General features: G+C 59.0%; 53 protein-coding genes and 1 pseudogene (1 of these 54 only partly in view). 48 read left to right on the top strand and 6 right to left on the bottom strand.

The features are described 5' to 3' along the window. The 35 genes from IGW03_RS20415 to IGW03_RS20245 all read left to right on the top strand — a co-directional run. Positions 1-124: EF-Tu C-terminal domain-related protein (locus tag IGW03_RS20415; RefSeq protein ID WP_456243385.1), on the top strand; the 124-nt coding region annotated here is incomplete at its 5' end. An 89-nt stretch (positions 125-213) separates the two neighbouring features. Beyond that, positions 214-525: a 30S ribosomal protein S10 gene (rpsJ, locus tag IGW03_RS20410; RefSeq protein ID WP_019139724.1), complete on the top strand. Its 312-nt coding sequence runs from the start codon at positions 214-216 to the stop codon at positions 523-525. A 164-nt stretch (positions 526-689) separates the two neighbouring features. After that, positions 690-1,358 (top strand): 50S ribosomal protein L3, encoded by a 669-nt coding sequence (gene rplC / locus IGW03_RS20405; protein ID WP_500048343.1) that lies wholly within the window; start codon positions 690-692, stop codon positions 1,356-1,358. A 3-nt stretch (positions 1,359-1,361) separates the two neighbouring features. After that, complete coding sequence (gene rplD / locus IGW03_RS20400) at positions 1,362-1,982, top strand: 50S ribosomal protein L4 (protein WP_151632685.1); 621 nt, start codon at positions 1,362-1,364, stop codon at positions 1,980-1,982. Continuing rightward, on the top strand, positions 1,979-2,296 hold the full coding sequence (gene rplW / locus IGW03_RS20395; protein ID WP_151632687.1) for a 50S ribosomal protein L23: 318 nt from the start codon (positions 1,979-1,981) through the stop codon (positions 2,294-2,296). The genes rplD and rplW overlap by 4 nt, the downstream gene beginning before the upstream one ends. Then, positions 2,296-3,123 carry a 50S ribosomal protein L2 gene (rplB, locus tag IGW03_RS20390; protein ID WP_194724369.1) on the top strand — a complete coding sequence of 276 codons (828 nt, stop codon included), beginning with the start codon at positions 2,296-2,298 and terminating at the stop codon, positions 3,121-3,123. Before rplW ends, rplB begins: the two co-directional genes overlap by 1 nt. Positions 3,124-3,133: 10 nt before the next feature. Further along, entirely contained in the window at positions 3,134-3,409 is a 276-nt protein-coding gene (gene rpsS / locus IGW03_RS20385; protein WP_151632691.1) for a 30S ribosomal protein S19, read from the top strand. 6 nt (positions 3,410-3,415) lie between these two features. After that, a complete protein-coding gene (rplV, locus tag IGW03_RS20380) occupies positions 3,416-3,748 on the top strand; it encodes a 50S ribosomal protein L22 (RefSeq protein ID WP_192804877.1) in 333 nt (110 codons plus the stop codon). Positions 3,749-3,757: 9 nt separating this feature from the next. Continuing rightward, entirely contained in the window at positions 3,758-4,582 is an 825-nt protein-coding gene (gene rpsC, locus IGW03_RS20375) for a 30S ribosomal protein S3 (protein ID WP_194724368.1), read from the top strand. A 2-nt stretch (positions 4,583-4,584) separates the two neighbouring features. Next, positions 4,585-5,004: a 50S ribosomal protein L16 gene (gene rplP, locus IGW03_RS20370; protein WP_194724367.1), complete on the top strand. Its 420-nt coding sequence runs from the start codon at positions 4,585-4,587 to the stop codon at positions 5,002-5,004. Positions 5,005-5,016: 12 nt separating this feature from the next. Beyond that, complete coding sequence (gene rpmC, locus IGW03_RS20365) at positions 5,017-5,208, top strand: 50S ribosomal protein L29 (protein ID WP_057289730.1); 192 nt, start codon at positions 5,017-5,019, stop codon at positions 5,206-5,208. Next, positions 5,208-5,480 (top strand): 30S ribosomal protein S17, encoded by a 273-nt coding sequence (gene rpsQ / locus IGW03_RS20360; RefSeq protein ID WP_194724366.1) that lies wholly within the window; start codon positions 5,208-5,210, stop codon positions 5,478-5,480. The genes rpmC and rpsQ overlap by 1 nt, the downstream gene beginning before the upstream one ends. 260 nt (positions 5,481-5,740) lie before the next feature. Next, on the top strand, positions 5,741-6,109 hold the full coding sequence (rplN, locus tag IGW03_RS20355) for a 50S ribosomal protein L14 (RefSeq protein ID WP_151632697.1): 369 nt from the start codon (positions 5,741-5,743) through the stop codon (positions 6,107-6,109). Between the two features lie 9 nt (positions 6,110-6,118). Then, positions 6,119-6,433, top strand: coding sequence for a 50S ribosomal protein L24 (rplX, locus tag IGW03_RS20350; protein WP_194724365.1), 315 nt, complete (start codon positions 6,119-6,121; stop codon positions 6,431-6,433). A gap of 6 nt (positions 6,434-6,439) precedes the next feature. Continuing rightward, the gene (rplE, locus tag IGW03_RS20345) at positions 6,440-6,979 is read left to right on the top strand and encodes a 50S ribosomal protein L5 (protein WP_194724364.1); all 540 of its coding nucleotides are present in this window, start codon (positions 6,440-6,442) and stop codon (positions 6,977-6,979) included. Between the two features lie 7 nt (positions 6,980-6,986). Next, a complete protein-coding gene (rpsN, locus tag IGW03_RS20340; protein ID WP_194724363.1) occupies positions 6,987-7,292 on the top strand; it encodes a 30S ribosomal protein S14 in 306 nt (101 codons plus the stop codon). A gap of 14 nt (positions 7,293-7,306) precedes the next feature. Next, entirely contained in the window at positions 7,307-7,702 is a 396-nt protein-coding gene (rpsH, locus tag IGW03_RS20335; protein WP_194724362.1) for a 30S ribosomal protein S8, read from the top strand. A gap of 10 nt (positions 7,703-7,712) precedes the next feature. After that, complete coding sequence (rplF, locus tag IGW03_RS20330; protein ID WP_194724361.1) at positions 7,713-8,246, top strand: 50S ribosomal protein L6; 534 nt, start codon at positions 7,713-7,715, stop codon at positions 8,244-8,246. An 11-nt stretch (positions 8,247-8,257) separates the two neighbouring features. Further along, positions 8,258-8,620 (top strand): 50S ribosomal protein L18, encoded by a 363-nt coding sequence (rplR, locus tag IGW03_RS20325; RefSeq protein WP_119769687.1) that lies wholly within the window; start codon positions 8,258-8,260, stop codon positions 8,618-8,620. Positions 8,621-8,632: 12 nt separating this feature from the next. Then, complete coding sequence (rpsE, locus tag IGW03_RS20320) at positions 8,633-9,154, top strand: 30S ribosomal protein S5 (RefSeq protein WP_057289739.1); 522 nt, start codon at positions 8,633-8,635, stop codon at positions 9,152-9,154. Positions 9,155-9,164: 10 nt separating this feature from the next. Beyond that, a complete protein-coding gene (rpmD, locus tag IGW03_RS20315) occupies positions 9,165-9,344 on the top strand; it encodes a 50S ribosomal protein L30 (RefSeq protein WP_194724360.1) in 180 nt (59 codons plus the stop codon). A gap of 27 nt (positions 9,345-9,371) precedes the next feature. Continuing rightward, complete coding sequence (rplO, locus tag IGW03_RS20310) at positions 9,372-9,803, top strand: 50S ribosomal protein L15 (protein ID WP_194724359.1); 432 nt, start codon at positions 9,372-9,374, stop codon at positions 9,801-9,803. A 25-nt stretch (positions 9,804-9,828) separates the two neighbouring features. Continuing rightward, positions 9,829-11,160, top strand: coding sequence for a preprotein translocase subunit SecY (secY, locus tag IGW03_RS20305; protein ID WP_194724358.1), 1,332 nt, complete (start codon positions 9,829-9,831; stop codon positions 11,158-11,160). Positions 11,161-11,196: 36 nt separating this feature from the next. Next, positions 11,197-11,415, top strand: coding sequence for a translation initiation factor IF-1 (gene infA, locus IGW03_RS20300; RefSeq protein WP_005663428.1), 219 nt, complete (start codon positions 11,197-11,199; stop codon positions 11,413-11,415). A gap of 31 nt (positions 11,416-11,446) precedes the next feature. Continuing rightward, positions 11,447-11,560: a 50S ribosomal protein L36 gene (gene rpmJ, locus IGW03_RS20295; RefSeq protein ID WP_014004415.1), complete on the top strand. Its 114-nt coding sequence runs from the start codon at positions 11,447-11,449 to the stop codon at positions 11,558-11,560. A 27-nt stretch (positions 11,561-11,587) separates the two neighbouring features. Then, on the top strand, positions 11,588-11,953 hold the full coding sequence (gene rpsM, locus IGW03_RS20290) for a 30S ribosomal protein S13 (RefSeq protein WP_194724357.1): 366 nt from the start codon (positions 11,588-11,590) through the stop codon (positions 11,951-11,953). Between the two features lie 42 nt (positions 11,954-11,995). Beyond that, the gene (rpsK, locus tag IGW03_RS20285) at positions 11,996-12,400 is read left to right on the top strand and encodes a 30S ribosomal protein S11 (protein WP_194724356.1); all 405 of its coding nucleotides are present in this window, start codon (positions 11,996-11,998) and stop codon (positions 12,398-12,400) included. A gap of 176 nt (positions 12,401-12,576) precedes the next feature. Beyond that, positions 12,577-13,200 (top strand): 30S ribosomal protein S4, encoded by a 624-nt coding sequence (gene rpsD, locus IGW03_RS20280; RefSeq protein WP_194724355.1) that lies wholly within the window; start codon positions 12,577-12,579, stop codon positions 13,198-13,200. 104 nt (positions 13,201-13,304) lie between these two features. Beyond that, complete coding sequence (locus IGW03_RS20275) at positions 13,305-14,282, top strand: DNA-directed RNA polymerase subunit alpha (RefSeq protein WP_194724354.1); 978 nt, start codon at positions 13,305-13,307, stop codon at positions 14,280-14,282. Between the two features lie 161 nt (positions 14,283-14,443). Next, a complete protein-coding gene (rplQ, locus tag IGW03_RS20270) occupies positions 14,444-14,839 on the top strand; it encodes a 50S ribosomal protein L17 (RefSeq protein ID WP_151632725.1) in 396 nt (131 codons plus the stop codon). Between the two features lie 102 nt (positions 14,840-14,941). Then, positions 14,942-15,910: an ATP-binding cassette domain-containing protein gene (locus tag IGW03_RS20265; protein WP_438943664.1), complete on the top strand. Its 969-nt coding sequence runs from the start codon at positions 14,942-14,944 to the stop codon at positions 15,908-15,910. A 4-nt stretch (positions 15,911-15,914) separates the two neighbouring features. Then, the gene (locus IGW03_RS20260; RefSeq protein ID WP_194724353.1) at positions 15,915-16,700 is read left to right on the top strand and encodes an ABC transporter permease; all 786 of its coding nucleotides are present in this window, start codon (positions 15,915-15,917) and stop codon (positions 16,698-16,700) included. A gap of 16 nt (positions 16,701-16,716) precedes the next feature. Then, positions 16,717-17,064, top strand: coding sequence for a divalent-cation tolerance protein CutA (cutA, locus tag IGW03_RS20255; protein ID WP_194724374.1), 348 nt, complete (start codon positions 16,717-16,719; stop codon positions 17,062-17,064). Next, on the top strand, positions 17,057-18,883 hold the full coding sequence (dsbD, locus tag IGW03_RS20250) for a protein-disulfide reductase DsbD (RefSeq protein ID WP_438943663.1): 1,827 nt from the start codon (positions 17,057-17,059) through the stop codon (positions 18,881-18,883). The genes cutA and dsbD overlap by 8 nt, the downstream gene beginning before the upstream one ends. Before the next feature lie 123 nt (positions 18,884-19,006). Beyond that, positions 19,007-19,645, top strand: coding sequence for a peroxiredoxin (locus IGW03_RS20245; protein WP_194724351.1), 639 nt, complete (start codon positions 19,007-19,009; stop codon positions 19,643-19,645). 248 nt (positions 19,646-19,893) lie between these two features. Here the strand turns inward: IGW03_RS20245 and IGW03_RS20240 are convergent, their stop codons facing one another. From IGW03_RS20240 to yihA, 3 genes are all read right to left on the bottom strand, one after another. Next, positions 19,894-21,027, bottom strand: a complete 1,134-nt coding sequence (locus IGW03_RS20240; protein ID WP_194724350.1) for a magnesium transporter CorA family protein — start codon at positions 21,025-21,027, stop codon at positions 19,894-19,896. Between the two features lie 226 nt (positions 21,028-21,253). Further along, positions 21,254-22,267: a porphobilinogen synthase gene (gene hemB / locus IGW03_RS20235; RefSeq protein ID WP_194724349.1), complete on the bottom strand. Its 1,014-nt coding sequence runs from the start codon at positions 22,265-22,267 to the stop codon at positions 21,254-21,256. Positions 22,268-22,507: 240 nt separating this feature from the next. After that, positions 22,508-23,233, bottom strand: a complete 726-nt coding sequence (yihA, locus tag IGW03_RS20230; RefSeq protein WP_194724348.1) for a ribosome biogenesis GTP-binding protein YihA/YsxC — start codon at positions 23,231-23,233, stop codon at positions 22,508-22,510. 244 nt (positions 23,234-23,477) lie between these two features. Between yihA and IGW03_RS20225 the strand changes: the two genes are divergently transcribed. From IGW03_RS20225 to msrQ, 5 genes are all read left to right on the top strand, one after another. Next, the gene (locus IGW03_RS20225; protein WP_194724347.1) at positions 23,478-24,137 is read left to right on the top strand and encodes a c-type cytochrome; all 660 of its coding nucleotides are present in this window, start codon (positions 23,478-23,480) and stop codon (positions 24,135-24,137) included. A gap of 91 nt (positions 24,138-24,228) precedes the next feature. Next, complete coding sequence (locus IGW03_RS20220) at positions 24,229-26,337, top strand: cytochrome c biogenesis protein ResB (RefSeq protein WP_194724346.1); 2,109 nt, start codon at positions 24,229-24,231, stop codon at positions 26,335-26,337. 135 nt (positions 26,338-26,472) lie between these two features. After that, entirely contained in the window at positions 26,473-27,624 is a 1,152-nt protein-coding gene (gene ccsB / locus IGW03_RS20215) for a c-type cytochrome biogenesis protein CcsB (protein ID WP_194724345.1), read from the top strand. 108 nt (positions 27,625-27,732) lie between these two features. Beyond that, a complete protein-coding gene (gene msrP, locus IGW03_RS20210) occupies positions 27,733-28,713 on the top strand; it encodes a protein-methionine-sulfoxide reductase catalytic subunit MsrP (protein ID WP_194724344.1) in 981 nt (326 codons plus the stop codon). 99 nt (positions 28,714-28,812) lie between these two features. Further along, complete coding sequence (gene msrQ, locus IGW03_RS20205; protein ID WP_194724343.1) at positions 28,813-29,454, top strand: protein-methionine-sulfoxide reductase heme-binding subunit MsrQ; 642 nt, start codon at positions 28,813-28,815, stop codon at positions 29,452-29,454. A gap of 31 nt (positions 29,455-29,485) precedes the next feature. Here msrQ and lysA read toward each other — a convergent pair whose 3' ends face one another. Together lysA and lptM are read right to left on the bottom strand one after the other, a co-directional pair. Then, positions 29,486-30,769 carry a diaminopimelate decarboxylase gene (gene lysA, locus IGW03_RS20200; RefSeq protein ID WP_194724342.1) on the bottom strand — a complete coding sequence of 428 codons (1,284 nt, stop codon included), beginning with the start codon at positions 30,767-30,769 and terminating at the stop codon, positions 29,486-29,488. Positions 30,770-30,781: 12 nt separating this feature from the next. After that, positions 30,782-30,985: an LPS translocon maturation chaperone LptM gene (gene lptM / locus IGW03_RS20195; RefSeq protein ID WP_194724341.1), complete on the bottom strand. Its 204-nt coding sequence runs from the start codon at positions 30,983-30,985 to the stop codon at positions 30,782-30,784. Between lptM and cyaY the strand changes: the two genes are divergently transcribed. Then, positions 30,984-31,313, top strand: a complete 330-nt coding sequence (cyaY, locus tag IGW03_RS20190) for an iron donor protein CyaY (protein ID WP_194724340.1) — start codon at positions 30,984-30,986, stop codon at positions 31,311-31,313. The genes lptM and cyaY overlap by 2 nt on opposite strands. A gap of 154 nt (positions 31,314-31,467) precedes the next feature. Here cyaY and IGW03_RS20185 read toward each other — a convergent pair whose 3' ends face one another. After that, positions 31,468-33,816: a penicillin-binding protein 1A gene (locus IGW03_RS20185; protein ID WP_194724339.1), complete on the bottom strand. Its 2,349-nt coding sequence runs from the start codon at positions 33,814-33,816 to the stop codon at positions 31,468-31,470. A gap of 329 nt (positions 33,817-34,145) precedes the next feature. Here IGW03_RS20185 and IGW03_RS20180 point away from each other — a divergent pair, with 329 nt between their 5' ends. The 7 genes and pseudogenes from IGW03_RS20180 to IGW03_RS20150 form a co-directional block, all read left to right on the top strand. Continuing rightward, the gene (locus IGW03_RS20180) at positions 34,146-35,225 is read left to right on the top strand and encodes a pilus assembly protein PilM (RefSeq protein WP_194724338.1); all 1,080 of its coding nucleotides are present in this window, start codon (positions 34,146-34,148) and stop codon (positions 35,223-35,225) included. Further along, positions 35,225-35,875 carry a PilN domain-containing protein gene (locus IGW03_RS20175; protein ID WP_194724337.1) on the top strand — a complete coding sequence of 217 codons (651 nt, stop codon included), beginning with the start codon at positions 35,225-35,227 and terminating at the stop codon, positions 35,873-35,875. The genes IGW03_RS20180 and IGW03_RS20175 overlap by 1 nt, the downstream gene beginning before the upstream one ends. A 12-nt stretch (positions 35,876-35,887) precedes the next feature. Beyond that, on the top strand, positions 35,888-36,550 hold the full coding sequence (locus tag IGW03_RS20170) for a type IV pilus inner membrane component PilO (RefSeq protein ID WP_194724336.1): 663 nt from the start codon (positions 35,888-35,890) through the stop codon (positions 36,548-36,550). Further along, positions 36,547-37,098: a pilus assembly protein PilP gene (locus IGW03_RS20165; RefSeq protein ID WP_194724335.1), complete on the top strand. Its 552-nt coding sequence runs from the start codon at positions 36,547-36,549 to the stop codon at positions 37,096-37,098. Before IGW03_RS20170 ends, IGW03_RS20165 begins: the two co-directional genes overlap by 4 nt. Positions 37,099-37,148: 50 nt before the next feature. After that, a complete protein-coding gene (locus IGW03_RS20160) occupies positions 37,149-39,275 on the top strand; it encodes a type IV pilus secretin PilQ (RefSeq protein ID WP_228535833.1) in 2,127 nt (708 codons plus the stop codon). A gap of 343 nt (positions 39,276-39,618) precedes the next feature. Further along, a pseudogene (gene aroKB / locus IGW03_RS39270) lies at positions 39,619-41,296 on the top strand (bifunctional shikimate kinase/3-dehydroquinate synthase AroKB). Next, positions 41,293-42,276, top strand: the 5' portion of a protein-coding gene (locus tag IGW03_RS20150) for a deoxyguanosinetriphosphate triphosphohydrolase (protein ID WP_194724333.1). The gene runs 177 nt beyond the window's last position; the window shows 984 of its 1,161 coding nt (coding positions 1-984); its start codon is at positions 41,293-41,295; its stop codon lies off the right edge, out of view. Before aroKB ends, IGW03_RS20150 begins: the two are co-directional and overlap by 4 nt.

The raw sequence follows: 42,276 nt of genomic DNA, 5'->3' as shown, positions 1-42,276 counted from the left end.
CGACAACGTGTCGATCACTGTGAAGCTGATCAACCCGATCGCGATGGAAGAAGGTCTGCGCTTCGCGATCCGCGAAGGCGGCCGTACCGTCGGTGCCGGCGTCGTTGCCAAGATCATCGAGTAATATACGGGCTGCCGGATTTATCTCCGCTCTTTGACGAAAATTGCCGCGGGCAACACTCGCCCGCGGTTCGCTCTTTTTAAGGAATTACCATGCAAAACCAGAAAATCCGCATCCGCCTGAAGGCATTCGATTACCGTCTGATCGATCAGTCCGCACTGGAAATCGTCGACACCGCAAAGCGCACCGGCGCCGTCGTCAAGGGCCCGGTTCCCCTGCCGACACGCATCCAGCGTTTTGACATCCTGCGCTCGCCGCACGTCAACAAGACATCGCGTGACCAGTTCGAAATCCGCACGCATCAGCGCCTGATGGATATCGTCGATCCGACGGACAAGACGGTTGACGCCCTGATGAAACTCGACCTGCCTGCCGGCGTCGACGTTGAAATCAAACTGCAGTAAAAGCGTTATTCGTGCATAAACCCGACATACCACAATTTTTCAAGTTGTGGGTTGTGAGTTGAAAAAACGCGGGTTATAATGCTCGGCTTCGGTGTCGGCCCGGAACCTCCGTGCCGACACGTTTTTGTTGTACAAACATCAGCCCCGCCCAATCGCAGGCGGGAATGGAGAAAACAATGAGCCTAGGCCTTGTTGGTCGCAAGGTTGGTATGATGCGCATCTTCACTGATGACGGGGATACAATTCCGGTCACAGTGCTCGACGTATCCAACAACCGCGTGACACAAATCAAAACTGCTGAAACAGATGGTTATACCGCTGTTCAGGTCACATATGGTCAGCGCCGTGCATCGCGTGTCAATAAAGCCGCTGCCGGTCACCTCGCGAAAGCAGGTGTTGAAGCTGGTACCGTCCTCAAAGAATTCCGTATCGATGCTGAAAAAGCTGCCGAACTGAAGGCCGGCGACGTGATCGCTGTCAGTCTGTTCGAGGCCGGCCAGAAAGTGGACGTGCAAGGCGTGTCGATCGGTAAGGGCTATGCCGGTACGATCAAGCGCTACAACTTCGGTTCGGGTCGCGCAACTCACGGTAACTCCCGTTCGCACAACGTTCCGGGTTCGATCGGTATGGCGCAGGATCCGGGTCGCGTTTTCCCGGGTAAGCGCATGACAGGCCACCTCGGTGATGTCACCACTACTGTGCAAAACCTCGAAATCGCCCGCATCGACGCAGAGCGTCAGCTGCTGCTGGTCAAGGGTGCCGTTCCGGGTGCGAAAAACGGTCAAGTGATCGTTCTTCCCGCAGTCAAAGTCAAAGCAAAGAAGGGAGCGTAATCGATGGAACTCAAGCTCCTGAATGACCAGGGTCAGGCTGCATCGAACGTTGCAGCGCCGGACACCATCTTCGGTCGTGACTACAACGAAGCGCTGATTCATCAGATCGTCGTCGCTTACCAGGCCAACGCACGCAGCGGCAACCGCAAGCAAAAAGACCGTGAAGAAGTCAGCCACACCACCAAGAAGCCTTGGCGTCAAAAAGGTACGGGCCGTGCTCGTGCCGGTATGTCGTCGTCGCCGCTGTGGCGTGGTGGTGGTCGCATTTTCCCGAACACTCCGGACGAGAACTTCTCGCACAAGGTCAACAAGAAGATGTATCGCGCAGGCGTCTGCTCGATCCTCTCCCAGCTGGCCCGTGAAGATCGTCTGTCCGTGATCGAGAACCTGTCGGTCGATGCGCCCAAGACCAAGCTGCTCGCGCAAAAACTGAAAGGCATGGGCCTCGAGTCCGTGCTCGTCATTACTGACAACCTCGACGAAAACCTGCTGCTCGCTTCGCGCAACCTGCCGAACGTGCTGGTCGTCGAGCCGCGTCATGCCGATCCCGTTTCGCTGGTGTTCTACAAGAAAGTCCTGATCACCAAGCCGGCATTGGCAAAGATTGAGGAGATGCTGGCATGAACGCGACTGTGAAGCATAGTGAAGAGCGTTTGATGAAGGTGCTGCTGGCTCCGGTGATTTCGGAGAAGGCAACCTTCGTCGCAGAGAAAAATGAGCAAGTCGTTTTCCGCGTAATGCCGGACGCAACCAAGCTGGAAATCAAAGCCGCTGTCGAGTTGCTGTTCAAGGTGCAAGTGGAGTCTGTCCAGGTGCTGAACCGCCAGGGCAAGCAAAAGCGCGCAGGCCGTTTCACCGGTCGCCGCAACCACGTGCGTCAAGCTTACGTCAGCCTGAAGCCAGGCCAGGAAATCAACTTCACCGAGGAGGCTAAATAATGGCACTCGTGAAAATGAAACCGACGTCGGCCGGTCGCCGCGGCATGGTCAAGGTCGTCAATCCCGACCTGTACAAAGGCCGTCCGTTCGCCGCCCTCGTTGAAAAGAAGTCCAAGACTGCAGGTCGTAACAACAACGGCCACATCACCACGCGTCATATCGGTGGCGGTCACAAGCATCATTACCGCGTCGTCGATTTCCGTCGCAACAAGGACGGCATTCCGGCAAAGGTCGAGCGTATCGAATACGACCCGAACCGTAGCGCGCATATCGCACTGCTGTGCTATGCGGACGGCGAGCGTCAGTACATCATCGCTCCCAAAGGCGTTGCAGTCGGCGATCAGCTGATGAACGGCGCAGAAGCTCCGATCAAGTCGGGCAACTGCCTCCCGATCCGCAACATCCCGGTCGGCACCACGATGCATTGCGTCGAAATGCTGCCTGGCAAAGGTGCTCAGATGGCACGTACCGCAGGTGCAGGCGTCGTCCTGATGGCCCGCGAAGGCACTTACGCGCAGGTCCGCCTGCGTTCCGGCGAAGTCCGTCGCGTGCACATCGAGTGCCGCGCAACCGTCGGTGAAGTCGGCAACGGCGAGCACAACCTTCGCAAGATCGGTAAAGCCGGTGCAATGCGTTGGCGCGGTGTCCGTCCGACAGTGCGCGGTGTCGTGATGAACCCGATCGATCACCCGCACGGTGGTGGTGAGGGCCGCACTGCAGCAGGTCGCCACCCGGTATCGCCATGGGGCCAGCAGACCAAGGGCAAGAAGACGCGTCGCAACAAGCGTACGACTTCAATGATCGTCTCGCGCCGTGGCAAGAAATAAGGGGTAACACATGACACGTTCATTGAAAAAAGGGCCGTTCTGTGACGCCCACCTGATCAAGAAGGTCGAAACCGCACAAGCAACGAAGGACAAGAAGCCAATCAAGACTTGGTCTCGTCGTTCGACAATCATGCCGGATTTCATTGGCCTGACGATCGCTGTTCACAACGGCAAACAGCATGTGCCGGTCTATGTTTCCGAAAACATGGTCGGTCACAAGCTCGGCGAATTCGCGCTGACCCGTACTTTCAAGGGTCACGCCGCCGATAAAAAGGCTAAGAAATAAGGTGCGATGATGGAAACTAAAGCTATCCTCCGCGGTGCACGCCTGTCGGAACAGAAAGGCCGCCTCGTTGCCGACCTGATCCGCGGCAAGAAAGTCGACCAGGCGTTGAATATCCTGGCATTCAGCCCGAAAAAAGGCGCAGTCCTCATCAAGCAGGTGCTCGAGTCCGCAATCGCGAACGCTGAACACAACGATGGTGCTGACATCGACGAGCTGAAGGTCAAGACGATCTACGTCGAAAAGGGTGCGGTCCTCAAGCGCTTCATCGCGCGTGCCAAAGGCCGTGGCGATCGCATCTCTAAGCAAACCTGTCACATCTACGTGACTGTCGGTAACTAAGGAGTCACGATGGGACAGAAAATCCACCCAACCGGCTTCCGTCTGTCGGTAACGCGTAACTGGGGCTCCCGCTGGTATGCAGGCAATGGCAACTTTGCCTCCATGCTGAATGAAGACCTCGACGTTCGCGCCTACCTGAAGAAGAAGCTGAAGAACGCATCCGTTGGTCGCATCGTCATCGAGCGCCCTGCGAAAAATGCACGCATCACCATTTTCAGCTCCCGTCCGGGCGTTGTCATTGGCAAGAAAGGCGAGGACATCGAAGTTCTGAAGTCCGACCTGACCAAGCTGATGGGTGTGCCGGTACACGTCAACATCGAAGAAATCCGCAAGCCGGAAGTTGACGCGCAGCTGATCGCCGATTCGATCGCTCAGCAGCTCGAAAAGCGCATCATGTTCCGTCGCGCAATGAAGCGCGCGATGCAAAACGCGATGCGTCTCGGCGCCCAGGGCATCAAGATCATGTCCTCGGGCCGTCTGAACGGTATCGAGATCGCACGACGCGAATGGTATCGCGAAGGCCGCGTGCCTTTGCATACACTGCGCGCTGACATCGACTACGGCTTCGGCGAAGCAGAGACCACCTACGGCATCATCGGTATCAAGGTCTGGGTCTACAAGGGCGACCGCCTCGCTAGCGGCGAAGCTCCGACAATCGAGACACCGGCTGAAGACGACAAGAAGCGTCGTGGTCCTCGTCGTGACGATGGCAAGCCGGGCGGCCGTCCGCGTCCGCGCAACGACGGAGCCCCTGGCTCCAAACCGGCTGGCAGCCGTGTTCGTGCCCCTAAAAAGGCCGACGGTGCCGCACCGGCTGAGAAAGCAGGAGAATAATCATGCTGCAACCAGCACGCAGAAAATATCGTAAAGAACAGAAAGGCCGCAACAAGGGCATTTCCCACGAGCGCGGCACAGCCGTCTCGTTCGGTGAATTCGGCCTGAAGGCGGTCGGTCGTGGCCGTATCACGGCACGTCAGATTGAAGCGGCGCGTCGTGCAATGACACGTCACATCAAGCGTGGCGGCCGGATCTGGATCCGCATTTTCCCTGACAAGCCGATTTCTCAAAAGCCTGCTGAAGTGCGTATGGGTAACGGTAAGGGTAACCCGGAGTACTACGTGGCTGAAATCCAGCCGGGTAAAGTGCTGTACGAGATGGACGGTGTCGACGAAGCACTGGCTCGCGAGGCATTCCGCCTTGCAGCAGCCAAGCTGCCGCTGTTGACAACCTTTGTGGTCCGTCAAGTCGGCCAATAAGAGGAGTGAAACATGAAAGCATCTGAACTCCGCGGCAAGGACGAAGCAGCGCTCCAGAAAGAGCTCAACGAGTTGCTCAAGGCGCAATTCGGTCTGCGCATGCAAATTGCTACGCAGCAGCTGAACAACACCGCGCAACTCAAGAAGGTGCGTCGCGACATCGCACGCGTCAAAACCGTCATGAATCAGAAGGACGCAAAATAATGAACGATCAAGCAAAACAGTCGCTCAAGCGCACCCTGGTTGGCAAAGTCGTATCCGACAAGATGGATAAGACCGTGACGGTCCTGGTCGAGCGCCGGGTCAAGCACCCGCTGTACGGCAAGATCGTCGTGCGTTCCAACAAGTATCACGCACACGACGAAAGCAATCAGGCAAAGGAAGGCGACACTGTAGAAATCCAGGAAGGTCGCCCGATCTCCAAGACGAAGGCATGGTCTGTCACCCGTGTGGTGCAGGTTGCACAAATCGTCTAATACAGCCGTAATTAGTAGTTGCTAGCCCGGCGTTATGGTGTCATAATGCCGGGCTTGGTTATCGCAAAAGCTCCAAACGCGAAAGCCAGTTGCAGTACCCTGCAGTTCGAAAAATTCGCGCAGCTGCCAAGCTGTGCTGCAGTAGTTTTTGTAACCGTCCACCTAATCGGCGCGGCTTAGCAAAGTCGGCTGACAGGACCAAGACTGACCGCAAAGCCGCGTAGGGCGGAAAAGCGGATTAAGTTGGGAAAGAAAATACTATGATTCAAACTGAAAGCCGGCTCGAAGTAGCCGACAACACGGGTGCGCGTGAAGTCCTGTGCATTAAGGTGCTGGGTGGTTCCAAGCGCCGTTATGCCAGCATCGGCGACATCATCAAAGTCACGGTCAAATCCGCTGCGCCGCGCGGCCGTGTGAAAAAGGGCGAAATCTATAACGCCGTGGTGGTTCGTACAGCCAAGGGCGTGCGCCGCCAGGATGGTTCTCTGGTGAAGTTCGATGGCAACGCTGCTGTGTTGCTGAATGCCAAGCTTGAGCCGATCGGCACACGCATCTTCGGGCCTGTTACGCGTGAACTGCGTACCGAGCGCTTCATGAAGATCGTGTCGCTCGCGCCTGAAGTTCTGTAAGGAGTCGTTATGAGCAAGATTCGTAAAAACGACGAAGTGATTGTCCTGACCGGTAAGGACAAGGGCAAGCGCGGTGTGGTCAAGCAGCGTGTTGATGCCGACTATATCGTCGTCGAGGGTGTGAACGTCGCGAAGAAGGCGACCAAACCGAACCCGATGACCGGTGCAACAGGTGGCATCGTCGACAAGCTGATGCCGATTCATGTTTCCAATGTTGCGTTGTTCAACGCAGCAACTGGCAAGGCAGATCGTGTGGGCTACAAAGTCGTGGACGGGAAGAAAGTCCGTGTCTACAAGTCCAATGGCGAAGTCGTTAAGGTGTAAGACATCATGGCCCGTCTCCAAGAATTTTATAAAGAAAAAGTCATTGCTGACCTGACTAGCAAGTTCGGTTACAAGTCGGTAATGGAAGTCCCGCGCCTGACGAAAATCACGCTTAACATGGGTTTGTCGGAAGCGGTCGCAGACAAGAAGGTGATCGAGCATGCTGTCGGTGATCTGACGAAGATCGCAGGTCAGAAGCCTGTCGTAACCAAGGCTCGCAAGGCTATCGCCGGATTCAAGATCCGCGAAGGTTATCCGATCGGTTGCATGGTCACTCTGCGCGGTGCGCGCATGTACGAATTCCTGGATCGCCTAATCACCGTCGCGCTGCCGCGCGTTCGTGACTTCCGTGGCGTGTCCGGTCGTGCATTCGACGGTCGTGGCAACTACAACATCGGTGTGAAAGAGCAGATCATTTTCCCCGAGATCGAGTACGACAAGATCGACGCGCTGCGTGGTATGAACATCAGCATCACGACGACTGCGAAAACCGACGACGAAGCGAAAGCGCTCCTCGCCGCATTTAAATTCCCGTTCAGAAACTGAGGATGCCATGGCAAAACTGGCACTGATTAACCGTGAACAAAAGCGTGCAGACCTGGTAAAGAAATACGCAGGCAAGCGCGCCGAGTTGAAGGCAATCATCGACGACCAAACAAAATCGGAAGAAGAGCGTTACGAAGCTCGCCTGAAACTGCAGGCGCTGCCGCGAAATGCAAACCCGACCCGTCAGCGCAATCGCTGCGCAATGACAGGCCGTCCGCGCGGGACTTTCCGCAAATTCGGTTTGGCACGTACAAAAATCCGTGAAATCGCCATGCGCGGCGAGATTCCGGGTGTGACTAAAGCTAGCTGGTAATAGGAGAACAAGCAATGAGTATGAGCGATCCTATCGCCGATATGCTGACCCGTATCCGGAACGCACAAGGCGTTCAAAAGACTACGGTCGCAATGCCGTCGTCTAAAGTCAAAGTGGCGATTGCAAACGTCCTCAAGGACGAAGGCTACATCGAAGACTACGCGGTATCCGAGGCAGAAGGCAAATCGGAACTGAAGATCGGCCTGAAGTACTACGCCGGCCGTCCTGTAATCGAACGCCTCGAGCGCGTCTCGCGTCCCGGCCTGCGTATCTACAAGGGCAAGGATGATATCCCGAGCGTGATGAACGGCCTGGGTGTGGCAATCGTCTCCACACCGAAAGGTGTGATGACAGACCGCAAAGCACGCGCAACCGGTGTCGGTGGCGAAGTGATTTGCTACGTGGCCTAAGGAGTGCAAGATGTCCCGTGTAGGTAAAATGCCCATTGCACTTCCTGCTGGATTGGAAGTGACAATTGCCGCTGACAGGATCACTGTCAAAGGCGCCCTGGGTACTCTCTCCATGCCGCTGAATGGCCTGGTGAAAGTCACTAACGAAAACAACACGCTGCTGTTTGCGCCGGCTGATGAAAGCCGCGAAGCGAATGCGATGTCCGGAACGCTGCGTGCGCTCGTGAACAATATGGTTCTCGGCGTGACGAAAGGCTTTGAAAAGAAGCTCTCCCTCGTTGGCGTGGGATACCGTGCGCAAGCGCAAGGCGACAAGCTGAACCTGTCGCTTGGCTTCTCGCACCCGGTCGTGCACCAGATGCCTGCTGGCGTGAAGTGCGAGACCCCGTCGCAGACCGAGATCGTGATCAAGGGTGTCGACAAGCAGAAGGTCGGTCAGACCGCTGCTGAAGTGCGTGCGTACCGCAGTCCCGAGCCGTATAAAGGCAAGGGCGTCCGCTATGTGGACGAAGTGGTTACGCTCAAAGAAACCAAGAAGAAGTAAGGGGCTTGACGATGGACAAGAAACAATCACGTCTGCGCCGCGCTCGCCAAACTCGCGCGAAGATCGCAGAGTTGAAGGTAAACCGCCTGGCTGTGCATCGCACCAACCTGCATATCTACGCAAACATCATCGGACCGGACGCAAAAGTATTGGCATCCGCATCGACACTGGAGGCAGAAGTACGCCAGGAACTCGCAGGCAAATCCGGCAAGGGTGGCAATGCCGCAGCGGCTGCTCTCGTCGGCAAGCGCGTAGCGGAGAAGGCACTGAAGGCTGGAATCGCCGAAGTCGCTTTCGACCGTTCCGGTTTCCGCTATCACGGCCGCGTTAAAGCAGTTGCAGAAGCAGCCCGCGAAGCCGGTCTGAAGTTCTAAGGAAGAATCGTCATGGCAAAAATGCAAGCAAAGACGCCCCAGGGCGAAGAGCGCGACGACGGCATGCGCGAAAAGATGATTGCGGTCAACCGCGTGACCAAGGTGGTCAAGGGTGGCCGTATCATGGGTTTCGCAGCACTGGCAGTGGTCGGCGACGGCGATGGCCGCATCGGCATGGGCAAGGGTAAATCGAAGGAAGTCCCCGTCGCCGTGCAGAAGGCAATGGAAGAAGCACGTCGCAAGATGATCAAGGTCACTCTGAAGAACGGCACGCTGCAGCACACCGTAACAGGCAAGCACGGTGCATCTTCGGTGATGATTTCGCCGGCGAAGGACGGTACCGGCGTTATCGCTGGTGGCCCGATGCGCGCGATCTTCGAAGTCATGGGCGTTACCAACGTTGTGGCGAAGTCGAACGGTTCGACTAATCCTTACAACATGGTTCGTGCGACCATCGACGGTTTGTCGAAGATGAATACTCCTTCCGAAATTGCTGCCAAGCGTGGCAAGTCGGTCGAAGAGATCCTTGGTTGAGGTGAATCGAATGGCGAACACAATCAAAGTCAAGCTGGTGAAGGGCCTGATCGGCACACGCCAGGACCACCGTGCAACCGTTCGTGGGCTTGGCCTGCGTCGTGTCAATTCCGTCTCGGAACTGCAGGACACACCGGCCATCCGCGGCATGATCAACAAAGTGGCGTATCTCGTGAAAGTTGTGTCGTAAGCCGCGTGCTTGCGAACGGAGCAAATCATGGAATTGAACAACATTCAACCTGCGGACGGCGCCAAGCACGCTAAGCGTCGCGTCGGTCGCGGTATCGGTTCCGGCCTGGGCAAGACTGCAGGCCGTGGCCACAAAGGTCAGAAATCCCGTTCTGGCGGCTTCCACAAAGTCGGCTTCGAAGGCGGTCAGATGCCGCTGCAGCGCCGTCTGCCCAAGCGCGGTTTCAAGTCGCTGGCAGCGCCTTACAAGGCAGAAGTACGACTCGGCGATCTGGAGAACCTTCCTGTCGCGGAAATCGACCTGCTGGCGGTGAAGCAGGCTGGCTTGGTATCCGAACTGGCTCGTGTCGTCCGCGTTATCAAGGCTGGCGAGTTGACGAAGAAAGTAACGATCAAGGGCTTGATCGCGACCAAGGGCGCTAAGGCTGCCATTGAAGCGGCAGGTGGTTCGGTTGCGTAAGCAACCGATTTGTCCGGAGCAATAATTGGCGACGACACCCCAACTCGCTAAGAGCGCTGCAAGCGGATTTCCATGGGGCCGCCTGTGGTTTCTGCTGGCAGCCTTGGTAGTCTATCGAATCGGAGCGCACATTCCCGTACCGGGAATCGATCCGTCACAACTGGCTGAACTGTTCAGGCAAAACCAGGGTGGTATCCTGGGTATGTTCAACATGTTCTCCGGCGGTGCACTTTCTCGCTTTACCATCTTTGCATTGGGTATCATGCCGTACATTTCGGCATCGATCATCATGCAGCTGATGTCCATCGTCTCGCCTCAACTCGAGGCGCTGAAGAAGGAAGGCGAAGCGGGAAGGCGGAAGATCACCCAGTACACTCGTTACGGCACTCTGGTGTTGGCGGCGTTCCAGGCATTCGGCATTGCCGTGGCATTGGAAGCGCAAGCGGGGCTGGTCATCGACCCGGGCCTGGCTTTCCGGCTGACGACTGCAATCACGCTTGTGACCGGTACGATGTTCCTGATGTGGCTTGGTGAGCAGATTACCGAGCGCGGACTTGGGAACGGTATCTCGATCATCATCTTTGCGGGCATTGCTGCTGGCTTACCTAGCGCGATCGGTGGCCTGTTCGAGTTGGTGCGTACGGGTTCGATGAGTGCACTGTCGGCAATTCTGATTTGCGTGATCGTGGCGGCGGTAACTTACCTGGTCGTGTTCATCGAACGGGGACAGCGCAAGATCCTCGTCAACTATGCGAAGCGGCAAGTCGGGAACAAGATCTACGGCGGACAGAGCAGTCATCTGCCGTTGAAGCTGAACATGGCGGGCGTAATCCCTCCGATCTTCGCTTCGTCGATCATTCTGTTTCCGGCAACGATCACCAGCTGGTTCACGTCGGGTGAAACGAACAATGCATTCGTTCGGTTCCTGAAAGACTTGGCGGCCTCGCTGGCGCCGGGCGAACCGATTCATGCCTTGCTTTACGCAGTAGCGATCGTTTTCTTCTGCTTCTTTTATACCGCCCTGGTATTCAATAGCAAGGAAACGGCTGACAATCTGAAGAAAAGCGGAGCATTCGTTCCTGGTATTCGTCCTGGTGAGCAGACGGCCCGGTATATCGACAAGATCCTGATGCGTCTGACTCTTGTTGGTGCGGTGTATATCACCTTGGTCTGCTTGCTGCCGGAGTTTCTGATCGCGCGGTGGAAAGTACCATTCTATTTCGGTGGCACTTCACTACTGATCATCGTAGTCGTAACGATGGACTTCATGGCGCAAGTTCAGAATTATGTGATGTCGCAGCAGTATGAATCGCTTCTTCGCAAGGCGAATTTCAAGGGTGGCATCCCGACACGATAGTGACGCGATAGGCGACCCAGAAAACGAGCGAAGCGAATGGCAAAAGACGACGTCATCCAGATGCAGGGGGAAATTCTTGAGAATCTTCCCAATGCAACTTTTAGAGTCAAGTTGGAAAACGGGCACGTGGTTCTCGGACATATTTCCGGAAAAATGCGTATGAATTACATCCGCATCCTTCCTGGTGATAAGGTCACAGTCGAACTGACACCCTACGATTTGAGCCGGGCACGAATCGTGTTCCGTACCAAGTAAAGTAACTAGAACTGTAAGAAAGAGGGCAAAAATGAAAGTGCTCGCATCAGTGAAGCGGATCTGCCGCAACTGCAAGATCATCAAGCGCAAGGGCGTTGTTCGTGTAATCTGCACAGAACCGCGTCACAAACAGCGCCAAGGTTAATTAACGTTATTGATCGAGGAATAACGAATGGCACGTATTGCAGGGGTCAACATCCCCAACCACCAACACACCGTTATCGGCTTGACTGCGATTTATGGCATTGGCCGTCCCCGCGCTGAAGATATCTGCGCCAAGACGGGTGTTCCGACCACGAAGAAGGTCAAGGATCTGGACGATAACGAGCTGGAAAAGCTGCGCGACGAAATCGGCAAGTTTGTCGTTGAGGGTGACCTGCGTCGTGAAGTTTCGATGAGCATCAAGCGTCTGATGGACTTGGGTTGCTACCGCGGCCTGCGTCATCGCAAGGGCTTGCCCGTACGCGGTCAGCGTACACGCACCAATGCGCGTACACGCAAAGGCCCGCGCAAGGCAGCACAGTCGCTGAAGAAATAATCCAGCGCCGTTTGACCCGAAGTCGGATTCAAGGAAATTACCATGGCAAAAGCCCAGAATAACGCCGCAGCAGCCCGCGCGCGGAAGAAAGTTAAAAAGAACGTTGCAGAAGGCATCGCGCACATCCACGCATCCTTCAACAACACCATCATCACGATCACCGACCGTCAAGGCAATGCGTTGTCCTGGGCGACATCCGGCGGTGCCGGCTTCAAAGGCTCCCGCAAGTCGACACCGTTTGCAGCCCAGGTTGCAGCGGAAGCAGCTGGCAAGGTTGCCGTCGAATTCGGCGTCAAGAACCTTGAAGTTCGCATCAAGGGTCCTGGTCCTGGTCGTGAATCCGCAGTTCGCGCTCTGAACAACCTGGGTATCAAGATCACCCAGATCCAGGACGTGACACCGGTTCCGCACAACGGCTGCCGTCCGCCGAAGCGCCGTCGTATCTAAGATCGGATAGACGCGTTACAATAGCAGGTTGCAGTATTCAGTTTTAGCCCGCCAGAAAGTTTGGCGGGTTTTGTTCTTAAGACCACTGTCTGGCATCCGCTGAGGCGCGACCAGACTAGCGCCTACCGGAAACTCCATGTTTCTGGTTGGGGCGTCATTAACAAAAGGAAATTAACGTGGCACGTTATATCGGACCCAAAGCCAAACTCTCCCGCCGTGAAGGCACCGACCTGTTCCTGAAGAGCTCGCGCCGCTCTCTGGATTCCAAGTGCAAACTGGACTCCAAGCCCGGCCAGCACGGCCGTACTTCCGGTGCTCGTACCTCGGACTATGGCAACCAGCTGCGTGAAAAGCAGAAGGTCAAGCGCATGTACGGCATTCTTGAGCGCCAGTTCCGCCGTTATTTTGCCGAGGCTGACCGCCGCAAGGGCAACACCGGTGAAAACCTGCTGAAGCTGCTCGAATCCCGTCTGGACAACGTTGCATACCGCATGGGCTTCGGCTCCACACGCGCTGAAGCACGCCAGCTGGTCAGCCACAAGGCATTTACCGTCAATGGCGAAGTGGTCAACATCGCTTCGTACCAGGTCAAGGCAGGCGACGTCGTTGCAGTGCGCGAGAAGGCGAAGAAACAGGCGCGCATCATCGAAGCGCTGTCTCTGGCCGAGCAGGGCGGCATGCCGTCGTGGGTTTCCGTCGACGCGAAGAAGATGGAAGGTACATTCAAGTCGATGCCGGATCGTTCCGAAATCGCCAACGATGTCAACGAATCCCTGATCGTCGAATTGTATTCCCGTTAATAGCAGTTCCCTACGCCCGCCTCGCTGAGAAGCGAGGCGGGTTTCTTTGTAATGCCATCAGCCTTATCGGTGTAACGAGCCGAGGGTATTGAAAAGGACATTTCATGCAAAACAGTCTGTTGAAACCCCGCATTATTGAAGTTGAGGCACTTGGTGCCGGCCATGCCAAAGTCGTCATGGAGCCGTTCGAGCGTGGCTACGGCCATACGCTCGGCAACGCGCTGCGCCGCGTGCTGCTGTCGTCGATGGTTGGCTATGCACCTACCGAAGTGACCATCGCCGGTGTGGTCCACGAATACTCCTCGCTGGATGGCGTTCAGGAAGACGTGGTCGACATGCTGCTCAACTTGAAGGGCGTGGTGTTCAAATTGCACAATCGCGACGAAGTCACGCTGACCCTGAAAAAGGATGGCGAAGGCGCGGTTTACGCTTCGGACATCGATCTGCCGCATGACGTCGAGCTGATCAATCCGGAACACGTGATCGCCCACCTGACCGCGGGCGGCAAGCTGGACATGCAGATCAAGGTTGAAAAAGGCCGCGGCTATGTGCCCGGCAACGTGCGCCGCCTGTCCGAAGATGCGAACAAGACGATCGGCCGCATCATCCTCGATGCATCGTTCTCCCCGGTCCGTCGCGTTTCCTATGCCGTCGAATCCGCTCGTGTTGAACAGCGTACCGACCTCGACAAGCTGGTCATGAACATCGAGACCAACGGCGTCATCTCTCCGGAAGAAGCAATTCGCCAGTCGGCCCGCGTGCTGGTTGACCAGCTCAACGTGTTCGCTGCCCTGGAAGGTACGGAAGCCGCTGCAGAAGCACCGTCGCGCGCTCCGTCGGTCGATCCGATCCTGCTGCGTCCTGTCGACGACCTGGAACTCACAGTGCGTTCCGCAAACTGCCTGAAAGCCGAAAACATCTACTACATCGGCGATCTGATCCAGCGCAGCGAAAACGAACTGCTCAAGACGCCGAACCTGGGCCGCAAGTCGCTCAACGAGATCAAGGAAGTTCTTGCATCGCGCGGTTTGACGCTCGGCATGAAACTCGAAAACTGGCCGCCGGCAGGTCTCGAGAAGTAATTCGGTAGTACCGGCGACGAATCCGGGAAGGAGCGGTTATAATCCGGCTCGTTCCCGTTTCGGGAAATGCCAAGTCATTGCAACAATAACCATTACCGGCCCGCGAACGATTCATCGATCGATAGAAGAGCTGGACTTAAACTCAACTGAAAGGAAATATCATGCGTCACCGTCACGGTCTCCGCAAACTTAACCGTACATCGTCCCACCGTCTGGCAATGCTCCGCAACATGACCGTTTCCCTGCTGCGTCATGAAGCAATCAAGACCACGCTGCCCAAGGCAAAAGAACTGCGCCGCGTCGTCGAGCCTATCCTCACGCTGGGCAAGACAGATAATCTGTCGAACAAGCGTCTGGCCTTCTCCCGCCTGCGCGATCGCGAAATCGTCGTCAAGCTCTTCGCTGAACTGGGTCCTCGCTATGCAAACCGCAATGGCGGCTACCTGCGCATTCTGAAGATGGGTTTCCGTCAGGGCGACAATGCGCCGATGGCCTTCGTTGAACTGGTCGACCGTCCCGAAATCAGCGACGAAACTGAAGTTCAAACTGCAGAATAATCGCAGCCCTGCAAGGGCAGCGGAAGAAAAAAGCCAGGCATCACTGCCTGGCTTTTTGTCTTTAGGCGGCTTTTTATGCCGCCCGGACGTTTGTGGCAAGATATGCGCTTTACCAGCCACCGCCAAACCCTGCGCTGCATGTCCGACTCCGATGTCCTTTCCGTTTCCAATCTCCGCAAATCCTATGGCAAGGGCTCGGCACGGGCGCTCGTCGTCGACGGCGTATCCTTCTCGCTGCGGCGCGGCGAGTGCTACGGGCTTCTGGGGCCAAACGGCGCCGGCAAGACCACGACTCTACGCCTCTGCCTCGGGCTGACCGAGCCGGACAGCGGCGAAATCCGCCTGGTCGGATATCCGGTGCCGCGGCAGGCGCGCGCGGCAAGGGTAAAGGTCGGCGTCGTGCCTCAGGGCGACAACCTCGATCCGGACTTTACGGTCGAGGAAAACCTCATGGTGTTCGGCCGCTACTTCGGCCTGGCGGAGGGCATCATCAAGTCCCGCATTCCGAAGCTGCTTGAGTTTGCGAACCTGACCGCGAAGAGAAATGCCAACATCGGCGAGCTTTCCGGCGGCATGAAGCGCCGTCTGACGCTGGTACGCGCCCTGGTGAACGATCCGGATCTCATCTTCATGGATGAGCCGACCACCGGCCTCGATCCTCAGGCCCGCCACATGATATGGGACCGCCTGAAGTCGCTGCTGAACGAAGGCAAGACCATCGTGCTCACGACGCATTTCATGGACGAGGCGGAGCGCCTCTGCGATCGCCTGTCGGTCATCGATCACGGCAAGCTGATCGCGGAAGGAGCGCCGCGCGAACTCATCGCTCAGCATATCGAGGCGGAAGTGGTGGAGGTCTATGGCGACAATGCGGTGGCCTGGGGACGCTCCGATGGCGTGCGGCATGCAGGGCGGATGGAAATCAGCGGAGAGACTGTATTCTGCTATACCAACAGTGCGCAAAGCCTGCTGGCGAGCCTGCACGGCGCCAGCGGCATCCGCTATCTGCATCGCCCGGCCAATCTTGAAGACTTGTTCCTCAAGCTGACCGGACGCGAAATGAGGGATTGACGACATGCGTTTTGCTCTCTTTGCGCTGCCGGCTTGTTCGCTGCGCTTCATTCCGATCTGGCGACGCAATCTCCTCGTCTGGAAGAAGCTCGCGCTGGCCAGCGTACTCGGCAATATCGCGGATCCCCTGATTACGCTGATCGCGTTCGGCTACGGATTGGGCAGCTTGTTGAAGACAATCGACGGCATACCCTACATTCACTTCCTGGCATCCGGCTCGATCTGCATGTCGGTCATGATGGCCGCCTCCTTTGAAACCCTCTATTCGGCTTTTTCCCGCATGCATGTGCAAAAGACCTGGGAAGCCTTGCTCAATGCGCCCATGGCGCTGGATGATGTGGTGCTCGCGGAAATGCTGTGGGCGGCAACCAAGGCGCTGTTTGCGGGCGTGGCGATTCTCGGCGTTATTTTTCTTCTGGGAATCGGCCTGCATGTCAATGTCATATTCGTGCTGCCCCTGCTGTTCCTGATCGGAATCACCTTCGCTTCCATCGGCCTGATTATCAACGCCATGGCAAAGGGGTATGATTTCTTTACCTACTATTTCACGCTCGTGCTGACGCCGATGGTCTTTCTTTCCGGCGTGTACTATCCGGTAGCGCAGCTGCCGCCGTGGCTGCAAGGATTTGCCCAGTTGTTGCCGCTGGGAGCCGCGGTCAATCTGATCAGGCCGCTGATTCTCGGCCAATGGCCGGCCCATGCCGTTGCCGACATCGCCGTGCTGCTGGCGTACAGCTTTGCCGGCTTTTATGTCGCCACGGTGCTGACACGCCGGCGTCTTCTGAAATAATGTCCGGATCGCGATGATGCATACCTCCGACCAGCCACATCCGCTATTGATCATGTCCAACGTGCCGGACCGGGACACGGCCGGGCGCATTGCGCGTGAACTGGTGGACATCCGTGCAGCCGCATGCGTGAATATCCTGCCTGCGGTGCATTCCGTCTACCGCTGGGAAGGCAAGATCGAGGAAGCCGCCGAAATGACGCTGGTAGTGAAATCGACGGCCGACCGCTATGATGAAGTCGAGAACGTGATAAAGCGGCTCCATCCCTACGATGTGCCTGAAATCATCGCGCTGCCGATTACGCACGGCCTGCCTGCGTATCTGCAATGGCTTGCCGCCGAAACAAGGAAGAATGTGGATGTTTAATGCTTTGTATGCCAGCGCCGCGCCCCGCGCAGCGGTGCGATTGTTGCTCACTGCGGTGGCATGGATCGCCATGCTGTTTCCATGCATGGCGAATGCGGAGGATGATTTTCTGCCGCCGGAAAAGGCGTTCAAGTTCGCGGCGCGGATGATCGATGCCAACACGGCGGAAGTGACTTTCACGATTGCGGACGGCTATTACATGTACCGCGAGCGCTTTGCCTTCAGCGCGGCAGGCGCACAGCTCGGTACGCCGGTCATCCCGCAGGGAAAGATCAAATTCGACGAGACCTTTCAAAAGGATGTCGAAACCTATCGCAAGTCGGTTGCCATTACGCTTCCCGTGAACGCGGCATCCGATTTCAGCCTCAAGGTCACGTCGCAGGGCTGCGCCGACCAGGGACTGTGCTATGCGCCGATGGAATCGGTCGCTGCGCTGTCGCCCAGCGGAGGAGGGCTGATGTCGGCGATACGCGGTACCCAGCAATCGACTGCAGCCTCAAATGCCACGAGTGCTGCCGGTACATCAGTCCTCCCGGCAATGCAGGCTGACAGTGAAAACGGCCGCATCGAAGCCGCGCTGCAAAGCGGCAGCCTGCTCGGCATACTGCCCCTGTTCCTTCTGCTCGGACTCGGTCTTTCCTTCACGCCCTGCGTGCTGCCGATGGTGCCCATCCTCTCGTCGATCATCATCGGCAGCACGCAGGGCGGGAAGGTCAGCCGAAGCCGCGGTCTTGCGCTGTCGGCTGCGTATTCGCTCGGCATGGCGCTGATCTATACCGCGATGGGCATCGCCGCCGGTCTCGCCGGCGAAGGCCTGGCTGCGGCGCTGCAGAACCCCTGGGTGCTCGGCGCGTTCGCTCTGCTGATTGCGGTTCTCTCGCTGTCGATGTTCGACGTCTACCAATTGCAAGTGCCTGCAGCACTCCAGCAGCGCCTCACGGCCGCATCTGGTAAGCAAGTGTCCGGCAAGTTCCTCGGCGTCTTCAGCATGGGCGCGATCTCCGCGCTCATCGTCGGTCCCTGCGTCGCCGCGCCGCTGGCAGGTGCACTGCTCTACATCAGCCAGACCCGCAATGTCGTGATAGGCGGCAGCGCCCTGTTCGCCATGGCCGTCGGCATGAGCGTGCCACTGCTCCTGGTCGGGCTTTCCGCCGGCGCCCTGCTGCCGCGCGCCGGCGCGTGGATGCGCTCGGTCAAGCTGTTCTTCGGCATCCTCATGCTCGCCATGGCGCTCTGGATCGTGGCTCCGGTCACCCCCGGCTGGGTGCCGATGCTCGGCTGGGCCATGCTCGGCATCGGATACGGCATCTATCTGCTGCATGCCGTCAAGGGCAGCTGGCGCGCGAAGCTGTTTGCGCTTGTCTTTGCGGGACTCGGGCTGGTGCAGCTGGTCGGGGTTGCGACCGGCGGGCGCGACGTGCTGGCGCCGCTCGCCCATTTACGCGGCGAGGTTCCGCACACCAAGTTTGTCCGGGTGACATCGCTGGCCGCACTGGACGCGGAAATCGCGAAGGCCGGCGGCAAGACCGTGATGCTCGACTTCTATGCCGACTGGTGCGTCTCCTGCAAGGAAATGGAAAAGCTGACCTTCTCCGATCCGCGCATCAAGGCAAGATTTGCGGAAATGGTCCTCCTGCAGGTGGATGTCACCGCGAATAACGAGGATGACAAGCAGCTGCTCAAGCGCTTCAACCTGTTCGGCCCGCCCGGCATCATTTTCTTCGACAGGCAGGGCAGGGAAATTTCCGGCGGGCGCGTGATCGGCTATCAGAATGCGGACAAGTTCCTGGGCACGCTTGAGCGTGCCGGCAGCCTCTGAGCGCCAGCGTATTCCTCTTCAGTACTTATCAGCTTTGGTTATAAGAAACTGACAACTTAGTTCTTGAGCCAGCGGTCACAACGCACTATAGTTAAGCGTTCAGCAACTTACTGGGAGAGTGAAATGACATTAAGGCTTGGCGATACCGCACCGGATTTCGAACAGGATTCGTCCATCGGCAAGATCAAGTTCCATGAATGGGCAGGTGATTCCTGGGTTGTGCTGTTTTCCCATCCCGCTGATTTCACTCCGGTCTGCACCACTGAACTCGGCCTGACCGCCAAGCTGAAACCGGAATTCGACAAGCGCAACGTCAAGGCGATCGCCCTGTCCGTCGATCCGGCCGACAAGCACGTTCAGTGGATCAAGGACATCGAAGATACGCAGAAAACCGTGGTCGGCTTTCCCATCATCGCCGATGCGGACAAGACCGTTTCGCAGCTCTACGACATGATTCACCCGAACCAGTCGGAAAGCGCGACGGTGCGCTCGCTGTTCGTGATCGATCCGAAGAAGAAGGTCCGACTGATCATCACCTACCCGATGAGCACCGGCCGCAACTTCGATGAAGTGCTGCGCGTCATCGACGCCCTGCAGCTGACCGATGGCTACACGGTAGCCACGCCGGGCAACTGGAAAGACGGCGACGACGTCATCATCCCGCTGACCATCCAGGACGAGGAAGTGATCAAGCAGAAGTATCCGAAAGGATATACGGCTGCGCGGCCTTACCTGCGCGTGACGCCGCAGCCGAACAAGTAATACCAATCCCAAATCATTCCATGCCATGAGATCGCGTCTTTTTCCACCTGGCCGCGTTGCGCTCGTCATCCATAGCCCCGCTATGGACTCCTCCCGCGCCTTGCCAGTCGAAAAAATCCATCGATCTCATTCGGCATGTCATGACTTGGGATTGGTATAAGCCAGTCTGCAATCGGCGTGTGCCGAAAATAAAAAGCGCTCCACGGAGCGCTTTTTTGTTGCCATGGAATACAAAGGGCCTTTACACATCAACGATGCTCATCCGCAGCCTGATCTTCGAGATAGCGCTTGCGGCGAAAGAACAGCAGCAGTCCCACAACAATCACCCCCATCAATGCAATCGTGATCCAGAAGCCGAAGGCATCCTTGAGCAGGGGCATGTCGACAAAGTTCATGCCGAAAATGCCGGTGATCAATGTCAGCGGCATGAACAGGGCGGTAATGACCGTTAGGGTCCGCATGATCTCGCTCGTACGGTGCGCCATTGCCGAGAAATGAATCTGCACTGCGGACTCGATGGTCGCTTCCATGCGCTGGGCATGGATCAGCACGCGGGTGATGTGTTCCATCACATCGTTGATCCTGACCAGCAGCAGATCCATGCCGCGGTTGGGAACGTCCGCATCCTGCGTGTCGACCACATAGTCCCGCAGCTCCTGCAGCGCGTCTCGCTGTCCTTCGCACAGATGATCGAGCTTGCGCAGTTCGACACGCGCGTCGAGCAGCGCCATCCAGTCATTGAAGCGGCTGCGCGGATTGAGCAAGGCACGCTGCCAGCGGTCGATCTGCCCGCTGAGCGGCTGGCGCAGCGCGAGATACTGATCCACCATGACATTGAGCAGGCGCAGCATCAGCTCCGCCGGCGAAGACGGCAGGCGCGAGACATGGCCGTTGCTGCCGCCGTTGCCATTACCGTTGCCGTTGCCGCGCGCCCGCTGCTCCAGCAGGCGCGCGCGTACCGATTCAATGGTCCGGCTTTGCGACGCATGCACGGTAATCAGCGCTCTGTCCATCAGCATGAACGTGACAGGGCGGGTCGCCAGCTTGGTCAATGCCGGAGGAATCTTTCGCTTCTGGGCCTCGGGGCCGGATTCGCTGTCCGCTTCGCTGCCGCCATCCAGCGCCAGTTTGCGGAAAACGACCATCGCGTACTCCTGGGTCGAGTCGAAATAGGAGGGATGGCCGAGATTGACCGCATCGGTCAGGTGCAGATCGTAGATGTGCACATTCGTCATGCGCTCGATCGCATTGCGCCAGGCCTGCGTGTCGGCGCCGACTTCCTCATGCGTTGCGTCGATCCACAGGAAGCCGTCCGCCGGCATCGGACAGGGCGAACCGGAAAGCTGGGTAATACAGGAAGGAGTGATGTGAAAGATGTCCATGCACAATCAGCAAATGTTGACCGTTTGACCGCTTGGTCCTTGACTGCCAAGGCCGGGCGCAGCTTGGGATGCTGCCGCCAACAGGATAGCAATGATGCGGACAGGCAAAGGCCGCATCAGCGTTGGAAAAAATCGGGTTGTCGAGAGATGGCGGCTGCCTGCATTGCAGATTGCCTCGCAAGGAGGCGGTAATGCAGGAAAGCCGGCAGGCAGATCAGCCGATCCGTCAGATCTGACGAAGATGGCGGGCAATATCCCGTGCGAAGTAAGTCAGGACGCCATCGGCACCCGCCCGCTTGAATGCCAGCATGGATTCCATCATCGCCTTGTCATGGTCGAGCCAGCCGTTCTGCGCCGCCGCCTTGATCATCGCGTATTCGCCGCTGACCTGATAGGCAAACGTCGGCACCTTGAACTCATCCTTGACCCGGCGCACGATGTCCAGATAAGGCATGCCCGGCTTGACCATCACCATGTCCGCACCTTCCTCGAGGTCGAGGGCGACTTCGCGCAGCGCTTCATCGCTGTTTGCCGGGTCCATCTGGTAGGTCGCCTTGCTGCCTTTGCCGAGATTGGCGGCCGAGCCGACCGCGTCGCGGAACGGGCCATAGAAGGCCGACGCATACTTGGCGGAATACGCCATGATGCGTGTATGGATGTGCTGCGCCGATTCAAGCGCATTGCGGATGGCGCCGATGCGGCCGTCCATCATGTCGGAAGGGGCCACGATGTCGACGCCGGCATCCGCCTGGACCAGCGCCTGCCTGACGAGGAGCGATGTGGTTTCGTCATTGAGCACATAGCCATCGGCGTTCAATACGCCGTCTTGGCCATGGCTGGTGTAAGGGTCGAGCGCCACGTCGGTCAGGATGCCGAGTTCGGGAAAGCGCTGCTTGAGTTCACGCACGGCGCGCGGCACCAGGCCTTCGGGATTGACGGCTTCGATGCCGTCCGGCGTCTTGATGGACGGATTGATGACGGGAAAAAGCGCGAGTACCGGAATGCCGAGTTCGACGCAGTCTTCCGCAACGGCGAGCAGCCGGTCAACCGAAAGCCGCTCGACGCCGGGCATGGACGCCACTTTTTCAGCAACGTTCTTGCCTTCCTGAATGAAGACCGGATAGATCAGGTCGGAGGGTGTGACGTGATGTTCGCGCATCAGCGCCCGGGAGAAAGCATCCTTGCGCATGCGGCGCATGCGGACGGCGGGGAAACGGGATTGGGAGAAAGAATGGGGCATAGGTAAAAGGTGCTTGAAAAAGGTTCGGGGGATAATCGGAATGCGACGGATGAGCAAACTTTATACGATTCGATGAAACTTTTCCGGGATGGTCCCCTCATAGCAGTAGGTGTTCATTCACCTCCCGCTTCTCCTCCCTGAGCGGGGCCTATCGTGGCATTAGCGATAAGGCGTTACTGCCCTGGAGATCTTCCCCTTTCTCCAGGGTTTTTTTTGCCCGTCAGGTTTTGCCTGGCGGATTCAGTTCCCGCCGTCTTCAAGACTCTCGCCGGCATCCGCATTTCCCCCATCGTCATCCTGCATGTCATGCAAGCCCAGCAGGTCCTGGATTTTTGCATCCGCTTCGTCCAGTCCAATGCGTTTCAATGCGGAAAACATCTGTACGGTAAAGGGGAAAGGCTGTCCCTGTTCATCGACATAACTGTTCAGCACCGTACGTGCGAGGCGCAGTGAATTGGCCGATTCGTTGCGGTTCAGCTTGTCCGCCTTGGTCAGCAGGCAGTGCACCGGCTTCCCGGTCGGGGCAAACCATTCCAGCATCTGCACGTCGAGATCGGTGAACGGCCGGCGTGAATCCATAATGAGCACCAGCGCGGCGAGCTGCTCGCGCCTCTGGACATAATCGCCCAGCAGGGCTTGCCAGTGCAGCTTGGCATCGCCCGATACCTCGGCATAACCATAACCCGGCAGGTCGACCAGCAGGGCGCGTATTTCCTCTACCTTGGTCGGATCCTTGCGGTGCTGCGCCACATGAGCGCCGCCGATCGAAAAATAGTTGATATGCTGCGTGCGGCCAGGCGTTTTGGAAGCGAAAGCCAGCTTTTTCTGGTTGCAGAGGATGTTGATGGCGGTGGATTTGCCGGCATTCGAGCGGCCGGCAAAAGCGATTTCCGGAACTTGCGTCTTTGGCAAATCGCGAAGATGGTTCACCGTGGTGAAGAAACGGGCTTGCCAAAGTAGGGACATAGGGAGACTGAAAAGCGTGAAAGGCAGCGGAGAAAATGCAGCCAGGGAAGTAAAAACGGCAAAAACCTATTGTACAATAAGAGGTTATGTGTGTTGCGCCGCCAAAGCGCCACCGCAAAGGTATTTTGCGCTGCAACTCCAGCGTGCCGCCGCCGCACCGTTTTCCTGATGCCGGCGCGTCGCGCAAGCGGGTGCAATCGCCGCCACTGGCCAGAATTTTAATATCAAGTCTCAGGGTGTTTGAATGAACCGTGCGTTTTTACCGTTTGTGAAGTCCTTGTTCGTCGCAATGTTGGCAGTCTCTTCGGTGGCGTATGCAGCGGAAGAGAATAAGGCGCCCAAGGCTGACCCTGCCAAGGGAGAGGCAATCTACACTCAGGGCGATGCGTCCCGCAACATCACCGCCTGCCTGGCCTGCCATGGTCCCGCCGGCAACTCCACCATCGCGCAGAATCCCAAGCTTGCGGCTCAGCATCCGGAGTATCTCGCCAAGCAGCTGGCCGACTTCAAGACGCCGCAGCGGAACAACCCCATCATGACGCCGATTTCGAAGGCGCTGAGTGATGACGACATGAAAAATGTCGCGGCCTATCTGGACAAGCAGCAGCACAAGCCGGGTGCAGCCCGCAACAAGGATACGGTCGAAGCCGGCAAGAAGATCTACCGCGCCGGCATCGCCGAAAAGAATGTTCCTGCCTGCGCAGCCTGCCATGGTCCGAGCGGTGCCGGCATTCCGGCGCAGTTTGCACGACTGGGCGGACAGCATCAGGAGTACACTGCGGCTCAGCTGACCAATTTCCGCAGCGGTGCGCGCAAAAACAGTGCGCAAATGACGACTATTGCAAAACGCATGTCCGATGATGAAATCCAGGCAGTGGCAGACTATATCGCCGGCCTGAAGTAATCAGAAAACAGCGAAGCAAGAGAACAAGAAATGGAGGGGGTGGCGAATGCCGCCCCCTTTTCTTTTGTTTGTTTTGATGCCCCCAATATCCATGAGCACTACCACTTCCGGGTTGCAACTGAAAACCGAACGCCGCTGGCTCGCCGACGCAGTCGAGCTGGTTTCGTCCATGCGCTTCGCGATCAGCCTGCTGACCCTGATTGCGATTGCCTCGATCATCGGCACCGTGCTCAAGCAGAACGAGCCCATGCCGAACTATGTCAACCAGTTCGGTCCGTTCTGGTTCGAGGTCTTCAACAAGCTGGGCTTGTACACCGTCTACTCGACCTGGTGGTTCCTGCTCATCATGGGATTCCTGGTACTGTCGACCAGCCTGTGCATCATCCGCAACGCGCCGAAGATGTTCAAGGACATGCGCAGCTGGCGCGAGAACGTGCGGGAGCAGTCGCTGCGCAACTTTCATCACCGGGCCGAATGGAGCAGCGCATTCCCGATCGCCAACTTTGCGCAGCAGCTTGCGCAGCGCATTGCCGACGGCGGTTACAAGGTGAAAGTGGTGGGCAAGGAAGGCGGCGTGCTGATCGCCGCCAAACAGGGAGCCGCCAACAAATGGGGCTACATCTTTGCGCATAGCGCGATTGTCATCATCTGTATCGGCGGCCTGCTGGATTCGGACCTGGCGATCCGCTTCCAGCAGTGGTTCGGCGGCAAGACGCCGTTCGGCGGCGGCGGCATCATCGCCGACATTCCCGCCCAGCATCGCCTCGGCACGGGAAATCCTTCGTTCCGCGGCAACACCTTCATTCCCGAAGGCGGCACCAGCAATACCGCGATTCTTCCGCAGCAGAGCGGCGTCCTGGTACAGGAATTGCCATTCTCGATTCAGCTGAAGCGATTCATCATCGAGCATTACTCGACCGGCATGCCCAAGCTGTTCGCCAGCGAGGTCGTGGTGCGCGATGCGGAAACCGGCAAGACCTTCGAATCGACGATCAAGGTCAACGAGCCCTTGATCTACAAGGGCATCGCCATCTACCAGTCCAGTTTCGACGACGGCGGCAGCCGGCTCAAGCTGACCGGCCACTCGATGCGCGGTCCGTCTCATCAACACTTCGGAGTGACCGGGGAAGTGGGCAATTCCACGCCGCTGGGCAGCGACCAGGGCTCCGAGTACACCATCGAGTGGAGCGGTTTCCGTCCCTTCAACGTGGAAAACATGGCGCAGCGCGGCCAGGATGTGCGTGCGGTCGACCAGAGCAAGAGCTTCAATGAAAAATTCTCGGCCGGTCTCGACAAGCAGCTCGGTTCGGCGGCGAAGAATCCCAATAACAAGGATCTGAAGAATGTCGGCCCGAGCGTACAGTACAAGCTGCGCGACAAGACCGGACAGGCCAGGGAATTCCACAACTACATGCAGCCGGTCGAGGTCGACGGCACCTATGTGTTTCTGGCCGGCATGCGGGAAACGCCGAGCGAGCCTTTCCGCTACCTGCGCATTCCCGCCGACGACAACGATACTGTGGAGGAGTGGATGCGGCTGCGCGCGGCAGTCTTCAACGCCGAGCTGCGCCAGCAGGCTGCGAAGCGCTATGCGCAGAATGCGATGCCGGAGCAGAAGGAAAATGCAGCCAGCCTGCGCGAGCAGCTCGAGCGCTCGGCGCTGCGCGGACTGGAAATCTTCGCCGGCGACGGAAAGGAGAGCGGCTACCTGGCTGTCACCCGCTTCCTTGAAAGGGTGCCTGCCGAGGAACAGGAAAAAGCCGCAGAAATTTTCATGAAAATTCTGAACGGCAGCATGTGGGAACTATGGCAAGCTGCGCGTGTGAAGGACGGTCTCAAGGAAGCCGCAGCGGACGAGAAGCATGGGCGTTTCCTGCAGCTGGCGACCAATGCCATTTCCGATGCGTCTTTCTATGCGGCACCGGTCTACCTGCAGCTCAACGAGTTCGAGGAAGTCAAGGCGTCGGTGCTGCAGGTCACCCGGTCGCCCGGAAAAAATATCGTTTATTTCGGATGCCTCCTTCTCACGCTCGGTGTATTTGCTATGTTCTATATAAGGGAGCGGCGCCTGTGGGTGTGGCTGAAGCCGGACGAGGCAGGCGGCACCCATGCGCTGATGGCGCTGAGCGCGCAGCGCAAGACACTGGATTTCGAAAAGGAATTCGAGACGCTCAAGACGCAGCTTGCACAGACGAATTGAGCTAGCATCGAAACAAGCGACACAAGAGAGACAAGGCATGCGAAGCGGACGCTTCCTCTGCATTACCGCCGGCATGCAGTTTGATTGCGTGCTGTCATGATGGCGTCCGGCATGACCAGCACTACGGAGAGAGCAATGGATCTGACACAAACACAAATCTACACGCCGCCGCCAGGCTACTTCCGGCGGCTAAGCATCGTCGACTGGGGCTATGCCGCACTGCTGCTGGCCGGCGCGCTGTTCGCATTCAATCGCTTTGCCGGTTACATGGATGTGTACGAGAAAGCGATCCTGCTGCTCTCGGCGCCCGTCTTCACATGGCTTGGCTGGCAATGGAAACAGGTTCGCTGGCTGATGGCGGTCCTGGCCGTCCTCTCGCTGTTCGCGATTTCCCTGTACGGTGGATCGCTCGAAGCGGCCAACGGCAAGTTCTTCCTGAAATACGCGCTCTCGAGCCAGTCCGCAATCCTGTGGATGAGCACGCTGTTCTTCCTGTCCACCCTGTTCTACTGGGGCGGCCTGCTGGCCCGCGCGGATTTCGGCGGCGCGGTGGGCAGCAAGCTGTGCTGGGCGGCGGTGGTTCTCGGCTTTACCGGCATGCTGGTGCGCTGGTACGAGTCTTACCTCATCGGTGCCGACATCGGCCACATTCCGATTTCCAACCTCTATGAAGTCTTCGTCCTGTTCTGCCTGATCACGGCCTTGTTCTACCTGTATTACGAGGAGCATTATGCGACCAGGCAGCTCGGCGCATTCGTCCTTCTGGTCATCTCGGCGGCGGTCGGTTTCCTGCTGTGGTACACCATCAGCCGCGAGGCGTCGGAAATCCAGCCGCTCGTTCCCGCGCTCCAGAGCTGGTGGATGAAAATCCACGTCCCGGCCAACTTCATCGGCTACGGCACGTTTGCGCTGGCGGCGATGGTGGCGGTGGCCTATCTGCTCAAGACGAAAGGCATCTTTGCCGACCGGCTCCCGGCGCTCGAAGTGCTGGACGACGTCATGTACAAGGCGATTGCCGTCGGCTTTGCTTTCTTCACGATCGCGACCATCCTCGGCGCCCTGTGGGCGGCCGAAGCCTGGGGCGGCTACTGGTCATGGGATCCTAAGGAAACCTGGGCGCTGATCGTCTGGCTCAACTATGCGGCATGGCTGCACATGCGCCTGATGAAGGGCCTGCGCGGACAGGTCGCGGCATGGTGGTCATTGGTGGGCCTTCTGATTACCACCTTCGCCTTCCTCGGCGTCAACATGTTCCTGTCCGGGCTGCATTCCTACGGAGCGCTGTAAGAAAAAAGCGATGCTTCCAGGAAGCCAGTGAAATTGTTGTAAGGTTCTGTTTGTCTCAGTAGACAAAGACAGCATCAAGACCAACAATTTCATTCCTACGGAGCAATCATGTTGATCAAACGCAGTCCGAACGGCATCGATATTCCATTCGGCTCCGAAATCACGCCGCGTTCGGTGTTCGAATCGCGGCGCAGCTTCATCAAGCAGCTTGCCGTCGGTAGCATCGCCGGCGGCGCCCTCGCCGAAATGGCCATGCGCAAAGCGTTTGCCCAGGCTCCCGGCGCGCAGAAACTGGCTGCCAAACCCAATCCGGCTTTCGTCATCATGGACAAGCCGACGTCCTACAAGGACGCGACGACCTACAACAATTTCTACGAATTCGGCACCGACAAGTCCGACCCGGCATCGAATGCCGGCACGCTGAAAACACGCCCCTGGACCGTCGCCATCGAAGGCGAGGTCAAGAAGCCGATGACGGTCGACCTGGACGGCCTGCTCAAGCTGGCGCCGCTGGAGGAGAGGATCTACCGGCTGCGCTGCGTCGAAGGCTGGTCGATGGTGATTCCCTGGGTTGGCTATTCCCTGTCGGAACTCATCAAGAAGGTCGAGCCGACCGGCAATGCGAAATACGTGGAATTCATCACGCTGGCCGACAAGAAGCAGATGCCCGGCCTGCGCAGCCCGGTACTGGAATGGCCGTATGTCGAAGGTCTGCGGCTGGACGAGGCGAACCATCCTCTGACGCTGCTGACGCTGGGCATGTACGGCGAAGTGCTGCCCAACCAGAACGGCGCACCGGTACGCATCGTGGTGCCCTGGAAGTACGGCTTCAAGTCAGCCAAGTCGATCGTCAAGATCCGCTTTACCAAGGACCAGCCGAAGACCGCCTGGAATCTCTCCGCGCCGCAGGAGTACGGCTTTTATTCCAACGTCAATCCCGACGTCGACCATCCGCGCTGGTCACAGGGAAGCGAGCGCCGCATCGGCGAAGACGGCTTCCTGTCCCGCAAGCGCAAGACCCTGATGTTCAACGGTTACAGCGACGTTGCTTCCCTCTACACGGGCATGGATCTCAAGAAGTTCTACTGAGAGGCATGACATGCGCATGCCGACGCGCATGCGCATTCCCGACTTGCAAGCCCCATCCGAACGCGGCGGCGATTCTCCCGCCGCAAGGAGACTTTGGCCATGTTCAATCCCGATTCCCGGCAGATCACGCTCATCAAGCGCATCGTATTCCTTGCATCGCTACTGCCCCTTGCGCGCCTGGTGGCCTATGGTTTCACCGACCGCCTCGGCGCCAATCCGATCGAGTTCATCACCCGCAGCACCGGCGACTGGACGCTGTATTTCCTGTGCCTGACGCTGGCCGTCACGCCGCTGCGCCGCATCAGCAACTGGAACTGGCTGATCAAGCTGCGGCGCATGCTCGGCCTGTTCGCCTTCTTCTACGCCGTCCTTCATTTCACCACCTTCCTGTGGTTCGATCATTTCTTCGAGATCGATGAAATGCTCAAGGATGTGGTGAAACGGCCGTTCATCCTGGTCGGCTTCATTGCCTTCGTGCTGCTGATTCCGCTCGCGGCGACCAGCACCAATGGCATGATCCGCAGGCTCGGCGGCAAGCGCTGGCAATGGCTGCACCGCCTGATCTACCTGATCGGCCCGCTCGGCATTTTGCATTACTGGTGGATGAAGGCAGGGAAGAACGATTTCGAGCAGCCCATCCTGTTCGGCGCCATCATGGGCGTGCTGCTGCTGACACGGGTGTACTGGAACGTGCTCAAGCCCAGAATGCAAAAGCGCCGGACTAAGCCGGCGCCGATTTGACTGCTCATTGTGACTGCTGTCTGCCTGATGCTTACGGCAGCACGGATTCAAGCGTGAACAGCTCGCTCGCGGCTTCGCGCTTGCGGATCAGGTGCAGCTTGTCGCCGTCGACCATTACTTCGGCGGCGCGGCCGCGGGTATTGTAATTGGATGACATCGTCATGCCATAGGCGCCGGCCGACATGATCGCCAGCAGGTCGCCCTGCTCGATGGCCAGGTCGCGCTCGCGCGCCAGCCAGTCGCCGGATTCGCAGACCGGACCCACCACGTCATAGGTCCTGGCGGCGGCGGCGCGCTGGGTCACCGCCTGCACGCCATGCCATGCCTCGTACATCGCGGGGCGCATCAAATCGTTCATCGCCGCATTGACGATGGCGAAATTCTTCGCTTCGCCGTGCTTCAGGTATTCCACCTGCGTCAGCAGCACGCCGGCATTGCCGACGATGGAGCGGCCCGGTTCGAACAGCACCTGGATGGGCGCGCCCTGGTAGCGGCGCTGGCGCCACTGATCGACCTTGCGGAAGAGGCGGGTCAGGTAATCGCCGACAGCCACCGGCTGGTCATTGTTGTAGTTGATGCCGATGCCGCCGCCGATGTCGAGGTGATGCACATGGATGCCTTCCTCGCTCATCCGGTCGACCAGCTCGGTCAGCCGGTCGAAGGCTTCCAGCAGCGGGGCGTCGTCCAGCAGCTGCGAGCCGATATGGCAGTCGATGCCGACCACGCGGATATGCGGCAGGCTGGCCGCCTTGCGGTAAGTCTCCAGCGCCTCGTCATAGGCGATGCCGAACTTGTTTTCCTTCAGTCCCGTCGAAATGTAGGGATGGGTCTTGGCATCGACGTTCGGATTGACGCGCAGGGAGACCGGCGCCTGTTTGCCTGCTTCGCCGGCGACGTCGTTGAGACGCTGCAGCTCCGCGGCGGATTCCACGTTGAAGCACAGGATGTCGTGCGACAGTGCCAGCCGCATTTCCTCATGCGTCTTGCCCACGCCGGAGAAGATGACCTTGCGCGGATCGCCGCCGGCGGCGATCACGCGCAGCAGTTCGCCGCCGGACACGATGTCGAAGCCGGAACCCATGCGGCTGAGCAGATTCAGTACCGCCAGGTTGGAATTCGACTTCACCGAGTAGCAGACAAGCGCTGTCGATTCGTCGCGGCCGTTGGCCTTGCAGGCTTGCGAATAGGCCGAGAAATTTTCGACCAGCGCAGCCTTGGAATACACGTAGGTCGGGCTGCCGAACTGTTCTGCGATGGCGGTCAGCGGGGTGTTTTCGGCGTGCAGCACGCCGTTCTTGTAGGCAAAGTGGGACATGGCGGATACGGCTTACTGGGATGTGGAGGGCATGACCGGGACGGTCTGCGGCGGCGGCGGAACAGGCACGGGCTGTGCCGGTTTGCCGGGCAGATACAGCGGCCCTTTCTGACCGCAGGCGGCCACAACGCTGGCCAGCGCGGCGATCAGGATGAAATGGGAGGCGGACTTCACGATTAGAATCACGATTTGGGAAAATTCATTGGAGTGTAGCATGACAGAAACCGAATTCCTGGCATTGGCCGAACGGACGCTGGCGCGTATCGAGACCGCATTCGAAAACGCCGTGAACGACACCGATCTCGACATCGAATGCAGCCGCAGCGGCAATGTGCTCGAGATCGAGTTCGTCGACAATGGATCGAAGGTGATCGTCAACAGCCAGGCAGCAATGCATGAAATCTGGGTGGCGGCGAGATCCGGCGGCTTCCACTACCGTTATGAAGACGGCAAGTGGATCAATACGCGCGACAAGACGGAATTGTTCGAGGCCTTGTCCGCCATTGCCAGCGATCAGAGCGGCCTGCCGCTGCAGCTGGGCTGAACACCGAGCTGAGCGCAGCCAGGCGCATGGCGCCTTCAGAGAATGCGTGAGACCGTGCACGGCAACGCAAATGAAAAAGCCGAAGCGCAATGCTTCGGCTTTTTTGCAGCTGAACCCGAAACGGGCCTGGTTTGATAAACCGGTTCCGAATCGGTCAGAACAGTTCGTTCTTCACTTCATCCTTGGGTTTTTCCTCTTCATCCGCCGGCTTGTCGCTCAGGCCGAGGCTGCGCACGCCCATCCCGGGCGGATTCTCCGCATAGTAGTAGTCGTTGGCCACCTGGATCACGCCCTCCGGCATTGCCTTTTCTTCCACCGGCGCATCCTTGAGCGCCTTCTGCATGTAGCTGATCCAGATCGGCAGCGCCAGGCCGCCGCCGGTTTCCTTGTTGCCGAGGTTTTTCGGCTGGTCGAAACCGATCCAGGCCACGCCGACGAGCTTGGTCTGATAGCCGGCGAACCAGGCATCGAAGGAATCGTTGGTGGTGCCGGTCTTGCCGGCGATGTCCGGCCGCTTCAGGGTCAGTGCGCGCGTGGCGGTGCCGGACTTGACGACATCCTTGAGCATGCTGTCCATCAGGAAGGCATTGCGCTCGTCGATCACCCGGTTCGCCTCGTCGCCCGCACGCTCGGGATTGACCTGCGACAGGATGCGTCCGCTGCTGTCGGTGATGCGCGAGATGATGTAGGGGCTGACCCTGTACCCGCCGTTGGCGAATACCGCATAGGCGCCCGCCATCTGCAGGGGCGTCACCGCGCCCGCGCCCAGCGCCAGCGTCAGGTAGGGCGGGTTCTTCTCGGCTTCGAAACCGAAACGGGTTGCATACTCCTGGCCGTACTTCGCGCCGATCTTGTGAAGGATGCGGATCGAAATCATGTTCTTCGATTTCGTCAGGCCCTTGCGCATGGTCATCGGGCCTTCATACTTGCCGTCGTAGTTCTTCGGCTCCCAGGCCTGCCCGCCGGTCTGGCCGGCGTCGAACACGATGGGCGCGTCGTTGATCATCGTAGCCGGCGACAGGCCTTTCTCCAGCGATGCCGAATAGATGAAGGGCTTGAACGACGAACCCGGCTGGCGCCATGCCTGCGTCACGTGATTGAACTTGTTGCGGTTGAAGTCGAAGCCGCCGATCAGGGCGCGGATGGCGCCGTCCTCGGTATTGGCCGCGACGAAGGCGGACTCGACCTCCGGCATCTGGGTGATGCTCCACACCTTGTTTTCCTGGGTCACCCGGATGATGGCGCCGCGCTTGACGCGCTTGTTGGGCGGCGCCTTGTCGCTCAGCAGGTGGGTGGCAAAGCTCAGTCCCGGCCCTGTGATTTCGATTTCCTCGCCGGAGGAGAGCATGGCCTTGACCAGCTTCGGCGACGCTTCCAGCACGGCTGCGGCGACGATGTCGTCGCTGTCCGGATGCTCCGCGAGCTCGACTTCGATCGCGTCCTCCGCCTCGTCCTTGGCGGCGGGAATTTCCATGTAGCCCTCCGGCCCGCGGTAGCCATGCCGCTTTTCATAATCCATCACGCCGCGGCGCAGGGCCAGATAGGCGGCATCCTGGTCGGCCTTGGTGATGGTGGTGTAGACGTTCAGGCCGCGGGTATAGGTCTCTTCCTTGAACTGCTCGTACACCAGCTGGCGGGTCATTTCGGCCACGTATTCGGCGTGGATGCCGAACTCGCTGCTGGAGGTCTTTACTTTCAGGACCTGGTCCTTGGCGGTTTCGTAATCGTCCTGCGAGATATAGCCGAGCTGCAGCATGCGCTGCAGAATGTACTGCTGGCGGATGCGGGCGCGCTTCGGATTGGCGACGGGGTTGTAGGCCGAGGGTGCCTTCGGCAGGCCGGCCAGCATGGCGGCTTCGGCCACCGTGATGTCGGACAGCTTCTTGCCGTAATAGATTTGCGCAGCCGCGGAGAAGCCGTAGGCGCGCTGACCCAGATAGATCTGGTTCATGTAGATCTCGAGGATCTGGTCCTTGGTCAGGTTCTGCTCGATCTTCCACGCCAGCAGCACTTCATAGAGCTTGCGCTTGAAGGTCTGCTCGCTCGACAGGAAGAAGTTGCGGGCCACCTGCTGCGTGATGGTCGAGGCGCCCTGGCGGGAATTGCTGGTCAGGTTGTGCAGCGCTGCGCGTGCGATGCCGACGTAGTCGACGCCGCCATGATCGAAGAAGCGGTCGTCCTCGATGGCCAGCACCGCCTTCTTCATGATGTCCGGCACGTCGTTGATGCGCACCAGCGAGCGGCGCTCCTCGCCGAATTCGCCGATCAGCACATTGTCGGCCGAGAAGATGCGCAGCGGGATCTTCGGACGGTAATCCGTGATCGCCTCCAGCGAGGGCAGATTCGGATACGCCATCGACAATGCGAAGCCGAGAATCAGTACACCGACCACCAACAGGCCGAGCATGCCTGCGAACAGCTTGAGCGTCAGGCGGAGAAGGAAAGAGTTGTTGCCCTTGGGCGGCACGTTGGAGGGGCTGCCTGCGGCATTTGGTCGGGACATGCGAAAAAAGAGACAAAAGTGGACCGTCTGATTATAGCCGTGGGCAACCGGAACGGATATTAGTAAAATTTCAACTGTTTGTTTCAGGAAATGTTATCCTGAGTGCCCGTGGAGTGGGCAAATGGCAACGGAAAAGAGTGTTACTCCATGGAAATTACTTTACACCTCGCAATCCTTATTGCTAGGATTTAATGTAAGGTTGGATGTTTATCACCTAAATACTGGTTTTTAAACGTTTTTTTCAAAAGCTTACATCGCGTTTCGCTGCTTCGACACCCAAGTAAGTGGTGCGTTCACGCAATAAACCACATTTTCGGGGAGAAGGACCCTTGGCCATTGATCTCGGAATCTTGCTCGGCAACAAAAATCCACCGCTCGTCGGACTGGATATTAGTACTTCGGGCGTAAAGCTTGTCGAATTGTCGGATGCGGGCAAGAATGAGTACCGCCTCGAGCGTTTCGCCAGCGAACCGCTGCCGCGCGGCGCCGTCGTCGACGGCAATATCGAAAACCTGGATCAGGTATCCGAAGCCGTGCGCCGGGTCTGGAAAAAGAGCGGCACGCGCGCCAGGCATGTTGCGCTCGGCATGCCGCCGGCCGCCGTCATCACCAAGAAGATCATCCTGCCTGCGGGCCTGTCCGAAGACGAGCTGGAGGTGCAGGTCGAAAGCGAAGCCAACCAGTACATTCCCTTTGCGCTCGAGGAAGTCAGCCTCGACTTCGACGTGATCGGTCCGGCGCAGAACGCGCCGGAGGATGTGGATGTCCTGATCGCCGCCACCCGCAAGGAAAAGGTGGAAGACCGCGTCGCGGTCGCGGAAGCCGCCGGCCTGAAGCCGCTCGTCATGGATATCGAGTCCTATGCGGCGAGGGCGGCGCTTGACCGCGTTACCGCACAGTTACCCAAGGGCGGCCAGGGGCAGATCGTCGCGCTGTTCCAGCTCGGCGCGCAGGTGACCCATGTGTCGGTGCTGCAGGACGGACAGGCCATCTATGAACGGGAGCAGCCTTTCGGCGGCAACCAGCTCACCCAGGATATCGTGCGCGCCTACGGATTGTCGTTCGATGAAGCCGAATCGAAAAAGCGCGCGGGCGACCTGCCCGAGGGCTACGAGCGCGAACTCCTTCAGCCCTTCATGGAAAACGCCGCGCTGGAAATCACCCGCGCCATCCAGTTCTTCTTCACTTCCACGCCTTATACCCATATCGACCAGATCTTCCTCGCCGGCGGATGCGCGATCATTCCCGGGCTGGTCGAACTGGTCGCCGAACGCACCAAGATTTCAAGCTCCGTCGTCAGCCCGTTCAAGGGCATGCAGCTTGCAGGCAACGTCCGCGAAAAACAGCTGCGGGCCGAAGCGCCTTCCTATCTGGTGGCTTGCGGACTCGCGATGCGGAGATTCGACTGATGATCAAGATCAACCTGCTTCCTCACCGCGAGGAAAAGCGCAAGCAGCGCAAGGCGGCCTTTCTGCGCATGCTTGCGCTTTCGGCCGTCATGGGCGGCGCCCTGGTGGTGGCCGCGGGCGGCATCATCGCCGCGCAAATCTCCGAACAGAACCAGCGCAACGATTTCATCAAGGCTGAAAACGCCAAGCTTGACAACCAGATCAAGGAAATCAAGACGCTCAAGGAAGAGATCGAAGCCCTCAAGGCCCGCCAGCAGGCGGTCGAGGATCTCCAGAGCGACCGCAACCAGCCCGTCTACCTGATGGACGAACTCGCCAGGCAGGTGCCGGAAGGGATCTACCTGCGCTCCTTCAAGGAGGAAAACCAGCGCGTGGTGCTGATGGGATATGCGCAGTCCAACGAACGCGTCTCCGAATTGCTGCGCAACCTCGGCAACAATTCGCCCTGGCTGGAGCGCCCCGACCTGATCGAGATCCGCCTGGCCAGCCTCGGCCAGGGCAAGGACGCGAAGAAAGTGTACGACTTCACCGTCAATGTCGGCATCAAGCGCCCCCGCGACAAGGATGCCGCAGGTGGCGCCGGCGGTACGGCGGGCGGCGCAGCCGGCAGCGCGGCTGCGGCGGACGCTGCAGCGGCAAAGAAGTCCTGACGGGATAGAGCGATGACAGATCTGAAAAAACTTGCAGAATCGGTCGCGGCGCAGTTCCGCGGCCTCAACGGCAGGCACCCGGGACAGTGGCCGCTGATTCCCCGGCTCATGTGCGGTCTCGGCGCCATCGTTGCCGTCGCCTTCCTTGGCTGGTTCCTCTACCTCAGCGGGCAGATCGACGAGCTGACCCAGGGCGAGGAGGAGGAGGTGCGCCTGCGCGAGCAATACACCATCAAGATACGGCAGGCGGTCAATCTCGAGGCCCTGCGCAAGCAGAAGGAGCAGGTCGGCGAGTATGTCGCCACGCTGGAAAAGCAGCTGCCGAGCAAGGCCGAGATGGATGCGCTGCTTTCCGACATCAACCAGGCGGGCCTGGGACGAGGGCTGCAGTTCGAACTCTTCAAGCCGGGGCAGGTGCTGGTCAAGGATTATTACGCGGAGCTTCCCATCGATATCAAGGTAGTGGGCAATTACCATGACGTCGGCGCCTTCACCAGCGATATCGCCAACCTGCCGCGCATCGTCACGCTCAACAAGATGGGCCTGGTCGCCGGCAAGGACGGCTCGCTGACGCTGGAGGCGGTTGCCAAGACCTTCCGCTATCTCGACAAGGAAGAAATCGATGCGCAGCGCAAGGCCGCCGCGGAGAAGAAGGCGAAGGGAGCGAAGAAATGACATTGAACCGCTGTCTTGCCAGGGGCGTTTCCCTCCTGCCGCTGTCCATGCTGGCCGTGCTGGCCGGCTGCGGCGACGGCGGCGTGCACGAAGTCAGGGCATGGATGGACGAGGCGCGCAGGCAGGCGCCGGTCTCCGTGCAGAAGATCGCCGCCCCGAAGACCTTCGCGCCTTTCGTCTACGCGGCGAAGAATGAAGTCGATCCCTACAGCCCGGCGAAGCTGTCGGCGGCGCTGGCGAAGCTGCAGGCCAACGCCAACAGCGCGATCAAGCCCGATCTCGACCGGCGCAGGGACCCGCTGGAGAACCATCCCCTCGACACCATCACCATGGTCGGCACGCTGCAGAAGCCGGGCCTCACCTATGCGTTGCTCCAGGTGGACAAGGCGGTCTTTCAGGTGAAGGTCGGCAATTACATCGGCCAGAACCACGGGATGATCACCAGGATCGGCGAGACGGAAGTGGAACTGAAGGAAATCGTGCGCGACGCGGCCGGCGAGTGGACCGAGCGCAAAGCCAAGCTAGAGTTGCAGGAGAACCAGAAATGAAGCCAGTGCAAAACCATCGCGACGGGCTTGGAACCATCGCGCGAAAGTCGATGCGGCAGTGTGCGGTGCTGCTTCTTGCCCTGCAGGCCGGCCTGGCCTTTGCGCAGGAAAACGCCATCGAATCGATCAATGCCAATCAGCAGGGGTCGAACATCATCGTCAAGGTGACGATGAAGAACCCGGTCACCAAGCCGCCGATCGGATTCTCCATCACCAGCCCGGCACGCATCGCGCTCGACTTCGCAGGCACGGCCAACGGCACCGGCAAGTCGGTGCAGGATATCGGCATGGGCGACGTCAGGAACGTCAATCTGGTACAGGCCGGCGAGCGTTCGCGGCTGGTGTTCAATCTGCTGCGCCCGCTCAATTACGCGACGGCGGTCGACGGCAAGACGGTCGTCGTGACCATCGACAGCTCGGGGGGCCTCGCCACGCCGGTCTCCGCATCCGGGCTGCCGGTCCAGCGTCCCGCGCCAGCCGCCGCCGGCAAGCAGACCATCAAGGATGTCGACTTCCGCCGCGGCGCCAACGGCGAAGGCCGCATCGTGGTCGATCTTCCGCCCAGCCAGGTCGGCGTCGACGTGCGCCAGCAGGGGCAATCCATCGTCATCGACTTCCAGAAGGCCAGCCTGCCCGACGTGCTGCGCCGCCGCCTCGATGTCGCCGACTTCGGCACGCCGGTACAGACCATCACCACCACGCCGCAGGGCGAGAACGTGCGCATGGTCATCGAACCCAAGGGGCTGTGGGAACATAGCGCCTACCAGAGCGACACCCAGCTCGTGGTGGAGGTCAAGCCGATCAAGGAAGATCCGAACAAGCTGGTCCAGGGCACGCAGGGCTATCGCGGCGAGCGCCTGTCGCTCAACTTCCAGAATGTGGAAGTGCGCGCCGTGCTGCAGGTGATCGCCGATTTCACCGGCCTCAACATCATCACCAGCGACACCGTCAGCGGCAACCTGACCCTGCGCTTGAAGGATGTGCCCTGGGACCAGGCGCTCGACATCGTGATGCAGGCCAAGGGCCTCGACATGCGCAAGAACGGCACCGTGCTGTGGATCGCACCGAAGGACGAACTGCTGACCAAGGAAAAGCTCGAACTCGAACAGAGGGCGCAGATCGCCGAGCTTGAGCCTTTGAAAACCGAAACCTTCCAGCTGAACTACCAGAAGGCCGAAGCCTTCAAGCAGGTGTTCGGCATCGACAGCGCCGGCGGCAGCGGCGACAGCAAGAACCGCATCCTGTCCAAGCGCGGCAGTGCAGTGATCGATCCCCGCACCAACCAGCTGTTCGTGACCGACATCGCCTCCAAGCTCGAGGAAGTCCGCAAGCTGGTGCAGAAGACCGACATCGCCTCCAAGCAGGTCCTGATCGAAGCACGGATCGTCGAAGCCGACGACAAGTTCAGCCGCAACCTCGGCGCCAAGCTCGGCTTTTCCGATCTGCGCAACATCCGCGGAGGCGACGTCGGCTACGGCGTGGGCGGCAGCGGGCGCGCGGCTCTCACCGGCACCTACCAGGGCGTAGGCGAGCAGACCGGCCAGGCGGTGATTACCGATCAAAGCTATGTTCCGAACACCCAGTTCGTGAACCTGCCTGCGGCGGGTATCAACGGTGTCAATCCGGGCAGCCTGGCGATCAGCCTGTTCTCGGCATCCGCCAACCGCTTCCTGAACCTCGAACTGTCGGCCCTCGAAGCCGACGGCAAGGGCAAGATCATTTCCAGCCCGCGCGTCGTAACCGCCGATCAGCTCAAGGCCTTGATCGAGCAGGGAACGGAACTGCCGTATCAGGTCGCCACCTCGAGCGGCGCCACCTCGATCGCGTTCCGCAAAGCCAATCTCAAGCTGGAAGTCACGCCGCAGATCACGCCCGACGGCAACATCATCCTTGACGTGGACGTCAACAAGGACAGCGTCGGCGTCGAGACCCGTGCCGGCTTTGCCATCGACACCAAGCATGTCAAGACGCAGGTGCTGGTCGAAAACGGCGGCACGGTGGTACTGGGCGGCATCTTCCAGCAGGTCGAGCGCACCAGCGATTCGAAGGTGCCGCTGTTCGGCGACATTCCGGTAGTGGGCTACCTGTTCAAGAGCACGGCGCGCACCAACGACAAGACGGAACTGCTCATCTTCATCACGCCGAAGATTGTCGCTGAACGCATCTCGGCACGCTAAGTGCCATGAATGTCGATGTCCGTGATGACTAGAATAATCTTCTTCCTGAAAGCACAACGGTTTCCGCAGCCAGCCAGACTAATGCTACAGTGACCGTTGCGCCGGATTCGGTCGGATACGATAACCGTATTCTGGCAGGTGGTGCGGGCAGTACACGACATGCGGTTACCGTTACGCTGACACGTAGCGCGGGTAACGGCATCCGGAAAGGAGATGGCGTGGACCTGACCGCATGGACACCTCGACAAGTGCCGTCCCACCTGCGTGTAAAATTTACTTAAATGGGTTCGTAGAGGTGTAAACAGTTCTGGCGTTTGTCTTCAGCGGGCGAACGCCCATCATTATGTCGGGAAACATTTTTCTAATCGGCCTCATGGGCGCAGGCAAGACGACCGTCGGCCGCGCCCTTGCCAGGCGACTGAACAAGCGGTTCATCGATTCCGATCATGAGATAGAGGCGCGCACAGGCGCCTCTATTCCTTTGATTTTCGAAATCGAAGGCGAGGCGAGCTTTCGCCATCGCGAATCGGAAGTCATCCGCGAACTGACCGGTCTGCAGGATATCGTGCTTGCCACCGGCGGCGGCGCCATCCTGAAACCGGAAAACCGCGAATACCTGAAGACCCGCGGCACGGTGATCTACCTGCGCGCCAGCGTCCACAGCATCCTCCAGCGCACCAGCCACGACAAGAACCGTCCGCTGCTGCAGACCGCCGACCCGCGCGGCCGCATTGAGCAGCTGGCCCGCGAACGCGAACCGTATTACCTCGAGCTGGCGCATCACGTGGTGGAAACCGGCCGACCTAACGTACAATCCCTTGTACAAACGATCATTACTCAGCTGGGTCTTGAAGCCAGTCCGGGCGACACTGCCGGCCAGAGCGAGGTCAAGCCTAACCAACCGACATAAGATTCTTGCCATGACGCAGCACAGCATGCCGATCACCCTCCAGGTCGATCTGGGCGAACGCAGCTATCCGATCTCGATCGGACAATCCCTTCTCGACGACGCCGATCTGGTCAGCCGCCACGTGCGCGGCAAGCGCGTGGTCATCGTCACCAATACCGTCGTCGGCCCGCTCTATCTGGAGCGCCTGGCCGGCCAGCTCGCCGGTGCGGGCAAGCAGGTCACGACCGTCGTCCTGCCCGATGGCGAGGAAGAAAAGAACTGGGCCAGCCTGATGAAGGTGTTCGACGTGCTGCTGGCCGAGAAATGCGACCGCAAGACCACCCTGATCGCCTTGGGCGGCGGCGTGATCGGCGACCTGACCGGCTTTGCCGCCGCATCCTACATGCGCGGCGTGCCCTTCATCCAGATTCCCACAACCCTGCTGTCCCAGGTCGATTCGTCCGTCGGCGGCAAGACCGGAATCAATCATCCCCTTGGCAAGAACATGATTGGCGCCTTCTACCAGCCGCAGGCGGTGATCGCGGATACCGGCACGCTCGATACGCTGCCGCCGCGCGAACTGTCTGCCGGCCTGGCGGAAGTCATCAAGCATGGCGCCATCATCGATCCGCCTTTCTTCGACTGGATCGAGGCGAACATCGCCAGGCTGGTGGCGAAAGATCCCGAGGCGCTGGCCCATGCGATCCGGCGTTCCTGCGAAATCAAGGCCGACGTCGTCCGTCAGGATGAGCGGGAGGGGGGGCTGCGTGCGATCCTGAATTTCGGTCATACCTTCGGCCACGCGATCGAATCCGGCCTCGGCTACGGCGAATGGCTGCATGGCGAGGCGGTCGGCTGCGGCATGGTGATGGCCGCCGATTTGTCGCATCGCCTCGGCTTCATCGATGCCGGCACGCGCGAGCGCATCGAAGCGCTGGTGAAGGCGGCCGGCCTGCCTGTCGAGGCGCCCGACCTCGGTGAAGACCGCTGGCTGGAGCTGATGGAAGTCGACAAGAAAAACGAAGGCGGCCAGATCAAGTTCATCCTGCTCAAGCCGCTGGGCACCTCGGTCATCATGCCGGTACCCCAGGAAGCCCTGCTGGCCACATTGAAAGCCTGCGTCAGACGATGAATTACGAAGCCCACCTCGCTCCCTATGCCGCGCGCTCCGAGGCATCGCGAGGTCGGCGCTTCCCCGAAGCGGCACCGCCGTCGCGCACCGAATTCCAGCGCGACCGCGACCGCATCATCCATTCGACGGCGTTTCGCCGCCTGGAATACAAGACCCAGGTCTTCGTCAACCATGAAGGCGACCTGTTCCGCACCCGCCTGACCCACAGCATCGAAGTGGCGCAGATCGCCCGCTCGATCGCCCGCAATCTCCGCCTGAACGAAGACCTGGTGGAAGCCATCTCGCTTGCGCATGACCTCGGGCATACGCCATTCGGCCACGCCGGCCAGGATGCCCTGAACGACTGCATGAAGGCGTTCGGCGGCTTCGAGCACAATCTGCAGAGCCTGCGCGTGGTCGACGACCTGGAAGAGCACTACGGCGCCTTCAACGGCCTGAACCTGATGTTCGAAACCCGCGAAGGCATACTCAAGCACTGCTCGCTGCCGAATGCAGCCAAGCTTGGGGATGTCGGCGCGCGTTTCATCGAAAAGAAGCAGCCGACGCTGGAGGCCCAGCTGGCCAACCTGGCGGATGAAATCGCCTACAACAACCATGACATCGACGACGGCCTGCGCTCCGGCCTGCTGACCACCGCGCAGCTCGATGAAGTGGACCTCTATGCGCGCCATCGCAGGGAGGTAGAACTTGCCTATCCCGGCATCACCGGCAGGCGGGCCATCCACGAAACCATACGGCGCATGATCAATGCCCTCATCGTCGACCTCATCGATACCTCGCAGGAGCGCATCGCCCAGACAGGAGTCGAGTCGGCCGAGGACGTGCGCAATGCCGCGCCGCTGATCCGCTTTTCGGCTGCGATGGAAAACGAGGCTGTCCTGCTCAAGCGTTTCCTGCGCCACAATCTGTACCAGCACTATCAGGTCAACCGGATGACCAGCAAGGCGCGCCGCATCGTGCGCGACCTGTTCGACGCCTTC

The organism is Noviherbaspirillum malthae, from assembly GCF_015352985.1.
GTDB classification, from domain to species: Bacteria; Pseudomonadota; Gammaproteobacteria; order Burkholderiales; family Burkholderiaceae_D; genus Noviherbaspirillum; species Noviherbaspirillum malthae.
This window is presented reverse-complemented; position numbering and strand designations above follow the sequence as displayed.

What these genes read in the sequence shown, in the direction of transcription:
- rpsJ (WP_019139724.1), top strand. Translation starts at nt 214, where the DNA reads ATGCAAAACCAGAAAATCCGCATCCGCCTGAAGGCATTCGATTACCGT.
- rplC (WP_500048343.1), top strand. Translation starts at nt 690, where the DNA reads ATGGAGAAAACAATGAGCCTAGGCCTTGTTGGTCGCAAGGTTGGTATG.
- rplD (WP_151632685.1), top strand. Translation starts at nt 1,362, where the DNA reads ATGGAACTCAAGCTCCTGAATGACCAGGGTCAGGCTGCATCGAACGTT.
- rplW (WP_151632687.1), top strand. Translation starts at nt 1,979, where the DNA reads ATGAACGCGACTGTGAAGCATAGTGAAGAGCGTTTGATGAAGGTGCTG.
- rplB (WP_194724369.1), top strand. Translation starts at nt 2,296, where the DNA reads ATGGCACTCGTGAAAATGAAACCGACGTCGGCCGGTCGCCGCGGCATG.
- rpsS (WP_151632691.1), top strand. Translation starts at nt 3,134, where the DNA reads ATGACACGTTCATTGAAAAAAGGGCCGTTCTGTGACGCCCACCTGATC.
- rplV (WP_192804877.1), top strand. Translation starts at nt 3,416, where the DNA reads ATGATGGAAACTAAAGCTATCCTCCGCGGTGCACGCCTGTCGGAACAG.
- rpsC (WP_194724368.1), top strand. Translation starts at nt 3,758, where the DNA reads ATGGGACAGAAAATCCACCCAACCGGCTTCCGTCTGTCGGTAACGCGT.
- rplP (WP_194724367.1), top strand. Translation starts at nt 4,585, where the DNA reads ATGCTGCAACCAGCACGCAGAAAATATCGTAAAGAACAGAAAGGCCGC.
- rpmC (WP_057289730.1), top strand. Translation starts at nt 5,017, where the DNA reads ATGAAAGCATCTGAACTCCGCGGCAAGGACGAAGCAGCGCTCCAGAAA.
- rpsQ (WP_194724366.1), top strand. Translation starts at nt 5,208, where the DNA reads ATGAACGATCAAGCAAAACAGTCGCTCAAGCGCACCCTGGTTGGCAAA.
- rplN (WP_151632697.1), top strand. Translation starts at nt 5,741, where the DNA reads ATGATTCAAACTGAAAGCCGGCTCGAAGTAGCCGACAACACGGGTGCG.
- rplX (WP_194724365.1), top strand. Translation starts at nt 6,119, where the DNA reads ATGAGCAAGATTCGTAAAAACGACGAAGTGATTGTCCTGACCGGTAAG.
- rplE (WP_194724364.1), top strand. Translation starts at nt 6,440, where the DNA reads ATGGCCCGTCTCCAAGAATTTTATAAAGAAAAAGTCATTGCTGACCTG.
- rpsN (WP_194724363.1), top strand. Translation starts at nt 6,987, where the DNA reads ATGGCAAAACTGGCACTGATTAACCGTGAACAAAAGCGTGCAGACCTG.
- rpsH (WP_194724362.1), top strand. Translation starts at nt 7,307, where the DNA reads ATGAGTATGAGCGATCCTATCGCCGATATGCTGACCCGTATCCGGAAC.
- rplF (WP_194724361.1), top strand. Translation starts at nt 7,713, where the DNA reads ATGTCCCGTGTAGGTAAAATGCCCATTGCACTTCCTGCTGGATTGGAA.
- rplR (WP_119769687.1), top strand. Translation starts at nt 8,258, where the DNA reads ATGGACAAGAAACAATCACGTCTGCGCCGCGCTCGCCAAACTCGCGCG.
- rpsE (WP_057289739.1), top strand. Translation starts at nt 8,633, where the DNA reads ATGGCAAAAATGCAAGCAAAGACGCCCCAGGGCGAAGAGCGCGACGAC.
- rpmD (WP_194724360.1), top strand. Translation starts at nt 9,165, where the DNA reads ATGGCGAACACAATCAAAGTCAAGCTGGTGAAGGGCCTGATCGGCACA.
- rplO (WP_194724359.1), top strand. Translation starts at nt 9,372, where the DNA reads ATGGAATTGAACAACATTCAACCTGCGGACGGCGCCAAGCACGCTAAG.
- infA (WP_005663428.1), top strand. Translation starts at nt 11,197, where the DNA reads ATGGCAAAAGACGACGTCATCCAGATGCAGGGGGAAATTCTTGAGAAT.
- rpmJ (WP_014004415.1), top strand. Translation starts at nt 11,447, where the DNA reads ATGAAAGTGCTCGCATCAGTGAAGCGGATCTGCCGCAACTGCAAGATC.
- rpsM (WP_194724357.1), top strand. Translation starts at nt 11,588, where the DNA reads ATGGCACGTATTGCAGGGGTCAACATCCCCAACCACCAACACACCGTT.
- rpsK (WP_194724356.1), top strand. Translation starts at nt 11,996, where the DNA reads ATGGCAAAAGCCCAGAATAACGCCGCAGCAGCCCGCGCGCGGAAGAAA.
- IGW03_RS20275 (WP_194724354.1), top strand. Translation starts at nt 13,305, where the DNA reads ATGCAAAACAGTCTGTTGAAACCCCGCATTATTGAAGTTGAGGCACTT.
- rplQ (WP_151632725.1), top strand. Translation starts at nt 14,444, where the DNA reads ATGCGTCACCGTCACGGTCTCCGCAAACTTAACCGTACATCGTCCCAC.
- IGW03_RS20265 (WP_438943664.1), top strand. Translation starts at nt 14,942, where the DNA reads ATGCGCTTTACCAGCCACCGCCAAACCCTGCGCTGCATGTCCGACTCC.
- IGW03_RS20260 (WP_194724353.1), top strand. Translation starts at nt 15,915, where the DNA reads ATGCGTTTTGCTCTCTTTGCGCTGCCGGCTTGTTCGCTGCGCTTCATT.
- cutA (WP_194724374.1), top strand. Translation starts at nt 16,717, where the DNA reads ATGCATACCTCCGACCAGCCACATCCGCTATTGATCATGTCCAACGTG.
- dsbD (WP_438943663.1), top strand. Translation starts at nt 17,057, where the DNA reads ATGTTTAATGCTTTGTATGCCAGCGCCGCGCCCCGCGCAGCGGTGCGA.
- IGW03_RS20245 (WP_194724351.1), top strand. Translation starts at nt 19,007, where the DNA reads ATGACATTAAGGCTTGGCGATACCGCACCGGATTTCGAACAGGATTCG.
- IGW03_RS20240 (WP_194724350.1), bottom strand. Translation starts at nt 21,027, where the DNA reads ATGGACATCTTTCACATCACTCCTTCCTGTATTACCCAGCTTTCCGGT.
- hemB (WP_194724349.1), bottom strand. Translation starts at nt 22,267, where the DNA reads ATGCCCCATTCTTTCTCCCAATCCCGTTTCCCCGCCGTCCGCATGCGC.
- yihA (WP_194724348.1), bottom strand. Translation starts at nt 23,233, where the DNA reads ATGTCCCTACTTTGGCAAGCCCGTTTCTTCACCACGGTGAACCATCTT.
- IGW03_RS20225 (WP_194724347.1), top strand. Translation starts at nt 23,478, where the DNA reads ATGAACCGTGCGTTTTTACCGTTTGTGAAGTCCTTGTTCGTCGCAATG.
- IGW03_RS20220 (WP_194724346.1), top strand. Translation starts at nt 24,229, where the DNA reads ATGAGCACTACCACTTCCGGGTTGCAACTGAAAACCGAACGCCGCTGG.
- ccsB (WP_194724345.1), top strand. Translation starts at nt 26,473, where the DNA reads ATGGATCTGACACAAACACAAATCTACACGCCGCCGCCAGGCTACTTC.
- msrP (WP_194724344.1), top strand. Translation starts at nt 27,733, where the DNA reads ATGTTGATCAAACGCAGTCCGAACGGCATCGATATTCCATTCGGCTCC.
- msrQ (WP_194724343.1), top strand. Translation starts at nt 28,813, where the DNA reads ATGTTCAATCCCGATTCCCGGCAGATCACGCTCATCAAGCGCATCGTA.
- lysA (WP_194724342.1), bottom strand. Translation starts at nt 30,769, where the DNA reads ATGTCCCACTTTGCCTACAAGAACGGCGTGCTGCACGCCGAAAACACC.
- cyaY (WP_194724340.1), top strand. Translation starts at nt 30,984, where the DNA reads ATGACAGAAACCGAATTCCTGGCATTGGCCGAACGGACGCTGGCGCGT.
- lptM (WP_194724341.1), bottom strand. Translation starts at nt 30,985, where the DNA reads ATGCTACACTCCAATGAATTTTCCCAAATCGTGATTCTAATCGTGAAG.
- IGW03_RS20185 (WP_194724339.1), bottom strand. Translation starts at nt 33,816, where the DNA reads ATGTCCCGACCAAATGCCGCAGGCAGCCCCTCCAACGTGCCGCCCAAG.
- IGW03_RS20175 (WP_194724337.1), top strand. Translation starts at nt 35,225, where the DNA reads ATGATCAAGATCAACCTGCTTCCTCACCGCGAGGAAAAGCGCAAGCAG.
- IGW03_RS20170 (WP_194724336.1), top strand. Translation starts at nt 35,888, where the DNA reads ATGACAGATCTGAAAAAACTTGCAGAATCGGTCGCGGCGCAGTTCCGC.
- IGW03_RS20165 (WP_194724335.1), top strand. Translation starts at nt 36,547, where the DNA reads ATGACATTGAACCGCTGTCTTGCCAGGGGCGTTTCCCTCCTGCCGCTG.
- IGW03_RS20160 (WP_228535833.1), top strand. Translation starts at nt 37,149, where the DNA reads ATGCGGCAGTGTGCGGTGCTGCTTCTTGCCCTGCAGGCCGGCCTGGCC.